The 55,631-nt window shown below is 66.6% G+C and carries 41 protein-coding genes and 1 pseudogene; 19 read left to right on the top strand and 23 right to left on the bottom strand.

All coding sequences use genetic code 11. From position 1 onward, the window contains the following. Positions 1-1,426 (top strand): hypothetical protein (locus DM816_RS06230; RefSeq protein ID WP_211588566.1); only part of this gene is annotated, 1,426 nt, incomplete at its 5' end. Positions 1,427-1,437: 11 nt separating this feature from the next. Here the strand turns inward: DM816_RS06230 and DM816_RS06225 are convergent. Further along, the gene (locus DM816_RS06225) at positions 1,438-1,929 is read right to left on the bottom strand and encodes a hypothetical protein (protein WP_162907165.1); all 492 of its coding nucleotides are present in this window, start codon (positions 1,927-1,929) and stop codon (positions 1,438-1,440) included. Here DM816_RS06225 and DM816_RS06220 point away from each other — a divergent pair. From DM816_RS06220 to DM816_RS06205, 5 genes are all read left to right on the top strand, one after another. Then, positions 1,928-2,791, top strand: a complete 864-nt coding sequence (locus DM816_RS06220; protein WP_162907164.1) for an FHA domain-containing protein — start codon at positions 1,928-1,930, stop codon at positions 2,789-2,791. The two genes, DM816_RS06225 and DM816_RS06220, sit on opposite strands and share 2 nt — an antisense overlap. Before the next feature lie 48 nt (positions 2,792-2,839). Then, entirely contained in the window at positions 2,840-3,541 is a 702-nt protein-coding gene (locus tag DM816_RS06215; RefSeq protein ID WP_117209170.1) for a hypothetical protein, read from the top strand. A gap of 254 nt (positions 3,542-3,795) precedes the next feature. Next, entirely contained in the window at positions 3,796-3,987 is a 192-nt protein-coding gene (locus tag DM816_RS42245; RefSeq protein WP_162907163.1) for a hypothetical protein, read from the top strand. Next, positions 3,984-4,313: a hypothetical protein gene (locus DM816_RS06210; protein ID WP_117209168.1), complete on the top strand. Its 330-nt coding sequence runs from the start codon at positions 3,984-3,986 to the stop codon at positions 4,311-4,313. The genes DM816_RS42245 and DM816_RS06210 overlap by 4 nt, the downstream gene beginning before the upstream one ends. Before the next feature lie 47 nt (positions 4,314-4,360). Further along, on the top strand, positions 4,361-4,918 hold the full coding sequence (locus DM816_RS06205; protein ID WP_211588565.1) for a histidine phosphatase family protein: 558 nt from the start codon (positions 4,361-4,363) through the stop codon (positions 4,916-4,918). 101 nt (positions 4,919-5,019) lie between these two features. On the opposite strand, the gene DM816_RS06200 is transcribed toward DM816_RS06205, so the two are convergent. Together DM816_RS06200 and DM816_RS06195 are read right to left on the bottom strand one after the other, a co-directional pair. Next, positions 5,020-5,598: a sugar O-acetyltransferase gene (locus tag DM816_RS06200; protein ID WP_246001638.1), complete on the bottom strand. Its 579-nt coding sequence runs from the start codon at positions 5,596-5,598 to the stop codon at positions 5,020-5,022. A 279-nt stretch (positions 5,599-5,877) separates the two neighbouring features. Continuing rightward, entirely contained in the window at positions 5,878-10,044 is a 4,167-nt protein-coding gene (locus tag DM816_RS06195; RefSeq protein ID WP_117209164.1) for a S8 family serine peptidase, read from the bottom strand. 662 nt (positions 10,045-10,706) lie between these two features. Between DM816_RS06195 and DM816_RS42240 the strand changes: the two genes are divergently transcribed. Both DM816_RS42240 and DM816_RS42235 read left to right on the top strand, forming a co-directional pair. Further along, positions 10,707-11,471 carry a hypothetical protein gene (locus tag DM816_RS42240; protein ID WP_162907162.1) on the top strand — a complete coding sequence of 255 codons (765 nt, stop codon included), beginning with the start codon at positions 10,707-10,709 and terminating at the stop codon, positions 11,469-11,471. Between the two features lie 271 nt (positions 11,472-11,742). Then, positions 11,743-13,326 carry a hypothetical protein gene (locus DM816_RS42235; RefSeq protein WP_211588564.1) on the top strand — a complete coding sequence of 528 codons (1,584 nt, stop codon included), beginning with the start codon at positions 11,743-11,745 and terminating at the stop codon, positions 13,324-13,326. Positions 13,327-14,497: 1,171 nt separating this feature from the next. Here DM816_RS42235 and DM816_RS06190 read toward each other — a convergent pair. The 5 genes from DM816_RS06190 to DM816_RS06170 form a co-directional block, all read right to left on the bottom strand. Continuing rightward, entirely contained in the window at positions 14,498-14,947 is a 450-nt protein-coding gene (locus DM816_RS06190) for a prepilin peptidase (RefSeq protein ID WP_162907160.1), read from the bottom strand. Then, entirely contained in the window at positions 14,941-15,237 is a 297-nt protein-coding gene (locus DM816_RS45670) for a prepilin peptidase (RefSeq protein WP_117209160.1), read from the bottom strand. The genes DM816_RS06190 and DM816_RS45670 overlap by 7 nt, the downstream gene beginning before the upstream one ends. Continuing rightward, positions 15,234-15,863, bottom strand: coding sequence for a site-specific integrase (locus DM816_RS06180; RefSeq protein ID WP_162907159.1), 630 nt, complete (start codon positions 15,861-15,863; stop codon positions 15,234-15,236). The genes DM816_RS45670 and DM816_RS06180 overlap by 4 nt, the downstream gene beginning before the upstream one ends. Beyond that, a complete protein-coding gene (locus DM816_RS06175; protein ID WP_117209156.1) occupies positions 15,839-17,188 on the bottom strand; it encodes a hypothetical protein in 1,350 nt (449 codons plus the stop codon). Before DM816_RS06175 ends, DM816_RS06180 begins: the two co-directional genes overlap by 25 nt. A gap of 492 nt (positions 17,189-17,680) precedes the next feature. Next, entirely contained in the window at positions 17,681-18,892 is a 1,212-nt protein-coding gene (locus DM816_RS06170; protein ID WP_211588563.1) for a tyrosine-type recombinase/integrase, read from the bottom strand. A gap of 119 nt (positions 18,893-19,011) precedes the next feature. Between DM816_RS06170 and DM816_RS06165 the strand changes: the two genes are divergently transcribed. Then, positions 19,012-20,004 carry a helix-turn-helix domain-containing protein gene (locus DM816_RS06165; protein ID WP_162907158.1) on the top strand — a complete coding sequence of 331 codons (993 nt, stop codon included), beginning with the start codon at positions 19,012-19,014 and terminating at the stop codon, positions 20,002-20,004. A gap of 44 nt (positions 20,005-20,048) precedes the next feature. On the opposite strand, the gene DM816_RS06160 is transcribed toward DM816_RS06165, so the two are convergent. Beyond that, entirely contained in the window at positions 20,049-20,999 is a 951-nt protein-coding gene (locus tag DM816_RS06160) for a helix-turn-helix transcriptional regulator (protein WP_117209152.1), read from the bottom strand. A gap of 63 nt (positions 21,000-21,062) precedes the next feature. Here DM816_RS06160 and DM816_RS06155 point away from each other — a divergent pair, with 63 nt between their 5' ends. Further along, complete coding sequence (locus tag DM816_RS06155; protein ID WP_117209179.1) at positions 21,063-22,205, top strand: epoxide hydrolase family protein; 1,143 nt, start codon at positions 21,063-21,065, stop codon at positions 22,203-22,205. A 221-nt stretch (positions 22,206-22,426) separates the two neighbouring features. Here DM816_RS06155 and DM816_RS06150 read toward each other — a convergent pair whose 3' ends face one another. From DM816_RS06150 to DM816_RS06110, 8 genes are all read right to left on the bottom strand, one after another. Next, complete coding sequence (locus DM816_RS06150; RefSeq protein WP_117209150.1) at positions 22,427-23,977, bottom strand: nitrilase-related carbon-nitrogen hydrolase; 1,551 nt, start codon at positions 23,975-23,977, stop codon at positions 22,427-22,429. Beyond that, positions 23,974-24,210, bottom strand: a complete 237-nt coding sequence (locus DM816_RS06145; RefSeq protein ID WP_117209149.1) for a hypothetical protein — start codon at positions 24,208-24,210, stop codon at positions 23,974-23,976. The genes DM816_RS06150 and DM816_RS06145 overlap by 4 nt, the downstream gene beginning before the upstream one ends. An 89-nt stretch (positions 24,211-24,299) precedes the next feature. Beyond that, the gene (locus DM816_RS06140; RefSeq protein WP_117209147.1) at positions 24,300-26,594 is read right to left on the bottom strand and encodes a helix-turn-helix transcriptional regulator; all 2,295 of its coding nucleotides are present in this window, start codon (positions 26,592-26,594) and stop codon (positions 24,300-24,302) included. A gap of 63 nt (positions 26,595-26,657) precedes the next feature. Beyond that, on the bottom strand, positions 26,658-28,127 hold the full coding sequence (locus DM816_RS06135; protein ID WP_117209145.1) for a glycoside hydrolase family 130 protein: 1,470 nt from the start codon (positions 28,125-28,127) through the stop codon (positions 26,658-26,660). Beyond that, a complete protein-coding gene (locus DM816_RS06130; protein ID WP_117209178.1) occupies positions 28,124-29,125 on the bottom strand; it encodes a glycosyltransferase in 1,002 nt (333 codons plus the stop codon). The genes DM816_RS06135 and DM816_RS06130 overlap by 4 nt, the downstream gene beginning before the upstream one ends. A gap of 38 nt (positions 29,126-29,163) precedes the next feature. After that, entirely contained in the window at positions 29,164-30,333 is a 1,170-nt protein-coding gene (locus tag DM816_RS06125) for a glycosyltransferase (RefSeq protein WP_246001636.1), read from the bottom strand. Positions 30,334-30,515: 182 nt separating this feature from the next. Further along, positions 30,516-30,959: a DUF5994 family protein gene (locus DM816_RS44225; protein ID WP_246001634.1), complete on the bottom strand. Its 444-nt coding sequence runs from the start codon at positions 30,957-30,959 to the stop codon at positions 30,516-30,518. A gap of 104 nt (positions 30,960-31,063) precedes the next feature. Continuing rightward, on the bottom strand, positions 31,064-31,300 hold the full coding sequence (locus tag DM816_RS06110) for a BON domain-containing protein (protein WP_117209138.1): 237 nt from the start codon (positions 31,298-31,300) through the stop codon (positions 31,064-31,066). A 304-nt stretch (positions 31,301-31,604) separates the two neighbouring features. On the opposite strand from DM816_RS06110, the gene DM816_RS06105 reads away from it, so the two are divergent. The 5 genes from DM816_RS06105 to DM816_RS06085 all read left to right on the top strand — a co-directional run bounded on the left by DM816_RS06105 (position 31,605) and on the right by DM816_RS06085 (position 38,349). Beyond that, a complete protein-coding gene (locus DM816_RS06105) occupies positions 31,605-32,288 on the top strand; it encodes an ABC transporter ATP-binding protein (RefSeq protein WP_117209136.1) in 684 nt (227 codons plus the stop codon). A gap of 62 nt (positions 32,289-32,350) precedes the next feature. Further along, positions 32,351-34,585, top strand: a complete 2,235-nt coding sequence (locus DM816_RS06100; protein WP_162907156.1) for an FtsX-like permease family protein — start codon at positions 32,351-32,353, stop codon at positions 34,583-34,585. Positions 34,586-34,620: 35 nt separating this feature from the next. Then, entirely contained in the window at positions 34,621-35,325 is a 705-nt protein-coding gene (lepB, locus tag DM816_RS06095) for a signal peptidase I (RefSeq protein ID WP_162907155.1), read from the top strand. A gap of 169 nt (positions 35,326-35,494) precedes the next feature. Then, positions 35,495-36,712 carry an ROK family transcriptional regulator gene (locus DM816_RS06090; protein ID WP_117209131.1) on the top strand — a complete coding sequence of 406 codons (1,218 nt, stop codon included), beginning with the start codon at positions 35,495-35,497 and terminating at the stop codon, positions 36,710-36,712. A gap of 128 nt (positions 36,713-36,840) precedes the next feature. Beyond that, complete coding sequence (locus DM816_RS06085) at positions 36,841-38,349, top strand: cellulase family glycosylhydrolase (protein WP_117209176.1); 1,509 nt, start codon at positions 36,841-36,843, stop codon at positions 38,347-38,349. Between the two features lie 162 nt (positions 38,350-38,511). On the opposite strand, the gene DM816_RS06080 is transcribed toward DM816_RS06085, so the two are convergent. From DM816_RS06080 to DM816_RS06055, 5 genes are all read right to left on the bottom strand, one after another. Next, positions 38,512-41,742 carry a S8 family peptidase gene (locus DM816_RS06080; protein ID WP_162907154.1) on the bottom strand — a complete coding sequence of 1,077 codons (3,231 nt, stop codon included), beginning with the start codon at positions 41,740-41,742 and terminating at the stop codon, positions 38,512-38,514. Positions 41,743-41,765: 23 nt separating this feature from the next. Beyond that, entirely contained in the window at positions 41,766-43,055 is a 1,290-nt protein-coding gene (locus DM816_RS06075; RefSeq protein ID WP_162907152.1) for a CU044_5270 family protein, read from the bottom strand. Positions 43,056-43,063: 8 nt separating this feature from the next. Continuing rightward, the gene (locus DM816_RS06070) at positions 43,064-43,648 is read right to left on the bottom strand and encodes an RNA polymerase sigma factor (protein ID WP_117209127.1); all 585 of its coding nucleotides are present in this window, start codon (positions 43,646-43,648) and stop codon (positions 43,064-43,066) included. A gap of 379 nt (positions 43,649-44,027) precedes the next feature. Further along, on the bottom strand, positions 44,028-45,935 hold the full coding sequence (locus tag DM816_RS06060; protein ID WP_117209126.1) for a hypothetical protein: 1,908 nt from the start codon (positions 45,933-45,935) through the stop codon (positions 44,028-44,030). A 397-nt stretch (positions 45,936-46,332) separates the two neighbouring features. Then, positions 46,333-47,142 (bottom strand): hypothetical protein, encoded by an 810-nt coding sequence (locus DM816_RS06055; RefSeq protein WP_117209124.1) that lies wholly within the window; start codon positions 47,140-47,142, stop codon positions 46,333-46,335. Positions 47,143-47,916: 774 nt separating this feature from the next. Between DM816_RS06055 and DM816_RS06050 the strand changes: the two genes are divergently transcribed. The 4 genes and pseudogenes from DM816_RS06050 (at position 47,917) to DM816_RS45660 (ending at position 53,197) form a co-directional block, all read left to right on the top strand. Then, positions 47,917-50,757, top strand: a complete 2,841-nt coding sequence (locus DM816_RS06050; RefSeq protein WP_117209123.1) for an AfsR/SARP family transcriptional regulator — start codon at positions 47,917-47,919, stop codon at positions 50,755-50,757. Positions 50,758-50,811: 54 nt separating this feature from the next. Further along, positions 50,812-51,465, top strand: coding sequence for an NlpC/P60 family protein (locus tag DM816_RS06045; protein ID WP_211588560.1), 654 nt, complete (start codon positions 50,812-50,814; stop codon positions 51,463-51,465). A gap of 556 nt (positions 51,466-52,021) precedes the next feature. Further along, positions 52,022-52,402 (top strand): annotated as a pseudogene (locus DM816_RS45665) (FG-GAP repeat domain-containing protein); the annotation flags it as partial. Between the two features lie 6 nt (positions 52,403-52,408). Then, positions 52,409-53,197 carry an FG-GAP repeat domain-containing protein gene (locus tag DM816_RS45660; protein WP_425455220.1) on the top strand — a complete coding sequence of 263 codons (789 nt, stop codon included), beginning with the start codon at positions 52,409-52,411 and terminating at the stop codon, positions 53,195-53,197. Positions 53,198-53,719: 522 nt separating this feature from the next. Here the strand turns inward: DM816_RS45660 and DM816_RS06030 are convergent. Further along, the gene (locus tag DM816_RS06030; protein ID WP_246001640.1) at positions 53,720-55,102 is read right to left on the bottom strand and encodes a glycosyltransferase family 39 protein; all 1,383 of its coding nucleotides are present in this window, start codon (positions 55,100-55,102) and stop codon (positions 53,720-53,722) included. Between the last annotated feature and the right edge of the window lie 529 nt (positions 55,103-55,631).

The following is a 55,631-nucleotide window of genomic DNA, read 5'->3' as shown; positions in this document are numbered from 1 at the left end:
CGCGGCGAAGACCCCAAGCATGCGCCGGTGGGCGGGGGCGATGGCGGTGGCAGGGGCCGGCCTGACCACCGCGCTGGTCGCGACGGTCGCGGCCACGGTGGTCGATCCGGCCCCGGATCGGGCGGCGCTGGCCCGGGTGCCGGCCGCCCTGCGGGACGACTGCGAGGCGGAGGTCGAGCCGATGACCGGGGCCAATTCGGCGCTGTCGTGCCGCGACGCCGTGCTGAACCTGTTCCCTGACACCAGGAGCGCCAACGAGGCATACTCGCGCCTGGTCGGTGAGGCCGGTGTGGCAACGGGGCAGGGCGACTGTGCTGATTGGACCGGAGCCGAGCACCGTTACCCCGCAACGGGTCCGATGCGCGGGCGGGTGCTGTGTCACGAGCGCGACGGGAGTGCCATGCTGGTGTGGACCGATGAGCAGGCCCGCACGGTCACCCGGGCCGATGCACCGGCGGCCGAGGGAGCGGCGCTGCTTCAGGCCTGGTCGGCGTGGACGGGTGGCGATCCGGCGTTCCCGACGGCGCAGGAGCGCGAGCTGTTCGACTTCGCCGCCGGCACGGACTGCAAGCGGCTGTCCAATCTGGACTCAGCCGCGATCGCGGGCGTGACCTGCATCCCGACCGGGTCGGGCGCGCGCGAGGTGTCCTACTTGCGGTTCGCCTCGCTGCCCGAGCTGCGTGCGAGCTTCACCGGCCGGGTGGGCGAGGCCAAGGCGCCCAGTGGGGTCTCGTGCGCCGGGCCGGACTTCCTCGGCACCGGTCGGCACGATTGGCTCTCTGTCGATTTAGGACAATACCTGTGCCGCCCCGGCCCCGACGGCACGCTCGCGATGGAGTGGTCCATGGAACCGCTGCTGATCGCCGGCCGGGTCACGGGCAGTGAACGGGGCGCGCTTCACGGCTGGTGGTGGGAGTGGCACCTGGCGCCGCTGAGCCGGATCGTGGCCGCGGTCAACGCCCGTGCGGCGCCGCCGTTCCCGACCGGGCCCGAGCGCGCCTTGCTCGACCGCATCCCGATCGCCTCCCGGCTCAACTGCCTGCGCCCGTCGCCGGGGCAGGTGTGGGCCGACATCGGCGGTGTGACACCCGTTGCGGCCGTGGCGTGCGGCCGCACGAGCGGTGCGGGATTGGTGGTGTACTACCAGTTCGCGGACGCTGAGGCGATGCGCAGGACGTTCAACGCCGGCAGCGACACCGAGCCGGAGAAAGACTGCACGCGCCTGCCGGAAGAGTTCTACGGCAGCAGGCCCTATGCGCGGGGCAACGGCAGCAGCGGCACCCTCCGTTGCGGGACGCACGATTCGACCGGCGAGCGTTATCTGCAGTGGACCGATGAGCGCTTCGCCATCGCGGTGTATGCCCACTGGGGCACCGAGCCGTTCGCGATCATCGATTGGTGGCGGCACGACGCCGGGCCTGCGTAAGCGGGGCCGCGTCAGCCTTGGACGGTGCCCCCGACTGCGGCGTTGCCCGTCGAGTTGCCGCTGCCCGCGCTGCCGCCCCGGGCGACAACCTGGCCGTTGAAGATCGCGACCAGGTCGACCTTGCCCCCGCCGCGGAACTCCACCTCCAGGCTGTACGAGTGTGGCTGACCATCATTGGGTATCGTGATGGACTCGCGCCAGGGCAGGGTCACCGCCCCACGCTGCACGTCCTTGCCGTCCAAGGTGTACTTGACGGAGGTGACGTTGCCGCCGCCGGTCGCCTCCAGCACGAGGGTGTGCGGTTGCCGATCGGGCACGGTCGGGGCGGAAGCAATCGCGGTCACGGACGGCGTTGCCGCCCCCGTGGCGCTCGGAGTGCCGGTCTCCGGACCGGTGAGCGGATTTTGCGCGCAGCCTGCCGCCAGCGCAGCCAGCAGCAACCCGCATCCGATCGCCCGGCTCGCCGCTCTGACCGTGGTGAACATCGCCATGTCCATAGCCATGTCCGAGAGCGTACGGTATGACCTACGGGACCCCTCCCGCACCGACTGCAGCCATATGAACTTCCAGGAGGCATTCGTGGCGCTCGCCCGGATCGCCGGCGGCGACATCCCACGTCACGGCAAGCCGTGGACCAGCCCCGGCGCCCTCATCGTGCGGGCACTGAGCGGCACGGTCGGGCTGAGCGCCGCCGAAGGCGCGCGGCTGCGGTTCGGCCGTGCGCCCGAGCCCAAGACCGAAGCGGTGTTTGTGGGTGAGAACGACCTTCGCGTGAGCCGCACGCATGGGGTGCTTGAGTATCGGCAGCGCTGGTGGTGGCTGCGCAACACCGGGACGCTGGCCATCGAAATGTCTGGCGGATATCGGATTCACCGCGCGGACGAGCCGTACCCGCTGAATCCCGGATATACGACATTGATTATTACCGGTACCAATGACCGCAAGCACGTGCTGGAAGTGCGCATCAACGATGCCGAGGGGACCACGCGCGTTCCGCTGCCCGACGGCCGCACCCTGGCGCCACGGGCCTGGCCGCTCACGCAGGAGCAGCGGTTGGTCCTGGTCGTCCTCGGGCAGCGCTACCTGTCCAAGGATCCCGACCCGTCCCCGCTGCCCCGGCAGGACGTCGCCGACCAGCTCAACGAGCTGCAACCCGGGCAACACTGGGACGTCAAACGGGTGGACCGGGTCGTGGAGAAGGTCCGGCGTTCCCTTCGCGACAAGGGCGTCAAGGCCGGGCTCTTCGAGGATGAAGTCGAGAAACCATTGGGCGTAAAGCTCAGCCACAACCTGATGGTCGAACTGACGGTCACGACCGCTACTCTTACGCCCGCTGACCTGGCCCTGCTCGGGGAGTTGGAGTGAAATCGCGGCGCGGGAGGGGTCCCGTGCCGGGTCTCATACGGTTCGGGAGTGTCTGAAAACGTTGTACTCAAACGCCCCCGGCAGCTCTGGACCGCGATCATCGTGCTGTATCTGCAGGCTGTGCTCAACGCGGGAGGCGGAGCGCTGCTGCTGTTCTTCGGCGGCGGTGGCGCGGAGGCTTTGCTGGGGTTCGGATCGCTGCTGATCGGCTTCGTGCTGGCGGGGTGCGCCGTGCTGCTCACGCGTGGGGTGTCTTGGGCACGCTTTCCCGTCATCGTCGTCGAAGTGCTCGGCATCATCGGCGGAGCGATCGCCATCTTCTCGGGGGCGATCCAGGCCGTGGCCGGGCTCGTGTTGTCGGTGCTCGTCCTGGTCAACATGTTCAATGCCGAGGTACGGCTGTGGTTGGACCCGGTGTTCGCGCCGGCGTCGGCGCAGACAACACCCAGCGACTGGGCCGATGGGCGGATCGCGCGAGTCCTCGCGACAAGCCGTGCGGCGGGCGACCCGCCGCTGTCGGCCGAGCAGGAAGCGGCGGCCGCACGATTGGTCCAGCTTGGACCGTCGGCCTTGGGCGGCAAGCGAAACGAGGTCCGCGCGATCGGTGAGGAACTGAGCCGGGCCGGCGGAGTCCCGTTGATGCGCGCCGTGCTGCACCGGGCCGAGGTGCTCAGCCTGCGGCAGAACTCGGTCTCGATCCTGCGTGAGGTCGAGATGGCCTGGAACAACATCGGCGACTGGATGGGTTAGCCCGGCCGCATCATAGAGTTCGTTGTGCCCGATGCCGGCTATCCTGTCGGCCGATGCGATCGGCTGCCTCGCACCGACCTGGCGCCGGCTGCCACACCCATCCTTTGTTGTTGTGGTGTGCCGACATCGGGCACCATTCCCGAGAGCGCCAAGCCGCAGGGATCGGGAATCGCCCTGCCCGCCCACCATGCCTGCCTCACCGGCCCGTAACGACCGGGCAGACGCGCCGGGCTGGAGCCAGTACGCTCGCACGCGTGAGCCACCAGCGACCACTGCGCCGTGCCGCGCAAGCGCTGACCGCCGCGATCCTGCTGATACTCGTCGCAGGCTGTAGCGAGCCCGTGGTGCAGCCCGGTGCGGTTCGCTGGAGCCCGCCGGCCTCGCCGGGTCCGGGCGACGTCCGGTGGTCGGGCAACCTCGCCGAGGACGGAGCACCGGCACCTTGACCGCGCCGGGCTTCAACGAGCTGATCGACACCGCCGACCCCGGCTGGGCGAAGTCCCCGGAAACCGCGGCCGCCGAATTGCTGGACCTGGACAGGCCGTTCGACGGTCCGATCGAGATATACCTGCACCAGGAGACCAAGCGGGATGAGGCGGTGGTGACCGTGACCCTCACCAGGCTGGGCGACGACTCGATCCAGGCGATGCGCTATCGCGTCGTGTTCGCCCGGGGCGACGACGGACGCTATCGATTTGTCTCGGTCGTGTACACCACACGTTGCCACTCCGGGCGGGGACACCGCAGCTTCAAGACCGGCCCCTGCTCCTGACGCTCGTCGCACGAAGCATGGCCGGACAGGCCGCGTAGGATGGCGGCGTGCGATGGCTGGAGATCCGACGACATTCGCTCACGAAGAAGGGCGCGGCTCGCGGGCGGGGTTCGCATCTGTCCGAGCGCGGTGTCGCCCTGGCTCGCGCCGTCGGCTTGGAGCTTGGCGCCTTTGGTTACGTCGTGACCAGTGCATCGCCGCGGGCCATCGAGACGGCGGTGGCCATGGGTTACGCCGTCGACGACGCAATCGAGATGCCCTCCGGGTACGTTTCAGGCGAGGTCGCGCACCACGAGCAGTGGAGTTGGTCGCAGCCATACGTCAGATACGCCGAGCTGATCAAGAGTGGCGGCGGGCTCGCCGCGGTGGCGCAGGCTCACCGAGCTATGTGGACAGATGCGGTGGAGTCTGTGCCCGATGGGACCGGCGTGCTCGTGATCTCCCACGGCGGCTGCATCGAACCGGCGCTGGTGTTCTGCCTGCCCGAGGCGGACCACGCGTCGTGGGGCGCGCCTTTCGGCCACTGCGACGGCGCACGGCTGGACTTCGACAACGGGCGGTTCACCAACGTCCGGTTATGCCGCGCACCGACCCCATCGGACTGACCCGCCCCACACCATCGCGGGCGTGCCTGGGGCGCCAATGCATCAGCGGCGCCGTGTCCGGCTCGCCGGGCGGCCGTCGAGCGCGGCCGTCTTCGCTCTTTCTAGCCGACGGCCGCAGTCCGTGTCGTCAGATCGTCATCTGTAATGGGTCGGAGCACCCGGCAGGGCGTCCCGACGGCGACGACCATCGGAGGGACATCGCGACTCACGACGCTGCCCGCGCCGATGACGGATCCGTATCCGATACGGACACCTGGCAGGACGACGGCATTGCTGCCGATCCAGACCTTGTCTTCGATCACGATTGGTTCCGAGAACCGCGCGTAGTCGACTCGGCGCGCAGGATGTACCGGGTGCCCCGTTGTGGTGAGCGTCACGCTGGGTGCGATCATGACGCCGTCGCCGATGCGTATGTCCACGTCGTCGACGAAGGTGAGATTGACGTTCCCGAAGAAGTCGTCACCGATATGGATGTTGCTTCCGAATCCGGCGTGGAATGGTGGGAGCAGTACGGCGCGGTTCCCGACCGACCCGAGGATCGCGACGAGTAATGACCTTCGCCGGTCATCGTCGCTGGGCGGTGTGTGGTTGTACTCGAAGATGAGGTCGGTACGTCGCTGAGAAGCCTGGAACGATGCTTCCGTCTCGGTGTAGATGAGACCCTGACGGATCCGGTCCAAGACCGCTTGCTCATCACTGCGCGACACGCCGGCGCTCTCCTTTCAACCTGTACGCCGAGCTCAGCGAACGGGTTTTCGCAGCGTACAGACGTCGCGCCGCTCCCTGCAAACCGTGTCGCCGCCGGTGCGCTTTTGAGCATCCCCATTGGCCTCCTGATCCAATCGGTCCCGTGACGCGGTGCGAAGGTAGCCTCCTCGTGCTCAGTCCACAATGGACACGGCTGGCCCCGGGTCATTCGGCGTCGACGCGCCTTCCCGGCCAGCCGTGCCATATCCCCGTTATCCGGTCACCGTCATCGTCACGGGAATCGAGGCGACGTCGTAACGGGTGTTCTCGTGCCACAACAGCCGGGCGGTGTAGCTGCCAGGGCCGGCGACCACGCCCGCGTCGAGCCGAATCGTGACCTTGACCGGCTTGCCGGGCTCGAGCGTCACCAAGTCCGGTGTCGCGGACAGCCACGGCACGTCGACCGGCGCGGCGGAGCATCCGTCGTAGCCGGCGAGATGCTCGACGTACGGCTTGATGCCGTAGGTGCCCTCGGACCCGCCGACCTTATACAGGCCGCATGTGCTGGCGACGCGGTACAACGCAAATTGGGATGTCGGCACCGGCAACCAGGTGTCGGTTGCGGGGTCATAGGCGAAGCCTCTGCCGCTGCGGTAGCCGCCGACCACGCCACCGGAGACAAGAAGCTTTCCCTTGGCCCCGGCGTATCCCGCACCCCACACCGTGGCCGGCATGTCGGCGATGCGGTACCAGGCGTTGGCTCTCGGGTTGTAGACATACGCGCTCTTGATGTGCCGTGCGCCGGAGGTCATGCCGCCCGCGCAGTAGATCTCACCGCCGATGGTGCCGCACGACTGCCACGCCGCCGGCTCGGGGTAGTCCGCCGCGCGAGTCCACGTGTCGGTCGCGGGATCGTAGACGGCCACCGCCGTGCTTGCGGCCTCCTCGCTGCCCGCGGGGCGACCGCCGATGACGTAAAGCTTGCCGTCGAGCACCGCATGCCCGACCGCGGCGACGCGCACCGGTGCGTCCGCTCCCAGGGTCCACGTGTTGCTCGCCGGGTGATAGCGCATCGTGGCGGCCGTGGGCACGTTCGCCGGGCGCGCCCAGCCGCCCGTGACAACGAGTGTGTCGCCGATAAACCCGCCCGCGGGCTTGGCCACCCGCAACGGGCTGGGCGCCACCGCGTCAAGGCTCCACTCCCCCGTCGTCATGTCGTACGACGGCACGAGTTGCGTGGTGCCCATGCCGCCCAGCGCCCAGCCGCCGACGACATACATCTTGCCGTTGCGCACCCCGACCAGACCGTCCATGTCCGGCATCATCATGTCCGGCAGCCTTGTCCAGCCGTCCGCCGCGGCAGCGGTGTCCATTGTGGACGGCGCCTGCTCAGAAGGCGGACCGCCCCTATCGTCCACCGGATGCTGTTGCGACTCTGTGCCCGGCCACCGGGTCAGCGTTGGCGTGGCGGGCTCCGCGTCCTTCCATTCCGTGACTTTGAACGTCGCCGGGGCGGTCCCGACGTTGGACACGTTGAGCGTCACGGCCTTCTCCCCGCCCGGTCCGACCTCCTCGTTCACCGGGACGGCACGCAGCCGCAGCTTGCCCACGCCCAGGGACAGGTTGGCCCGGGCCGCGTTGTGGGGGCGCACATCCACCGTGCTGACCCGGTCGGCGTACTGCTCCAGGCCGTGTGCTGCCCGGAACTCCCGCTTGCCGGTCAGCGAGGAGAAGAGCCAGAACAGGCCGTCCGGGGTCGCCGCATCGTCGGGAGTGGCGATGGTACGGGCCGCATCCGCCGGCATTCCTACACTTTGGACGGTCGCACCGTTGACCCCGGTCCGCTCGACCTCGTCATGCACGGTGCCGACAACCAGGCCACCCGGCAGCGGGACGCAGATCCGCTCGCCGATCAGCACATCGTCCAGCTGCCACCAGCCGTCGTAGGTCCAGCCGCTGTCGTAGCGGAACCGCACCCGCACGTCCGGCTGCCCGGCCGCCGCGGGCAGCGGCAGGCGGATCTGCTGCGGGCCGCGCAGATGCTGTGCCTGTTGCCATACCGTCTCCCAGGCCGCCCCGCCGTCTACCGACACATCGACGTAGACCGACCCCTGCCTCCGGCGGATGATGTCGGTACGGAACGCGAGCACAGGAGCGGTAACCCCGGTGAGGTTCACGACCGGTGAGGTCAGCGCCGCCCGTTCGAGCAGGCTCCCCCCGGTGCTGTCGACGCCGGCGAACCCGCCGGCACCGCCGGTGAGGTTGGTGCGCTTGTCCGGATCGTCGAACCGCCAGCCGTCCCCGGTCTCCTTTGTGGACGCCCAGCCGGCCGGCAGCGTCGAGGCGTCGAACGTCTCGAACAGTCCGCGGTGGTCCGTGCGATAACCGGCCGCCAGGCACTGCTCGGTGCCGACGGCGAGGGCGAAGTCGCGCCGTACCTCATCTTCATTCCCGACGGCGACCTGGGCGACCACCGCCTCATAGCCGGGGTACTCCGCCTTGACCCGGAGTGTGTAGGTCGATCCGGCGGGCAGCTCGAAGCTGTACCGGCCGTCGTGGGGCTTGGTGAAGAACGTGCCACCCGGCACGCCGTCGACCACCACTCGCGCGTAGAGCGGCCAGCCCTGTCCCGACCCGTCGGTGATGCGGCCGTGGACGTTGACCCGCGCTTGCGGGGCTATCGTCAGATCCGCGGTGACGGTGGCACCGGCCGGGATGGTGACGGTGACGGGCTGGGTGGTGGCGTAACCGAACGCCGACACGACGACCCGGTACTCACCCACGGTCAGCGTGAACCGATACTGACCGGTCTGGTCGGTGGCGGCGACCCGCTCGCCGGACCCGTCGACCGCCGCGGCGACCACGCCGGCACCGGCGACCGGTTGCCCGGTCGCGGCATCACGGACCACGCCGGCCAGGACACCCGTCTCGCCTCGCGGGGCGCGGCTGACCGCGAGGTAGGCGTTGACCCGTCCCTCGCCGTAGGTGTTGTTATCCGCGTCGGTGCCGCCGCACGTGGGATCGGGCGTGTCGGTCGCGGCTGCGCCCAGCAAGTCCCTGGATCCCGAGACGTCACCGATCATCGCCGGCACGGCCGACCACAGCAGAGCCACCGCCCCGGACACGTGTGGCGCCGCCATCGAGGTCCCAGAGGCGTATCCATAACCACCGCCCGGAACGGACGAGCGAATGTTGACCCCCGGAGCGGAGATGTGCGGACGCACGTCCCCACCGGCGCCTGGGCCACGGCTGGAGAACGACGCCACGGTGTTCGCCGTGTCGTACGCGCCGACGCTGTACGCCAACGCCGAATCCGCCGGGCTGCCGGCGGTGTCGCAGGCGGGTCCGGCGTTGCCGTTGGAGAAGACGGCGAAGATCCCGGCCGCGTTCCACGCCCGCAACGCCTCGTCGAACCACGGGTCCTCGACCGGGCCGGTGTCGCCGCCCCATGAGTTGTTCACGATGTGCGGCCGCAGATCCGGGCGCGGCTCGGCGCCGGACAGGTTGGTGGGCGCGAGCATCCACTGCGCGGAGGCCAGCAGCGCCGAGTCGCTGCACCCGCGCTCGCGATCCTCGCAGCCTTTCGCCGCGATCCAGCGGGCGGCGGGAGCGACACCGACCGCGTTGCCCGCGCCGTCGTCTCCCACCATGGTCCCCAGCACGTGCGTGCCGTGACCGATGTTGTCGCACGGGACCGTGGACGGCTGCCCGCACACCTGCGACGGATCGAACCAGTTGTAGTTGTGGTCCACGCCGTTGCCAAGATTTCCGCGGTACCGGCCGGCCAGCGCCGGATGGTCGAACTGCACCCCTGTGTCGATCGTGGCGACCACCAGCCCGTCGCCTCGCACGCCGAACTCGCTCCAGACGCGGTCCGCACCGATGTTGGCGACGCCCCACTCCACGCCGTTCACCACGGCGGGCGTGGAGTTGTTGCCCGGCAAGGGTTCCGGCACGTCGTACCGGCTCACCTCGGTCAGCCGGCTCACCTCCGGATCGGCGGCGAGCGCCTCAGCGAGCCCGATGTCGGCCGAGCTGACCAGGATGGTGTTCACCACCCAGAAGGACCGGTGGGCCACGCCGGCGGCGGTGAGTCGCGCGCGCGTCCTGGCCTGGCTCGCGCCGGCGGTGTCGCGCAGCCGGTCCACGACATACCGCCCGCGTTCGGCCCAGTCCCGGATCGCACCGGCGCCGGACAGGTCGGCCCGCTTGTGAAACCGGACAAGCAGATCGGTGGGCGCGCCGGAGTCGAGCCGCGAGGCCAGGGCGCTGTCTATTTTGTCCGAGCCGACGCCGGCCGAACGCGGGCCGGAGCCGCTGAATTGCGAGGCGATCACCAACGTCAGGGCGGTCAGCAACGGGAGGGCTCTCTTGAGCACAGGAGGGATGCGCACGGCGACGATGCTCCACCACTGGAGATCGATTTGAACAGCGCCCACTGTGGCCTGATGTGGTCATGGACAGAACTGGCCCGCCAGGACGCCGTGAAGTCTTTTCTGAACTAAAACCGACACAAGCTATCCGATCGGTCGTTACGTAAGGAAGTCGTTCAGGCATTGAGGCCGGTTCATCTCGCAACACCGTGCCATGTTTTGCGCCGCGCGGCTGCGTCGCGTCCTCGCGGTGAAGCGTCGGCAGGGGCGACTACGAGGGGCTCACAATGGGCCCGTCAAACGCCTCACCGGACAGTGGGTTGGTCCAACGCACAGCGTGTTCCAACCATTAGATGTGCCAAGTGCCGGTGCGCCGAGTCGCAGAAGAACCACCGCGTGAGATCATCCGACGTTACAAAACCGTTACCTAGTGACGCTATGTATTCCTACACAACTGGTGCAGAGATGAAGAGCCCTGGTGACGGACTGCGATGGTGAAGGCCATCGCGCCGCTTGGAACTTAACAATTACGGTCCGCAATCGCTCGCTAGTCCGGTTGGGTTGGGTTGGATTCTAGGGGCACACCGCAGGCGATCGCTCTGGTAGCTTCCAATTCGGATCGATCTGCTAGCACTCGAAGCCGAGTGTTAGGACCCGAAACGATGCGCGGCTGAGGCGCAGGAACGCCTCAGCCGCTCTGGTTCCCACTATCGGATCTTGGAGGATCTGTGAGAACACGGGTAATTCTAACCATGCGCCGAAGCGGTGCATGGATAGCGGCCATTTTAGTTGGCGCCTTGACCGCCAGCAGCATTATCGCTGTCCAACCGGCGATGGCCTATTCGCCAGATCCGTCTGGCATTGTGATCTACAACGAACCGGGAGTCGTCACCGTAACGATCCCCAACCCCGCTCTAAAAAGCAAGGCGAAGAAGCTTCATGCAGAACCCGCCTATGTTCAGCCGATGGAGTATGTCGGCAACAACGATGCGTCTCACTGCAGCCATTCTCCTCCAACGCCGTCGTGCAAGTTCTGGATCCAAAACAACACTGTACGACGGATTACGCCTCCCGGCGGCACCGAAGATGAGGCAAGAAGCGGTTTCCGTTCGCTTGTTGACGTATATCAAGTTCCTGGTTGCTGCTATACCCAATCCGATCACTATGAGGGCTATTCATACTCTTTGTGGTACGGAGTTGACCCATTTTACGCCACAAGTATCAAGCACCGTGATGTCTGGGATATTGACTACGTAGCTGCTGGCTTCAGCGTTGGTGGTGCGCCGTCCGGAAGTGTCAATCACGGCAATGGCAGGGTCTCTTATGAGAACACAGTCAACGATACCTACGCCGTAGAACACAACGTTGAGCACATCTACCTCGCCGTAACCGGCGGAACTATTCTCCAGGTTCGACAAGAGGTCCACGGCTCGTTCCAGTTTGGAAGTACATTCTGGACGACCGATTCTTACAGCAGAGTTGCACTTCCGTAAAGGCTACCGACTCTACCGAGAGTTGTTAAGGCTTTGTGGGTCTCGACCCCCACCTTCTGCGGGTCGAGACCCATTACCCCGAACCGCTTTCTAGAGGAAAATGGGCTTCTGAATGCACCTCAGCAACGCTAGAAATCGATTAATCACCGGCTTGTTAAGTCTGTTTGTATCCATGAGCTTGAGTGGATGTCCGGCCACTTCCCCAAGCGGTAGTGTTCCAGCGACAGCTGTTTCGGCATCGACCAACCCTGTCTCTTCCAAAGAAGACATTGTGCACCTCCTCGCCGACTCCTTTGTCATAGATGATGCAGGATACTTTATTGACGACGCTTGGAGCTCCGCCCGCTCACCCTTCTCAATTTATGAAACATACTGGCAAATACGCTGGCGCGGCGGTCGTCTTCCCGAAGGCATGGATCCTGCTAGGCTGGCACCGTGGGTGGCGGTCGGTTCTGTCGGAGCCCTAGATTCATCGCCACTCCAACACATTGGACAGATCGCACTCGCCGCCGGAATCGCGCGTGAAATTGGACTAAACCTTGACTCCTCTCGGACAGCCGCAAAGCTCGAGACACTGAGGAGTGGCTATCTCTACTCTCCGGATCCCCAAGTGGAAGGCACATGGGGAAGCACAGCAGCCGCGGTCCGAGCCATGCGTGATCTATCCATTCCCGTGCCAGAGGAGGTAGTGCATCAGGCGAAATTAGAATTGAAAAAGTTGCCAGATGTATTAACGCCGGGGGTGGCCGTTGGTACGGCGCTGCCGTTGTTGGAAGTTGTCGTAATGACCCACAAACAAGCCGATTCGCTCCAACCGGTCCTTCGGCGGGTTTTAGATGCGGCGCTTGAGAGCCTAGATCGCATTCCCAACACGGCAATGGACGCTTCTACGCTAGGAGCACAATTTCAACTGGAAGGGGTACGGCGAGCATTGGGTCTCGCGCCACAGGTCCTCGCAGCTGGCTCCTGCGCCAGCCTTCTGCGCGGAAGAGGGTTTGTTTCCTTGCCCGGCAGTGATGCAAGCGACATACAGGCATCCTTCTACGCGCGCGAGCTGGGGTGCAAAGTCGTAGACGATCTCAAGAGCCCATACACGAGGGCGGGTTGGCTTCTACGATCAGCGGTGGATCCCTATAAGACACTCGCAGCAACGGCTGCCGCCATCCGTTTAGCATCCTTGGTGGGACGTGAGAACGACTTGGCACAAAAGGTTATGCAATCGATCGCAAAATTCTGGCTACCGTTGATGGGGGACGGCTCGCTGTCGTTACAAGCTCGAGCGGTGGCGTCGGCGCGTTTGTCAAACCTCATCAGAATCACTAAGGTCGACGTCTCGGCAATGCATCCCGCCGGCGTGAACGCGGCACCGACCGGACCAGCCACTGCAATGATCGACCTCGCCGCCGTGTGGTCGGCAGACCAAAAAACTCGATCACGAGTTGCGATTGCTAATTTTACCAATACCGAGAGACACAATCTAGGAGGTCGGGTATCGATCGAAATGGCTGCCGAGATCTCGCTCGCGAGCATCTACGTCGGCGATGAATCGATGCTCTCCAAAGCTAAGGCAATCCTTGATCGATTGCGCATATCAGACGGTGTTTATGCCGCGGTGGAATGCGACGTCGGCAAGCGGAACTGTTCCTCGTTCCAGCCCTCCATCGCCGCCTCAGCCCTAGGAAGCTGGATTAGCAAATCGATCGAAAAGCCGCATCGCAGCTGGCTGGCGCTGGGAATATGCCGTGGTTACATCTGCGCCGATAAGACGAATGATGGGACGACACTTCGCCAGCTTTACATTTCGTTTGTATGCGGGCAGCCAGCCTGTGGTATAGATTTGCCGTTTATAATATAAGCCAGCCCTAGGAGTAAAGCCATGCGAAATCGCAAGAACCTCGCTGTTATCGCCGCTATTGCTGGTTTGTCGTTGATTTCTGCCTGCAGCAGGCCCCAGCCCGTTCCGACCCAACCGGACGACGGTGGACAACTGTGGACAAAGACCAGCGCGTCCGTTGACCTGCCAGCTGGCACCGTGGTATCGCTCCAAATCACCCGCAATCGAGGAAGCCATCCGCCAAAATCTGCGACGGAACCGGTTCGTTGTTGGAGACTTGTTGAATCCAAAGGGGAAGCGGAGATCGCAGCAGCGTCCGCATGCCACGATGACACGGCGATAGCCGCCTCGAGGGCATTTGGTGTAGTCGTGGTCGCAAGTTCGTGCACGGCCTCATCAGTTGTCGCTGTCCGCAACCCTCGAGACAAGTCAACTACAACGCATGAGGTTTTTGACGGAATCTTCCTCGTTCCGCCATCCTCGGTGCCCGCAGACGTCGACCTCTTTAGCTTTATGTGTGTGGACAACGGGCAGCCCTCTAAACCGGTCGAGGTAGCGATACCGCGATGAACCTCCTGGCGGCGTCTGTCGTTACGACCCTGAGATAGCATTCGATGTCAGCAACTCGTCGGATTGGAAACTTGACTGTGTTCAATCTCGAGATACCAACCACCCCCCATGGTCGAAGGGATGCCGTCGATATAGTACGAGTCCCGGCGATCATCCGGTAGATCAGCATTGCACGCCACTCACCTCACGATGCCAGGCTCCAGCACAGGCGTTCCCTCCGGAGCAGCGATGGCACCACCCGTCGCGGCCCAGGCATTTCACGGTCCAGATTGCCGTCCGCGAGCGTGTTCCCTGGACCGGATATAGGACTGACACGAGATCTCGGGTGCTCTCCGCCTCCCCGCGCCAGCTGAACGACCGCAGCTTGGAACCGAAGTTGCGGATCGCCGAACTGCTCTGCGGCATCGTTAAGCGCCTCGCCTGCGGAGTCAGCCTCTCATGGATCGATTCACATCGACGAGCGTACGGCGGCGGTTAGTTAGGGATTCGTTGCGCTGAGTGCGCAGCTACGCGATCGAGCGTTTCTGAATGAAGGGATTTCTCAGATTAAGCATTTTCGCTACCGTCCGTAGTCATTCGCGTGTTTGGCTGGGGCGCTGGCCCGGGCGTGTCGCTTCGGTTCTTATGGGGTGATGAGCAGGATTGCTGCGAGCGCGCCGAGGAGCATCGCGGGCCCGTGGGGCAGTTCTGATTTGCGGGTGGCTCGGCGCGTCGCGAGCATCGCGGCGGCGTGCAGGCCGCCGAGGATGAAACCGGCGGCGGCGCCGGCGAGTACGGGTGCGAGGCCGAAGTAGCCCAGCGCCGCGCCCAGGGCGGGCGCGAGTTTCGCGTCACCGAGTCCCATGTTGGCCACGATCGCCAAGAAGAGGTAGCCAAAGACCATGCCGATGCTGGCGATGGCCGCCCGGGCGATGCGTTGTGGCTGCCCGGCTACGAGCGCTGCGGCAAATAGCAGTGGCACGGTTCCGGCCAGGGCGGCGAGGGTGAGTTGGTCGGGTAGCCGGCGCACGGCGATGTCGATAAATGCTAGCGGTGTGCCGATGAGCGCTAGCCAGCACAGCGCGGTTAACACGGTGGCTGTCCGATGTGCCAGGCGAGCAGCCCGAACACGGTGGCCGTGATGATTTCGACGGTGAATGGCCGGGGCCCGAGACGGTTGTGGCAGTGTGGGCAGCGGCCGGTTGGGGGCAGGATCGCGGTAAGCCCTCGCCGGCCTTTGCTGACAAGTGTGTGCTCGCAGTGCGAGCACCGTTCGCGCCAGGACTGCCCGGCGGGCTGCGCGTGGTGGAAGATCCGGGCGCGCTGCCACGGGCCAGCGGCAAACCCTAACGCCGCAACGAGAGCAATCCAGATGGTGCTCATGTCTTTGCGCCGGTGATGCTTCGGCCTGCCGTTGGGCGGAAGTCGGGCATGCCGAGATGGGTAACCCGATGACGGCCGACGAGTTCGGCCATGGTGGCGAGCTTGTGCTGTGCGGAGGCGATGCTGACTTGCAGTCCGGCGACTTCCCCGCGCCAGCCCTGTTGCTCGGCTTCGGCGAGCCGGGCCTGCAGGTTTTCCAGGATGTGTTGCAATCGTGGCTGTTGTGCCGGGTCCGGCCTGAGCGCTGGACAACGAATACATGCATGCTCATGTATGCATGGTGTGCCGAAGTCGCGTGTGCAGATACCGAGTTCCACCTTGCGTAACTCGAAGTGGCCCAGAAACTCGTCCCACTCGGCGGGGGTGAGGTCGCGGTATTCCTCGGCTGGGCGCAGGGTGCGGCGGCGGGCGATGAAGGCTCGGTGGTGGGTGATGACGTCTTCGGGGTAGATGGCGGCGTAGCCGAGAGTCGTATTAAGATCAACATGTCCGAGGATCTTGGCGGCGATGTGTGGTGGGAGTCCGGCTCTCAGGGCGTCGGTGGTGAAGATTCTGCGGAAGTCGTGGGGTACGAAGCGTAGTGGCGCTCCGCTGGGGTCGGTCAGGCCGGTCTGTTCCAGTGCCATTCGAGGGCGTTGGAGACGAACCGGCGGGTGATCGGCCGGGAGACGCCTCCGGCGATGCGCTGGAACAGGAACGGCATAAGCGGTGACCATTGCCGTTCGAACACATCCCAAAGGGACACCAGAGGTAGCCGTTGCTTTCCGGCGCGGACGCGGTTGATGACGGCGGCCAGTACCTCGCCGAGTTCTGGTGAGACCAGCAGCAGCCGTTCGGTGTCGGTTTTCGACGGCGCGATCTGCAGCATGGGCACGACTTCGCCGGTGGTGGGCAAGGTGTAGGTGCAGAAGCTGTGGTGGGTCAACTCAAGCAGTTCCTCGATGCGGATTCCGGTGTGGCGCAGGGTCTCCACGACGGCCCAGCACCAAAACGCCCGGTCTTCCAGGAACGTCACATCGTGACGGCTCCCGTCGCCGACGTTGCGGGCGAACACGCGCAAGGAGTTGGCGCCTGAAGGCAGGCGCGCATACTGGTCGCCGTCGTGGGTGTAGGTGCCGCCGGGTGGTGTGGCACTGGCGGCGGCCAGGTGCTCGGCGGTCTTGTGCCGTTCGCGTTCGACGGCGGACAAGAGCGTGGCGAGCACCGGTGCGCGTAGCCGGGTGCGCTGGTCCATTTCTGCTTTGCGCCGCTTGCGGGTTTTGACTAGTGAGGTGTCCGCGGCCCGCACCGGGCAAGGGGCGGCGAAGGGCGCCCAGCGAGCCGGGTCCTCGATCGCCCAGTGGGCGATGTCGGCGTAGAACGCCCGCACGTGCATCATCGCGTTCTGCGGAACCTTACGTTGGCCAGTTCCATTGGGGCGCAGCACCAAGCCGGTCAGGCGCTGCTTCCACGCCTGCGCCACCTCCGGCGGCAGATGCATGGAGTCAATGCCGGGATGATGCTCCTCCAGGTCCTTCCAGAATAGCCGGCCCAGATTGTTGGCGATGTTGGTCAGCGACGTGTAGTCCATACTGGGACGGCGCATCGCCAGATACGCCACCAGCAGGTCACGAAACGGCTTGTGCGCGATCTGGTAGCGGTCGACGATCTCCTCACACGACAGCCGGCCGTGCCGGGTGGCGGCGGTCAGGTTAGGCGGCGCATGTGGGCCGAAAATCCCCAGGTCGAACAAGGACTGGTAGTACAGGCTGCCCTCGTGCATCTTCAGGCCGAGGTCGCGGCGCGTGTGCCAGTACTGGGCGCAGTCGCCTGCGGTGATCGACGACATCACCCCACCCTTGCTGATCATGATCCGGGTGATCGCGTTGAACGCATGCTGCCGCGCCGAGTCGATGACACCGGGGCGGGCGCTGATCGCGGCGTCCAGCCGCTGGTAGCCATCGGGGGTCAATGAGGGTGAAGGTGTGCCGCAATGCCTGGTAGAAGTCTTGTGCAAGAAGCCAGGGCAGGCTCGGCCGGATTACCTGGGCCGCCAGCAACGAGCCGACGGCGATCCGAACCGGCTGGCAATCGACGGTGGCACCCCGAGAGCTTGCAGGCCCGGATGGGACCAGCGCTGCCCAGCCGTGCCCGGTTTGCTCGGCACCGCTGGCTTTCCACCGTTGCTGCCAGGTGTCGCCGGCGAACCCGCCCAGCCAGTCCAGGATGCGCCGGCTGCCCAGCTGTCGCGTCTTGACGCTCGCCTTGGCTTGTGCCCCAACAAGATCGATGATCGTCGCTGCATCCAGGCGGGTTTGCGGCCACAGCTGCGGATCCGGGCGGGCCTGCTGCCCGTCGGGCAAGACCGGCGGCTCACCGGGCAGGGCCGCCGGTGGCGCTTCGCGAGGCGCCCGGCGGTTTTCTCGTCCTGCGATCCGGCCCCGTCCCTCCACCGCGATGCTCATCATCGGCCACCCAGCAGCGTGGCCAGCATCTCGGGCCGGTAGCCCGCCGCAGGCACGGGCGGCGTCGGGGCGTGTTGCGAGAGTGCGAGGTGATGGGCGCGCATCCGCTCCACCACCTCCTCGGCGTCCGGTTCGAGGTAGAGCATCGTGTTGCGCACGTCGCGGTGACCCAAGACCCACTGCACATCAGCCAAAGACATCGACGGATCTTTGATCATTCGCTTGGCGGCCGTGTGCCGCAGGTCATGAAGCGTCCAATTGGTACCCAGAAGCTTCTGCGCGCGGATGAGTACCGCCCGCATGGCCGCATACGCGAGCGCACGATGTGGACGACGTAGTGTCCACCACAGCGGCTGGCCGGCCTCACGCGAGACCCGCCGCAACTGGCGCTGGTACAACGCCAGCCACACAAAGGCATCCGCCGACGCGGGAAGCCATTGCAGATCCCCACTTCCCTTGCGGTAGACACCGACAAGCTGCTGACCCACATCAACCCGATCGCACGACACCCCCAACAGCTCGCTCGCACGGGCAGCCGTGGATATGTAGAAGGCCAGGATCGCCCGGTCACGGTCGGTGCGCATCGCCGCGAACAGCTGCGCAAACAGATGATTCGGAATGTGTGGCGGCGCCCTATGCGCAAGCTTGGGCTGAAAATCAGCCCGCCGACTCCGGTCGAACTGCTGCAGCGGATTGTGATGCCCGTCGGCCCTGCCGCCGTGGCGTGCCCGGCGGGCGGGCATCGGGTTCACCAGCGGCCCCGTGCCGTGCTCCCGATGAAACTCGTAAAACGCCCGCACCACCGCCCAGTTATGCCGCCGTGTCCGCGGCGCATAGCCCGACCCGGGATAAGCCTTACGAGTCAACGGGTTCACCGAGCCCGCAGCAGGGCCACTCTTCCGCTGTCTCGGCTTGCGCTCAACGTCGAGCCACAGCATGAAATCCCGCGCCTCATCGCGCCCGGCCCGGTCCCAGCAAACCCCCGCCGCCCACAAGAACCGGTACCAGCGCAGCAACGCCAGCCCGTACGAGCGCAGACTGCCAACGCTGCGATCGCACGCCCGCATGTCCCGCAGAAACAGCGTGACCTCATCGACCTCGGCCTCCACTGGGTCGAGCAATCTGACCGGCACCACAACGTCCTCGACCTGGGCAATCCGGCCCAAGCGCGGTACGACAAAGGTTCGCAAATCGCGAGGTGTCTCCAACATGCAGGTAGGAAAGCATATAAACGGCTCAGTTCGGACAATCCTCAAACGCGCAGTCGTCACTCTCCGTGCAAGTCTCATTCTCCCGTAGCCCGCGCTTGGAGTTCGGTCAACACGTCAATGTGGACTCGTTAGCCGCCCTGGGCGCATTGGGCATCGGCGAGACCGAACAACTCCTGTACCGATTGCTGCTGCGACGCCGCGCCGACACCGCCGCCGAGCTGGCCGAGGAGCTGGGTGTGCCCGCCGCACGGGCACAGGAAGCGTTGCGGCCGCTGGAGACCGTCGGTCTGGTGACGAGCACGGTGGACAACCCGCCGTCGTTCGTGCCGACCGCACCCGACGTGGGCATCGAGGCGCTGATCTCGCTCAGGCGGGCCGAGCTTGACGGCCTTCGCGTACTGGCCGTGCGGTTGATGGCCGAGTACCGGCAGGGCGCCGCGTCCGGCCGGACCGACCTGGTGGAGGTGCTCAGCGGGCCGCGGGCGGTGCTCAACCGGTTCGATCTGTTGCAGCGCTCCGCCGTGGCGGAAATCCTCGTACTCGACACCCCACCATACGCGGGCGACGCCGGACCGATCACCAACGACGTGGAGTTCGAGGTGCTCGCCAGGGGTGTGGTGTGCCGGGCGATCTACGACCGGGCCGCGCTTGACCGCTCGCCCAAGGCGGTCGAGGCGATCGCCCGCTACGTCGCCGCGGGCGAACAGGCGCGCGTCACCAACCAGCTCCCGTTCAAGCTGGCCATCTTCGACCGCAAGGTAGCGTTCGTGCCGGGCAGCCTCGACCAGCCCGACATCGCCGCCGCCATCGTGGTGTACGAGTCGTCGTTGCTCGGTGTGCTGACATACGTGTTCGAGCAACTGTGGACGAACGCGATCGCGATCGCGCCGGACCCGCCACACCTGCCACCGTCCACAAGCGACGATCCCACGCCGGAGCACCGCCGGTTGCTCGCCCTGCTGACCAGCGGGATGAAGGATGAGGCCATCGCACACCATCTGGGCTGGAGCTACCGCACCACCCGACGGCGCATCGCCGAACTGCTTCGCGTGCTCGGTGCGGAGACCCGGTTCCAGGCGGGCATCGCCGCCACCCGCCGCGGGTGGATATGAAGATCCCGCCGTGCGCCACAGGAGGCTTGTCGGCTGAAGCGCCCCTATTGGATGGCTTGGCTGAGGCGGGCGGTGAGGTCGCGGATGTGCGCGATGAGTTCGGGGGGCTCGTGCACGTGGAAGCGGAAGCCGAACAGCGCGACGTAGACGGCGATTTCGTCGAGCGAGTTGGATCCGGTGTGTAGCAGGCAGGTGTCGTCGTCGACGGCCTCGATGACGCCGACGGAGGGTGGGATCCGTTCGGCGGCGGCCTGCGCCGGGATGTGCAGGGTGATTCGGGCCTGGTGCCGGTACGGGGCGGTGGACACGCCGCGCGTGAGGTAGCCGGCGAGGTCGGTGTCGGGCGCCGGCCGGGGCGTGAACCGGGGCCCGGTCGGGATCCGCGGACGCATCCGGTCGACCCGGTAGGTGCGCCAGTCGCTGCGCTCGGTGTCCCAACCGATCAGATACCAGCGTCGTCCAGTGTGGACCAGGCGGTGGGGTTCGGTGTCGCGTACCGAACTGGTGCCGTCGTGCCGTTGATAGTCGAAGCGCAGGCGGTGGTGTTCTCGGCAGGCCGCTGCGACCGCGGTCAGCACGTCTGGGTCCACGGTCGGGCCGGCGGTGGGCACGGCGACGGTGACCGAGTGCAGCATGTTGACCCGGTGCCGTACCCGGGACGGGAGCACCTGCTCCAGCTTGGCCAACGCGCGCAGCGAGGTCTCCTCGATGCCCGTGATCGAGCCGCTGGCGGCGGTGCGCAACCCGACGGCCACCGCAATGGCCTCTTCGTCGTCGAGCAGTAGCGGTGGCAGCTTCGTGCCCGCGCCGAGCCGGTAACCGGCCGCACCCGCGGTGGCGTGCACCGGATATCCGAGGTCGCGCAGCTTCTGGATGTCACGGCGCACGGTGCGCACGTCCACGTCCAGGCGCTGCGCGAGTTCCCCGCCGGCCCAGTCGCGCGGGGTTTGCAGCAGGGCGAGCAGACGCAGCAGTCGAGCCGAGGTTTCCGCCATGCACCCAAGTTTGCCATCAAGCTAGGACCGAAGCTGCCCTAGGCTGTCCGTAGCGTGGTGTTCATGAGTCAGGAGATCACCCCGTTTCGGATCGACATCCCCCAGCACCGCCTCGACGACCTGCACCGCCGCCTGGACGCCACCTGCTGGCCGGCCGCCCTGCCCGGCGACGATTGGTCCACCGGTGTACCGACCGCATGGCTGCGCGAGTTGGTCGACCATTGGCGTACCGGCTACGACTGGCGGGCCGCCGAGGCACGGCTCAACGCGTTCCCGCAATTCACCACGGTCATCGACGGGCAACGGATTCATTTCCTGCACGTGCGGTCCCCGCACCCGGACGCCTTCCCGCTGGTGCTCACCCACGGTTGGCCCGGCTCGATCGCCGAATTCCTCGACCTGATCGGGCCCCTGACCGACCCCGACGACCCGGCCGACGCGTTCCATCTGGTCATCCCCTCCCTGCCCGGATTCGGGTTCTCCGGACCCATCACCGACCCGGGCTGGGACACCGACCGCATCGCCCGCGCCTGGGCGGAACTGATGCACCGACTCGGGTACGAGCGCTACGGTGCGCATGGCGGCGACATCGGCGCCGCGGTCAGCCCGCAACTGGGCCGCGTCGCACCCGACCGGGTCGCCGGCATCCACGTCAACGGCGGGCCCGGCCCGCTACCGCCGCTGCCGCTGCGCGGCGACGACTTGGCCGGCCTGTCCGACCTGGAACGCGATCGGATCGCCCGGATCGAGGCGTTCATGAACGAGGAGTTCGGCTACATCGCCATCCAGTCAACGCGCCCGCAGACACTGGCGTACGGGCTGACCGACTCACCGGTCGGCCAACTGGCCTGGCTCATGGACAAATTCCGGGAATGGACCCACCCCCGCGAAACCCTGCCCGACAAGCTCATCGACCGGGACTGGCTGCTCACCAACGCCATGATCTACTGGCTCACCGGCACCGCCGGAACGGCCGCGTACGTCGGCTACGCCCAGGAATCCGCTTGGGGCGCAACCAAACCCAACTCCGGCGTCCCCACCGCCGCCATCGTCTTCGCCCACGACGTCGGCATCCGCCGCTACGCGGAAACGGAGAACACCATCACCCGCTGGACCGACATCGACCGTGGCGGCCACTTTGCCGCGCTCGAAGAACCCCAGACGCTGACCGCCGACATGCGCGCCTTCTTCCGCGACCTCCGCTGACTGGCACGACCGCAGCCGCCGCGCCGACCCCGTACGACCTTGGGCCGGCACGGCGGCTCACCACGTCACCACCTCCCGTTGGATCAGCTCAGCGGCTCTACATAGGTGTTGCGGTAGACACGCAATCGCGCCATGCGAGCAAGATGCTGATGGAAGGCCGATCAACGGCTCAAAGCCCACCCGTGGTCAGCGGGTGGGCTCGGTGATGTAGGACCGTGCGGTCAGGTGGCCGTCAGCACGCCGGCGTGCTGACGTTTCGGTTCATCGTCGTCGGCTGGCCCGTCTGGGGTGGCGGTGCGGGCCACTCGTCGTCGGAGAACCACGACCGCAGCAGCTGCGAGCAGCCCGGCGATCGACAGCCAACCCAGCACGTCGCCGAAGAACAGCGCGTACGGCGTCTTGACCCCACGGATCGGCACCGCCACCGTCAACGTGTGTTCGGTGGTGACGGGGTCGGTTCGGTACCAGCTCGCGTCCTGCCCCAGGACTCGACCCTGATGATCGACCGCCAACGATGTGCCCTGCCGCACGGGCCGCACCATGCTCACTCCGTTCTCCACCGCCCGCAGCGTCGCCTGCTGGTTGAGCGCGTCGGTCACCGGCGCCCAATCGCTGGAGGGCACCAGCAGGATATCCACGCCGGCACGACCGGCCTGGCGCACCAGCGCGGGGAAGCTCGCGTCGAAGCAGATCACGGTGGCCAGCCGCCCGTACGGGGTGTCCACGGTGGGCATGATGCCGGGGCCGCGCACGTTGCCGTCGCTCAGCGCCTCGGTGGCCTTCAGGTAGTCCCACACGATGGCGCCCGTCGGGTCGAACATGATCGCCCGGATCTCGACGAACGGGGCCTGCTGCACCGGCAGCAGCCATACCGTGCCGATCTGCAGATAGATTCCCTCCGTCCGGGCCACCGATCGGGCCCGCTCGACCACCGCATCCTTGTCCTCGACGAACTCGTACGCCGACGCCTCGGCCCACACGACGATCGGTGCTCCGGCCCGCGCCGCCCGTTCTGTGCGGGAGACCAGGTCGTCAAGCAGCGGCATGAAGTACCGCTCGCGAACCTCAGCGCGCTCCGCTGCAGAGCGGGGTCCGGGCGCCAGCTTGGCGCTCATCAGCGCGTCGCTGGACGCCCGATTCGGCGCCAGGCCGGTGATCCGGACGGTCGGTGCGTTCGGCGGATCGAGGGCGACCCGTGCCCCGCCCAACGCCAGCACAGCCCCGAGCACCGCGCCGAAGACGAGCAGCGTCCGCCCGGCGCCGACCGTGGTGCGTCGCTGCCATACCTCGTTGGCCACGGCGGCGGCCCAGGCGATGAGGAACGCAATGATCCACTGTCCGCCGACTGCAGCCGACTGCAGCAACGGGAGATTGCCCACCTGCGTCCCGGCGACGTGGCCGGTCGAGCCGAAGTCGCCGGTGCTGAAGAGGAAGACCAGCGCCGTGTCGGCCATCGGAAACACGAGCGTTCGCGCGATCCCGGTGAGCCGGCCGGCAAGCAGCCGGTCGATGGCGTACGGAATGGGGGTCAGGACGGCGCCGCCGACAGCGGCCACGAGCATCTGATCGGTCGATACCACGTCGCGGAAGCTCGCATATGTGCTGAGCGCGCCGACCAGGGCGAGCGCCGGCACGGCCCATCGGGCTTTGACCGTACGGCTGAACCGCAACAGCAAGAGGGGCGCGAGCCACGCCGCTAGCGGGATCGTGGTCTGTAAGAGGGTGAAGGGCAGTATTGCCCCTCCGAGCGTGAGCCAAAGCCAGGACATCATCGGTGCTCCAAGGTGATCTCGTCGTCGATCGTGGTGACCAGGCGGAGCTCGCTGTGCACGTCCCAGAGCTGGTCGAGCAAGGCGCGCAGGGCGGCCTGGTCGAGGTCCAGATTGGTCAGCACGGTCCGGCCGTTCTCGGTGTAGTGGGTGAACTCGCCGAACCTGCGGCGTAGCTCGTTGGCGAGTCCGCCGGGCAGGATGCCGCGGATCTCCACCCTGTAGCGCAACTTCATCTCAGTCTCCTCGTCGGTCGAGGACGACGATCGCGCGCAACCGGGTGGGGTTGCACCACCCCGGCGGAGAACCACCCGGGGTGGACGGCTCAGATCAAGCCCAGCTGCCGCCCGCGGCGGACCGCCTCCGGGCGGGAGGCCGCATCCAGCTTGCGATAAAGGCTTTTGGTGTACCCCTTGATCGTGTTCACCGACAGGTAGAGCTCCGCGCCGATCTCGCGCCGGTTGAGCGGGCCTTGCAGTGCCCGCAGCACGGCAAGTTCGCGCTCGGTGAGCGGCTCGGCAAGCGCTCCATCACGGCGTGCGAGGGCCACCGCATCCCGGCCGATGCGCTCCTGGGCGGCGCGTAGCGCGGCCGCCACCCCGGGCAGCACCAGCTCGGTGCGCGTGATTTCGTCGGCTTCGGACAGAGCCGCGGCGGCAGCCCGGCGGTCGCCGCCAGCGAGTTCCGCCTCGGCTCGCGCGGTGAGCGCCCGCACCGACTGACTCGGGTGGCCGGTGGCCACGGCCAGGTCGGCAGCGCGGGTGAGGACGGCGCGGGCACGGGTGACATCGCCGTCGCGGTACAGAATGAGCCCTTCGGCGAGGCGCAGGTACGCGACGGCCGGCGCGGCCGAGACGCCGAGGGCGTCCTCCATCCGGGCCGCCTCGGGCAGCGCGGTGCGCAGCAGCCGTCGTACCTCCTCGATCCTGCCCCCCTTGAACATCGACACGGCCAGCAGGCCGGTGGCCTGTAACCGGCTGAACGCGGGGAGATCGACAGCGGCCGCCCGGCCGACGGCGTCGGCGAGCAGCGAGGCGGCCTCTGCATCGTGGTCCATGCCGCTGAGCACACCGCCAAGCGCGATCCGGGAGATCACCCAGCCCTGCCGGGTGGGGTCGGACTCGAGCGCTACCGCGCGCCGTGCCACCTCGAGGGTCTGCGCAGCGGCCTCACCGGAATTGACGTAAACGGTTCGCAGAGTTGCCGCGGCCGCGCGGGCTGAGTGCCAGCCGGGCGGCGGAACGGACTCATCGGTCAGCACCGATTCAACCGAGTCCAGCAGCGACGCGACGCGGTCGAGCCGGCCGGTGAAGCCGGCCGCCGCTGCCAAGGCGATGCCGAGCTTGGGACTGGCCCGCACGACCTCCGGCGGCAACGCGTCGCCCAGCCGCAGGAAGGTTCCGAGCGCCCCGCGCGCCATGAAGTCGTCGTCGCTGTCCGCGAGCAACTCACCCGCGGCCACCGGGTCTCCTGCCGCGACCAGGCACCGAAACGCGCTCTCCCGATCGCCCGCCGAGCGGTGCCACGACGCCGCCCGCAGCAGCAGAGCCGATTCCTCGCTCGCGTGGGTGGCGCGCAACTCCCGCAGCAGCGCCTCGCGAAACAGCCGGTGGTATCGGTACCAGGTCCGCCGGGCGTCCAGCGCCACCAGAAACAGGTCAGCGCGTTCCAACTCGGCGAGGATCCGCGCCGACTCGCGCCGCTCAAGCACGAAGTCGCACAGCGGGCCCGCCAGACGGTCAAGCACCGAGGTACGCAGCAGGAAGTCGCGCTGTTCGGGCGCCAAGCCGTCGATCACCTCCGCCGTGAGGTAGTCGACCACATGCCGGTTGCCGTCCGCCGGGCCGGTCAGGTCCGCGGGCCAGGCGGGCGCGCCGCGCAGGGCCAGCGCCACCAGTTGGAGACCCGCCGCCCAGCCCTCCGTGCGCGTGACGACATCCACGACCGCGTCCTGCGGCAACTCGTCTCGCTGCGCCCCGCGGCCGCTGACAGCCGCGACCAGCGGACGTGCCTCGCCTGCGGTGAACCGCAGGTCGGCGGCCCTGATTTCGGTCAGTTCGCCGCGCGCCCGCATGCGGGCCAATGGAAGCGGCGGGTCGGACCGGCCGGCGAGGACCAGTCGTGCGCCGGGCGGCAGGTAGGCGAGCAGGAACTCCAAGCCCTCGTGGATACGGCGATCGCGGATGACGTGCAGGTCGTCGACCACGACGGTGAGCTGACCCGGACGCGTCGCGAGGTCATTGAGCAGTGTGGGCACGGCCGCCTCCAGCGGGTCCATCTCCGGCACCCGCAGCGCGGCCAATGCCGCTGCGCCCAGCGTCTCGTCGGCGACGCGAATGGCCGACACCAGATAGGTCCAGAACCGGAACGGCTCGTCATCCGCCTCGTCGAGGGTCAGCCAACCCACGCCGGTACCGCCTTCGCCCGCCACCGTGTGCGCCCAGTCGGTGAGCAGCGTCGTCTTTCCCCAGCCGGCCGGCGCGACCATCACCACCAGCGGTGTGCCATCGCGGAGGGCGTCGATCAACCGGCGACGCGGCACGATGCCTGCCCGACGCTGTGGCACGCTCATCTTGCCCACCACAAGCGGAACTCCCCGCGGCACTGCGTCGCTGCTCATCACCGATCGATTCTGTCACCGCGCGGTCCTCCATGCGCACGTTGCTGTTGGCGGCCAGGTCGCCTATTCGGTGTTGCGCCGCATCCGCTCGAGGATCGTCGCGAGCCCGATCTGGGCGAAGCCGATCGCCGCATCGCTGATGCCGTAGGGAATGGTCAGCACATCGTCGGACAGGAGGCTGCCGCAGGAGTAGACCACGTTGGGCACGTATCCATCCCGCTCCTGCGCATCGGGTGCGAGCAGCGGTGAAGCGGTCTCGGCAAGCACGCGATGCGGCTCGTCGAGGTCCAGCAGGATCGCGCCGATGCTGTAGGTCCGCATTGGACCGACGCCGTGCGTCAGAACGAGCCAGCCGGCCTCGGTCTCGATCGGGGATCCGCAGTTGCCGACCTGGATGAACTCCCAGGGATCGATGGTGGAGCGGAGGATCGGCCCGCGCTCCCAATACACCGCGTCAGACGAAGCGGAGAGGCTGATGTTCTCTCTGTCCCATCTGGACAGCGCGAGGTACTTCCCGCCGACACGGCGTGGAAACAGTGCCATTCCTTTGTTCCGGGCGGCCGGCCCGGCCAGCGGACCTATCCGATACGTGCGAAAGTCTTGTGTGGTAAGCAGATGTGGTGCGACATGGTCGCTGTCGTATGCCGTGTAGGTGCCGTGGTAGAGGAAGGCTCCATCGTCGCCGGCGAAGCGCACGAGCCGCACGTCCTCCATGCCATGGCTCTCGGCGGCGCCGCTCGGCCAGATCAGCTGCTCGCCGACGGGCGTTCCCTCGGGGAAGGCCAGATCGTACTGGCTCGACACGACGTAGCCGACCCATTGCACCGCCTTCTGCACCGCCTGCCGTGCGAGCAGGTGGGGATGAAGCTGCGCCATGGCCCGCCGCAACATCTCCTCGGTGAAGACGTCCGGCAGTTCCGAGAGCACCTGCCCTGCGGTCGCGGGATCGACCCCGAGGTCGTCGAGGCGGTTGACGATCAGCGTCTTTTCGAGGTCACGCGTGGTGCGCGCGGCCGTCGACAGAAACCTTCCCGGGTCGTCGACCACGATCCCGCCCGGCCACACGATCCCGGTGCGGAACTCCACTGACGACAGGTGGCCTTCCCCGATCGCCCGCACACTCATCAAGAATCGGGTCTTTCCCTCGGGTACCCCGGATTGGTCCGGATGTTCGACCATGGACGGATTGCACAGCGCCGCCGCCTCCACCGAGAACTCGTGCGTCAGGTATGCCCCAAGCAGAAGGCGCCGCTGCCGGGAGAACTGCTGGGTCTCATGCAGACGGGCCGACACGAGTGACGCATGCCGCTCCAGGATGTCCTCAAAGTCGCGGTGCCTGGACACAAACCCCACACGCACCGCATCGAGCCCGGCGCTTACCTGCTCTTCGGTCAGCTTTCGCACTCGCTCGACGATCTGATACACCCGCGACTGGCTGTCCGAGGCCTCCTCGCCGGGCACGAACAACTTGGCGATCACCCTGCGCGGGTCGGCTCGCAGGCGGGGCGCCAACCTGAGCAGGCAATCGTTCATGGTTGCTTCCTTTCCAGACTCTTTTCATGCTGAAGTGTCAGGCTCTTTTCATGCTGAAGTGTGGAGATGAGGGCCAGCGTCGACTCCGCCCCCTGGTTCAGGCTCACCGCGCTGCGGCCGAGACCGTCGCAGCCGCCGCCGGTGTCGGCGTTCATCACCGGCTTGCCGATATCGTTGTCTCCCATGAACCACGCGGCGCACATCCGGATACCGTCTGTCCACACAGGATCGCCGGTGACGGCGAAGGCTCGGGCGAAGGCATCGGCGAGGGAGGCGGCCTCGATCGGTTGCTGATCGAAGCCTGGCCGCCCATCGACCCTTGACCACCCGCCGACCGGAGTCACCGAAAGATGTCCATCCCGGGTCTCCACCTTGCGCAGCCACGACAGCAGAGCCAAGCCGTCGTCGATGAGCGCGGTGTCGCCGAGGGCCTGGCCGACGGCCAGCAACACCTCGGGCAGGACGGCATTGGCGTAGTAGAGCCGTTTCTCCGGCCATGGCCAGCGCGGATCGCCGGCCGGCCGACCGATGGCACGAGCGGTCAGCGTCAGCAGGGCCTGTGCCGGACGGTGCCCGGGGTACTGGCTGAACACCTCGGCGGCACCGAGCGCGGCGAAGGCCATCGCTCGCCGGGAAGGCGAGCGGTGTACGGCGCTGATTTCAAAGCGGGACAAGGCTTCGTCGCGAATCCAACCATCTCCGCCACGCGCGGCCAGCGTCCCGAGGCCCCACAGCGCGCGCCCCCACCAGTCACCCGACCCGGCGCTGTCGCTCCACCGCCGGTCGAACCCGAGCCGGTTGTGTACCGCCCCGGTGTGGACCTGAGCGTGCGAGACGAACGCCAGATAGCGCTCGGCCAACCGGTGCAGCTCGGTGCTCAAGCGGGGTTCCCGGGCCAGAACCACAAGGCCACGTGCGACATCGTCCACGCAGTAACCGTGATTGCGGCGCGGCACCGCACCCTGCGCGTGCTCGAACAGGCCGGTGGAGTCGGACATGCGCAGGAGGTGAGCGAATGCGGCCTTGAGGGCAGGGCTCACCGGCTCGACACAGACGACTGTCGCAGCAACGCCTCGAACAACCGGCCATACTGCCCGGCCACGGTTGGCCAGTCCATCAGCGATGCCAGACTCGTGTTGTGCGTGGACATCGCCTGCGCCAGACCGGGCTCGGCGGTGATTCTGGTCAAGGCCGCCGCTATGGCTGCGGGATTTTTATGTGGTACCAGTAAACCTCCCCGCGAATCGCCGAGCAGCTCGACGGCGTGGGGGAAGTCGGTCGACACCACAGGCACGCCGGCCGCCATGGCCTCGGTCAGGACGCCCGAGGTGACCTGCTCATCAGAGTTGTAGGGAAGCAGCACCACGTCGGCCTCGCGCAACAGCTCACGCAGCCGTTCAGCGCTCAGATAGCCCGGCTCGAACTCGACCAGGTGAGCAACGCCCTTACGTTCAGCACGCTCGCTCAGGAATTCGCGATAGCGCTCACCTTGCTGGGCAACCACTTTGGGGTGCGTCTGCCCGGCAACGACATATCTCGGCCTGGGACCATCCGGATCCATCACCGACAGCGCGTCGATGCCCCACTCGATACCCTTTCCCGGGCCGAGCAGGCCCCAGGTGAGCACCATCGGATGCGCCCGATTCACCACCCGCCGGACCCGATCGAGGCTGGTCCCGGCCGGAGCACCGTGCGGGATCAGCCGGAGCTTGCGCGGCTCCACCCGGTAGTCGTCGAGCAGCCTGCGGCGGCCGGTCGCCGACATCGTCACCACGGCATCGGCGGACTGCGTCAACGTCTCCAGGATGTAGCGCTGACGGCGGCTGGGCGCGGCAAGGACCGTGTGCGCCACGACGACCACGGGCACCCGGATCAGCTCCAGAAGGTCAAGCACCTGCTCGCCGTCGGCTCCACCGTAGATCCCGTACTCGTGCTGGATGACCGCCACGTCGAATTTGTTCAAAGCCCGTGCCGCATCCTGAATCCCGGCCTCCGATTCGGAAGCCACAACGTGCGCGACATCCTGGTCGTGAAAGGATGGCGCAGCCTGCCCGACCCGGACGACGCCCACAAACAGGCTCGGGTCATCGGCGGCAAGCCCTGCCCGCAGCGATGCGGTAAACGTCGCCAGGCCGCACTGGGTGGGCGGATACGTGCTCACCATCCCGATCGAGACCGCCTTGCTCGGGCCCGCCGCCGACCTCACAGCCAATACGCTGGGCGACCCGCGATCGGGAAGGGACGGCTCACGCCAGGCAGTCGGTGCCACGGCCGTCTTCATCACTACGGTCTTGTCGGCACGGTTCATTGCCTACCTCCAGATGCATAACTTGGTACCGGCTGCGGACCGCAGCGGCCGTGGCGTGCGCAGGGTGCGATGAGCGATGCTCAGCGCGGATAAGGCGCGGTGAGGCGATTCGAGCCGACAGCGACCATCGCCATCGCGGCGTGTGCCTCGTCCGGCGCGGTCTCCGGCGGCAACACCAGAAGATCGACGCGGTCGCCACCGGCGCAGAAGGCGGTGAGCAGGGACGCGGGCTGACTGGCGAAATAGTCCAGCAACAGCGGGCGATCGCCCATGTTCAATCGGCGTGGGTGGCTATCCCAGCCATCAACCGGCAGCACAAGACGAGCGACGGTGCCGCGTGCCCCATCGATGCACATAATCAGCGCCGGAAGCTCCGCCGCGGCATCATGCGACCTGGGCCACCATGCTCCGTCAAGCAGGCCGCTGTGCACACCGTTCGATGCGATCCACAGGCGTAGAGTGGACGCTCGCGCAGAGGTGGGCGCCAATATCAGGAGATTGGGCGCAAAACGAGGCTTTGACATCACATGTCCCTAAGCAGCCGGCCTGGCTGGCACCTCAACTGTGATGTCGTCTCCCGGATTACCTCCCATCCTACCCCACCAGGTGGAAACGACGCCGCCGCGCATCACGCGGGCCTGCTCACCGTCATTTCGTCGCCCACGGCCTTGACACCGCGAACTCGCATAGCCGATCGGCTCGCCGCAAGTTTCTCCCGCCAACTCGGCACCTCGCCGGACAGCCGCACCGCACCGCCGCGCACCGACACCTTGATCAGCGCAGACTCAATGCCAGGATCGCCACGAAGCTCCTCGACAATGGTCGCCTGAAGGTCGCGGTCACTTCGAAAAATTGGTCCCGTCACCGGTCAAACGTGCACCCATTGCGACCAAAGCACCAGGAACATTTCGGTGCATAGCCAATAAATCTTCGAAGTCTTCGGGAGAACCCTCGCTCGTCATCGACGGCCGTAACATTGACACGTTATGGTTTTGAACCGGGGTCGGGCGCAGCGGTCGACCGATGGAAATACACGGGGAGGTCCAAGGTGAGCGTTAGCCATGCCGTGTCCGGCTGCTCGCTTGCCGGCATGCGACTCAATAGCATCACGGGGGCTGCCGTGTTGGCGGTTGCCCCCACGCTGGGCTTCGCGTCAACCGGGACGACAAATGGTACTACCGTCTCTGGGTGATCTCGTAGCGGAGAAGGTCCACCTTCGTTACGGGGACACAGTGGCGCTCGCGGGAGCGAGCGCCACCATCGCATCAGGTGAAATCGTGGCTATGGTCGGTCCGAGCGGATCGGGAAAGTCCTCACTCCTGTACTGCTTGGCCGGCTTGATCGCGCCGGACTCCGGCGAGGTTCGGTTCGCGGGAACCAATCTGGCGAGGCTTCCAGACGACGAGCGGTCAGATCTGCGGCGTTCCCGATTCGGGTTCGTGTTCCAGTTCGCCGAACTGGTGCCTGAATTGACGCTTCGCGAGAACATCGCACTTCCGTTGGAGCTCAATGGTGTCAAGCGCCGCGAGCGGGTGTCCAGAGTGGACGAGCTGGTGGACAGGCTCGGGCTCGCCGACCATGCCGAACGCCGACCGAGCAAGGTTTCGGGCGGCCAGGCGCAACGCGCCGCAGTGGCGCGGGCGATCGCCCATCGGCCGTCCTTCCTCTTCGCCGACGAACCGACAGGATCGCTCGACTCGGCCAACGGCATGGTCGTGCTGGATCTGCTGCTTCAGCTTGCGAACGACGATGGTGCGGCGGTCGTCATCGTGACGCACGACGAGCGGGTGGCCGCGCAGGCGGATCGCGTCATCAGGATTGCCGACGGCCGGTGCGGGCAGGCGGCCTCATGATCAGGCTGACACTGCGGCTCATGCGAGGTGGAGGCCCGGCCGGTGCGGTCCGTCTCGCGCTCATGACCCTTGGCATCGCCATGGGAGTCCTCTGTGCCACCCTGGTTGCCGCGCTTCCCGTGGTGCTGGACGCTCGCGAAGCGGTGGTGGCCGCGCGTGCGACCAGACCGGCACCCAACGAAGGCATGGAGCGGTTCCTGTTCTCCGAGGCCACCGAGGTCTGGAATGGCCACCGCCTGGGCCGCGTGTTTGTCGCCGAAGTCCGGCCGGACGCACCACTGCCCCCAGGGGTTTCACGGCTACCCGGTCCGGGTGAATCCGTTGTGTCCCCGCAGCTTTCCGCGGCTCTCGCCGATGACGCCGCGCTACGGCAGGTGGTGCCAGGAGCCGTCATCGGCACCATCGGACCGGCGGGCCTGCTGGGGCCGGACGAGTTGTTCGCCTACATCGGTGTGCGCCGGGACGACGTAGGTGACCTCCATCAAGCCATCGGATGGGGTAGTCGCGATCAGTTCGCTCTCGACAAGCAGCAGGCGGGACTCACCGAAATGCTTGCCATGCTTGTGTTGCCGCCTGTTGTCATCTATCTGGTCATCTGCTCCAGACTTGCCGCGGCTACGCGGGCCCGGCGCTATGCCGCGCTTCGTCTGTTGGGGCTGAGGCGATCGAGCGCGCTGCGCCTGGCCGCAGGCGAGGCGGCTCTCGCAGGCGGAGTTGGAGCAGTGCTCGGAATTGGGCTCTTCCAGCTGGTCAACCCCGTGATAGCAGGTTCCGGCATCATCGGCTTCCGCTGGTTCCCGGAAACCGCCGAACTTTCCACGGGCTATGCCGTGCTCATCATCGGCGTCATCACGGCCGTGTCGGCGTTTGTCGGCGCGATCGGCCTGCGGCGCGCACTCGCGCGGCCGGTTGAGGGGCGGGCGGACACGGGTGACGGGCCAACCCGGATGGCCCTGCTGCTCCCACTGATGATCGGGCTCGGCATACTCGCTTATCCCTTGCTCGTCGTGCCGGATCGGACAGACGATCTCCCTATCCGTGTCGCGATGACAGGCCCGATGGGGTGGCTCGTGTTAGGCGGGGTGCTGACCGCTTGTGTGGGCCTGCTGATTGGTTTGCGTCCTCTGCTCGCCGCCGCTGGATCCCTGCTCACCCATGACCGCTTTCCGACGTCGGTGAGACTTGCCGCCAGACGGATGGTGTGGGAGCCATCGGCGACCATCCGTCTGCTGGCGGGCGTCGCCCTGCTCATTCTGGTGGCAGGCATCGGCGAAGGTGTCATGCGGGATCTGGCTATGCGCGCTGGGCCCGTCGTCACCAACTACGAGGTACAGATCGCCGGCGGACCGGAAACGGACCCAAAACTGTTGCAGCGCAGCTTTCAACTGGACGCATCCTATCGATGGACGGTGCAACGCAGTGCTATCACGCCTGTGCAACCGGGAGAGTCGCCCAATGGGATCGCCGATCTCATCAAGTATGTCGGCATTGACCTCGTGACGATACGTTGCGGTGATCTCAAGACGTTGGTCACCTCCGACGTCGGCAATTGCGGCGACGGCCGCTGGTATCGCCTCGTGCAGGAGGGCATGCTGGGGTCGCCCTTCGACATCCCTGCCGGCCTACCCGTCACCTTCCTCGACGCGAGCGGCACGAAGAAGGAGATCCCCGTCCCCGCCGATGTGCTCGTTGTCCCGCAGGGCTCGCTTTTTGCCAACGCGGCTAGCGCTTCCTTGCTGTACACCGGAAGCGAGCCTGTATTCGGCTGGACGCCGGACGCAGACGTGACCTTCCTTGTCTCCGGAGAAAAGGGAGAGCTGACCAAGTTCAAAGCAGCGGCGGCCGCGATCTCACCGAACCTTCGCCTTAACGTCCCGGCTGAAAACATCGTCCTTCTGGAGACCTATTACCACCAGCGCGGTGTGCTCTCCGCCGGCACCTTCGTCGGTTTCCTGCTCGGCATCCTGGCGTTCGCCATCGCGGCGGTGGATCGGGCGGTGGAGCGCAGACGCGACGTGGCTTCCCTGCGCGTGCTCGGCATACGGGTTCGCGGCGTGCGGGCAGTGCAATTGATCCAGCTTCTGACCCCGCTTGGATTGGTGATCGGGGCAAGTGGATTAGTCGGCCACCTCGCCGGCAACGCTGTGCTGCGGCTTAACGATGTCCATCGACCATGGCACATGGGCACGCTGGACGCGATGCTTCCGCTGGTTGTTGTCGCCTCCGTCATCGTCCTCGGCGCGGCAAGCATCGTCACGGGGCGAAGCCTTCGCACAGAGGATCTGAGACGGGAATGAGAATGAATGCTCGAAGGGCGAGTGCTGTCGGCGGATTGCTCTTGCTGCTTGCCGGCCTGCTTGTGATGACGATCCGCTATGACACATACGTCGCCACTACCGGTGTGATGGCGCCGTCCTTCCGCATCGGCGAGGTCGCGCTGGTCGATCCCGCTGAGCGGAACGCCCGTCGTCCTCAGCGCGGTGACGTCGTCCTCGTGAAAGGTACTCACTGGCCCGGCGTACCGACCGGGCACATGTTCGTTCTTCGGGTGGTGGCGGTGGCCGGCGACCGAATTTCTTGCTGTGGCACCGGTGGTGCCCTGCTCCTCAACGGTGAACCGCTGCAGGAGCCGTATGCGTGGGGGGCCAATGAGGTGTTCGGCCGGTTCGACATTGTCGTTCCCGACGGGAGGATCTTCCTGCTTGGGGACGAGCGCGATCGCTCGCGTGATTCGAGAGAGCTTCTCGCTCCGGGACATGTTCACGCGGACCATGTCCATGATCACGCTGACACCAGCTATGCGGCCCATGCCACCGTCGCCGTGGATGAGGCACAAGGCACTATCCTGACCGTCATCTCACCGCCTTGGCGGCTTCGCGGCGTCTCGTCGGCTCCCGCCACCTCTCCGCATTTCTATGCCTTGGCGGCGACCGCCCTGGGATTATTGATTCTTCTTGTGGTCATGGCTCCGCCCGCGGCGCGGCTGGCGCACCAGCTCTATAGGCGGGTCCGCAGGCGGCGGACTGAGGTGTGGTAGCCGCTTGCCCGCTCTTTGTCGCGCGGGCCGGTGAAGCGAGGGCCCGGTGAAGCGAGGGCCTGAAGCTGCATGCCGGCTCGCGGCGGCGCGCGCCGATCGCCAGGGCGCGGAAAGGGACAAAGTTAGTAAGCTAATTTGCGGAAGGTCCCTCCGCAGCGAAGGAGCGCGCATGTTCACGAGTCTGGTCGGGGGTGGCAGGTCGAAGACTCGTGGGATGGTGCTCAATCTGATTCGTGCGGCGGGCACGATCAGCCGGGTTGAGCTGGCGGCCAGTATCGGTTTGACGGGGCCGACGATCACCCAGGTTGTCCGTGAGCTGATGGGCGAGGGACTGGTCGTCGAGGTCGGGCGGGGCGCCTCCACCGGCGGCAAGCCCCCCACCCTGTTGCAGCTCAACCCGCCGGCCTGCTACAGCGTCGGGGTGCTGTTCGAGCGCAACCTGTGCGTGGTGGTGCTGGTGGATCTGGCGGGCCGGCCGGTGGCGCGCACCTCGTTCCAGGGCACCGCGTTGATGCCGCCGGACCAAGCGCTTCCGGTGTTGGCATCGCGGGTGGACGGATTATTGGCCACATCGGGTGTGGACCGGTCCAGGGTGCTGGGCGTGGGTCTGGTCAGCTACGGCCCGCAGGATCGGCAGGCGGGTGTGCTGCTGACCCCTCAGCCGACCGACGAGTGGATGGGTTATCCCATCACGCAGCGGTTGTCGGAGGTCCTGAAGCTGCCCGTGCTGCTCGACAACGACGCGGCCGCGGCGGCGATCGGCGAGTACTGGCTGGGCGCGGTCGAGCCCGGCAGCGTCTACGGTTGCATCTACATGGCCAGCGGCATCGGCGGTGGGGTGGTGGTCGCTGGCGACGTGTACCGCGGCACGTCCTCCAACAGCGTAGAGATCGGCCATATCGCCATCGACGCGGTCAACGGCGAGGAATGCGGCTGCGGCAACCGTGGCTGCCTCGAAAATTACGCCGGACCTTCAGCCGTGATCAGGCAGGCTTTCACGACCGGCGGGCTCGGGCAGCGGCTGGGACTTGACCCGGCCGGCACCGACTTTCTCACCGGTTTCGGGCGCATCGCGACAGCCGCCGGCGCGGGTGATCCGGTCGCGCGGAGCCTGATTGAAGCCTCGGCCCGCCTTCTCGGCACGGCCGCCGTTACGATGACCACCCTGTTCGATCTCGACCGTGTCGTGTTGGCCGGGCCCAGCTTCACCGCGGCCGGCTCGATCTACCAATCGGTCATCCAGGAAGAGGTGCAGCGGCGCAGCTTCGCCCGCCGACTCCACCCGATCGAGGTGGTGCCGTCGGTCAACGGCTCGGATGCCGCCGCGATCGGTGGCGCGGTGCTTGTCCTGCAAAGCGAACTCACGCTGCTACGCCTCCAGCGATAAGGGCGTCCCGCAAGGACGCCGCCCCCGCGGTGCGCGGAGATCTGCGCTCTTGACTTTGATAGGGAAATTAACTAAGAAGGATACCGAAGCGTTCCTGCGGGTCACCTCAGATGCCAGAGGAGATCCCGATGAAATATCGCAACGCGGCCATGGCGGCCGCTTTGGCGAGTTTGGCCGCTGCCACCGGCGCGGCGATCGTCACCGGCAGTGCGTCGGCGGCGAGCACCGGTTGCTCGGTGAACTACACGGTCGTTGGGCAGTGGGCCGGTGGGTTCCAGGGCGATGTCAAGCTGACCAACCTCGGCGACCCGCTCACCTCTTGGACCTTGACGTTCGATTTCCCGGACACCGGCCAGCGAGTCGAGCATGGCTGGAGCGCCACCTGGTCCCAGTCCGCCAGCCGCGTGTCGGCGGCCAGCATGAGCTGGAACGGATCGCTGCGCACCGGCGCCTCCACGACGATCGGGTTCATCGGCTCTTGGCGCGGCGTCAACCCGATACCGCAATCGTTTGCCATCAACAACATCCCATGCACCGGATCGGTGATCACACCCAGCCCGACGGCGACCGCCAGCCCCACACCGAGCCCCAGCCCCAGCATCAGCCCGAGCCCGGGTGGCCCGGCGCCGAAGCTGCGGGTGTCGGGCAACCGGATCGTCACCGCGGCCGGGCGGCCGTACCGGCTGCTGGGTGTCAGCCGCTCCAGCGGCGAGTACGCCTGCGTGCAAGGCAAAGGCCAGTGGGACTTCGGCCCGGTGGACCAGGCGTCGGTCGACGCGATGAAGACCTGGAACATTCATGCGGTACGGGTTCCGCTCAACGAGGAGTGCTGGCTGGGCCTCAACGGCACACCCAGCGGGGCCACCTACCAGCAGGGCGTCAAGGAATATGTGAACCTGCTGGTGGCCAATGGCATCAACGTGATCCTCGACCTGCACTGGAACTGGGGCGCCTACACCAACAGCCCGGAATGGCACTGCAAGGACGCGGCCGCGGTCTGTCAGAAGCCGATGCCCGACGCGCGGTATGCCCCGCAGTTCTGGACCAGCGTGGCCAACACGTTCAAGGGCAACGACGCGGTCGTGTTCGACCTGTTCAACGAGCCGTACCCGGACATGCCCGCCGAATGGAACAAGACCCTGGGCTGGCAGTGCCTGCGCGACGGCGGCACCTGCGCCGGGCTGCCGTATGAGGCAGCCGGCATGCAGGATCTGGTCGACGCGGTCCGCGCGACCGGCGCGACCAACATCCTCATGGTCAGCGGGCTGGAATGGACCAACGACATGCGGGAGTGGCTGGTGTACAAGCCGAACGACCCGTTGAACAACATCGTCGCGTCGTGGCATGCGTACAGCTTCAACGCCTGCGCCAACGAGTCGTGCTGGGACAGCCAGATCGCCCCGCTCGCGGCTCAGGTCCCGGTGGTGCTGGGCGAGTTCGGTCAGGACAACTGCGGCTACGACTACATGGACCGGCTGGTCAGGTGGGCCGACGCGCACGCCATCTCCTACCTGGCATGGACCTGGAACCCGTGGGGCTGCACCGGCGGCGCCGTACTCATCCGCGACTGGAACGGCACACCCGAACCCGGCGTAGGCGAAGGCTACAAAGCCCACCTCCTCACCCAGAGACCATAGGTCTGACAAGGAAGGACCGCACACGCGCAATAAGCTGGCCGGCGCAGTGGCGCGGGCGCGATGAGCAGGCGGATTCGTCTGCGGCATCGTCTTGAACCCGACCGAGCAGACCGGTCTCCCGGGCCGGTGACAACCACCGGTCCGGGAGACCTGACTGAGCGGTCAGCGGAGGCTGTAGGCGCGCACGACCGTCAGCTCCGCCGTGACGCCTCGGTCGCTGGAGGCCTTGGCCCGCAGCGAAACGAACGGCACACCCGGCGGGTGCACGACCGTGACCCACCGATCCGCCCCGCTGCCGGTGACCCTTGCCGGGTGCCAGGTGCGGCCGTCGTCGAACGAGAAGTCCACGGTCAGCGCGGTCACCTGCCCGGCGTTCGCACCCGGTGCCTGGCTCACCGACACCGGGAACGTCGCCAGCCGCCCCGCCCGCGCCCGGTTGTGCTCGTCGAGCTGCGGCCGGAAGCCGACAGCCAGCAGCGGCAGGACTTCGTCCACTTTGGACGACCTGAACGTCCAGGCCGCCGACAGATGCGTGGACAACGTCGAGACGCTGCGCGTGGCGGTGGACTCGAGGCGATAAGCGCCCGGGTCGTCCGGTACCTCGAAGACCTCGGCCTGGTAAGGCGACTCGCCGATGAGCGTGCCGTCCTTGAACAACGCCAGCCGCATCGTGTCGGTCGCGCTTGTCCCGGCCTGACCACCCACGCCGCTGCCGAACAGTGGCACACCAGCCCACAGTCGGTTACCGCTCCGGGCCAGGTAGGGCACGAACTCGTAGTCGTCGATGAGCGTCGGGGCGAACACCCCGACGTTCCACCGCCGCTGCACCGCGTCTCCCGGCCGGTAGGTAACCGAGGCCGGGTAGTAGGCGATGTCCGGGTAGCCGTCGTCCGGTCCTCGTCCGCCCACATACACCCCGACCGGAGTCTGCGATGGGAGACCCGGGCTGACGAGCTGGGTGATCGTGCCGGGCACCGCGAGCGGGCCGACCGGGCCGAACCACGCCCGCTGATCCGGTCCGCTCGTGGCGATGCGGTGCGTGACCCGGGCAAGATCGGCGTCACGGATGCGCGGCGTCAGGTCGGCCGGGATGCTGCCGGGATGCGTCCAGTTCACCAGGTACGAGTACGGGGAGTTGGTGAAGCCCCCGTTGCCGTCGGACCGGCCCGCCTGGGCGATCACCTGGTAGGTGAACTGGTCGGCCGGTGCCGACGTGCTCGACGGGATGACCGCGAGCAGCTCCACCCGTCCGATGGTCTCATCGCTGTTGACCTGCCCGGCCATGGTACGGAAGAACCCGATCAGGCACTGTCCGACGAACGCGGCATCCGGCCGGTCCAGTCGGAACGCGACCGGTTTCGCCTTGCGCGCGTCGACCACCAGCGTGCGCGGGCCGTCGACGACGAACGCCGGTTCGGCCGTGAGCACGTGGGAAAACCCGTCGCCGATCGGTGTGCTGATGGTCGCGACCACAAAGTAGGTGCCCCTGGGTATCCGGACCCGCCCCACGCCATCGGTGGCGACCGCGACGTGGTGGTCGCCCGTGTCGACGTGCGCGAAACCGGCGAGCAATTCATAGGGCGCCGCGCCGGTGCCGTCGAATCCGGTGACCGTCACGTCGTAGCTTTCCACCTCCCGAACCAGCGCGACCGGAACGCGCATCTCTGTGCCGCCCCCGGTGGCCACGACCGTGCCCTCGTAACGCCCGTCCGGTGCCTCCACGCGGGTGTCGGAGGTGAGCCGTGCGGTCGCCGTCCCACGGGCGGGCACAACAAGTTCGGCCGGCGTCACTGTGAACATGCCCGCGGGCGCGTCACCCGCCGGGCCGCGCATCCGCGGCGACAGGTCAAGGGTGACCGGCGCGTCCCCGTCGTTGTGATATGTCAGGGTGGTGTCGATCGGTTGGTCGTCCCCGTGCGGCCACAGGGCGACGCCGACGTCCACACTGGACGGTGTGACGAAGACCGGCTGCCGGACGGCCCGGGCGACATCGACGCGTCCGGTGCCCTGCGTGTGCACGCTCGCCCCGTCGAGCGCCGTGGCGCTGCCCATCAGCACACCCTTCAACCGCTCCGCCCGCCAGTCGGGGTGTTGGCTCACGAGCAGTGCCGCCGCGCCGGACACGTGCGGCGTGGCCATCGAGGTGCCGGACAGTGCGACGTAGTGCCCGTCAACCACGGGTTCCCGCTTCGCGATCAGCGATCCTGGCGCCAGCGCCGACACGACGCCGACTCCCGGTGCCATCAGGTCGGGCTTGATCCCGGCGCGCGACTGGCGTGGCCCGCGGCTGGAGAAGCCGGCCACCGCATCCTGCCCGTCGACCGCCCCGACGGTGAGCGCGAGGTCGGCGGTGCCCGGGCTGTTGATGGTGTCCTCGCCCGGCCCGCTGTTGCCCGCCGCCACGACGAACAGCGTGCCCGTCTGCCGGGTGAGCCGGTCGACCGCCTCGGCCATCGGATCGGCGGGCGTGCCGAACGACGCACCGAGACTCATGGACACGATCCGCGCGCCCTCCGCGACGGCCCACTCCATGCCTGCGATCAGCCACGATTCTCGGCCGAACCCGTCGTCACGGAGCACCTTGGCGTTGAGCAGCGTCGCATCCGGCGCCACCCCTTGGTATCTGCCGCCCGAAGCCGTGCCGTCACCGGTGATGATGCCCGCCACGTGGGTACCGTGGCCGAGCAGATCACGCGGACCCGTTGCGCTGCCGGTGAAATCGCGCTCACCGACAACCGCGCCGGCCAGATCGGGATGCGTGGTGTCGATGCCGGAGTCGAGCACCGCGACCGTCACGCCCGCGCCGGTGTAGCCGGACTGCCACGCCGCCGGTGCGCCGATCTGCGGCACCGTGCGGTCAAGTAGCGCCTCCACCTTGCCGTCGAGCCAGATCCGGGTCACGCCACCGGCCAGCGCACGCAACGGCCCGGCCGGGCGGATGCCCGCCCAGAACTGCGTTGCTCCGGCCTTCTCGAGGGTGACTGCCGCCGCGCCGATGCTCGGCATCGCCCGCTCGGAGCGCAGCCCCGCCGTACCACCCGCGACCAGCAGCGGCAGGGTGTCACGGCCGCGGTCGTCGTAGCCCCAGCGCAGCAGCAGCGACACATTGAACAGCCGCTTGTCGATCACGTTCGCGGCCACCAACGCCTCGGCGTCGGCCGGAACGACGTAGTGCCAACCATCGCGGGTCCGGTGGTTGAACCGCATGGCCCGGCGGCCCTTGCCCGGCTCGACGGTGACCAGCCGCAGGTCGGCACCGGACGGGCGGACAAGCACCCGGTCACCCGTGACGAGGGTGACCCAGCGGGCATGCGGATCGGCGCCCGGCGCGGCACCGCCCGCCGGGGCGGTGCCGGTGACCAGTGAACCCGCCGCGACGACAACCACGATCATGGAAGCGCACAGGCGCCGGAGCCTCAGCATGCGGGCCTCGGAGCCCAGCCGCTGGCAAGCGGCATCGCAGGCGGCTCGTCATTGGTCCACCGGAAGCTGTCGACCAATTGATACGACGTGATCGCTCCCGCCGGCACCCAGCTCATGTAGTCGGCCGGCTGCACGGCGCGGTCCTGCCGCCCCAGCACCGTGCCGGTTTCCGGATCGAGCAGGAGGCTCACCTCGTACGGGCCGCCGGAATCCGCATTCTGCTCCTCGACGGTGTCGTTACGCTGGACGGACACGGCAACGCCCGTGCGTCCCTTCGCATCGGTCACGACGCCCAGCGACCGGATCCCCGGCACCCCTGCAAGCACCCGGAAGGCGGCGGCGCGGACCACAGGCGTGATCGGCGTGCCGAGCACCAGCGTGAGCACCGCGTCGAAGAGCGACTCGCCAGCCTCCACGGCGTTGCCGCGTGGCAGGTTCTGCTTCTCGATGACGCCGAGGAGCCACGCCCGCAACGCCTCTGGGTCGGACGGCAGGGCGCGGATCTGGTCAGCGGTCAGGCGTTCGCCGACGACCTCGAACAACCGGCTGTGTGGCTCGAACCGTGCTCTCGGGGAGATCTGGACGTGGGGCACGCCGGGGTCCGGCTGGGCGTCCGGCGGGATTCGCACGCCGGTGTCCGGCCCGCCCGGGGCGGCGGTGTAGACCCGGCTCGGGTCGCAATCGTCGACCGGCCAGCTCGTCGGCGAACCGTCGGCGCGCCAGGCGGCCTTGTCCTTGTCGGACGCGGGCTCGGCGCCCGCCCACCGGGAGACGAACACGAAATCCTTGCCGGGCACCAGCGGCTTCCAGGTGATCTCCGTGCGGCGGGTCATGATGGCGTAGCGGTTGTCCTTGGGGCCGACCGGGAACAGCGACCCGTGCTCCACAGTGGACACCCAGTGGTTTCCGGTGCCGGGTGCCGTGTCGCGCTGCGCCTGGTCGGCGGCGACGAGCAGCAGTTGGGGTGCGTTCGTGCTGTCCCACGCGCGCACACCCGCCGGCTTCGACGACGGGGCCGCTGAGCCGGCCGATCCGGCGATGTTCGGCGCGCCGGTGCCGCCCGCGTTCATGACGACCACGATGCCCGCGGCGACCGTGAGCGCCGTCGCAGCGACCGGCACAAGGATCCGCGTGCGCAGGTTCAGCGTCCACCGTGCGCGCACGGCTGGTGTGCCGCAAGTCGATCCGGCCAGCTGGATCAGGGCCGCGCGGGAAACCGCCACCGTCTCCGGCGAGGGAGGGTCGACCGAGCGGGCACCGGCGAGATGCTCTAATTCATCCATGATGTCAATCACCTTTGGTTCGAAGGGTTGAAGTCGTCGAGTGCGGCCCGCAGCCGGCGCCGCGCCCGATGCAGGCGGGAGCCGACCGTGCCGACCGGGATACCGAGTGCCTCGGCGGTCTCCTCATGTGACAGTTCGCCCCACACGACGAGGAGCAGCGCGTCGCGGTCGCCCCGGGACAGATCCGCGAGGGCCGCGACGAGCACCTCACGGGCCGCCGCCGCGGCGATGCGCGCATCGGCCCGTTCCTCTTCGGCGGCATAGCGGGGCTCGGCCGCCGAGCGAGCATGCGCCCGGTAGCCGCGCTCCTCCGCGCGGTGGTGCCCCCGGATCAGGTTGGTCGCGATCCCGTAGAGCCACGCGCGCACGGAGCCGCGCGCCGGGTCGAACCGGCCGCGCTCACGGAAGGCGACAAGAAACGTCTCGGCCGCCACATCATCGCCCGCGGCTCCCCCGAGACGTCGGGACGCATATCTGTGCAACGGCAGGAAGTAGCGGTCGAACAGCACCGCAAAGCATTCGGGATCAGCACGTGACCGCGCCACCACCTCAGCATCATCGACATCGACATCGACATTTGTATCCGTCTCCATCCGGCTCCCTCTTCGGTTGGGGCCCATTCACGATCTGTTGGCCGGATGAGGTGTCGATCTTCACGGGAGGGTACGGCACCTCCACCCAGGAACACGAAGGCGGCGGCCCCGCGGTGGCAAAACCGTGGAGCCGCCTGATTTTTCGGTCAGCGTGGTCTGCAGGTGGTTTTGGCCGGTACGGCGTCGGTGCCGTTCCATGAGGCGATACAGCCGAAGCTGATACCAGTTGTCGGAGCCCTTCCGGTCGCCTGCCGCGCTGGGGTGCACACCGTCATAGGTGTCGGTGGCGGTGAAGAAGCCGGTGAACTGGAGCGTGACGGGGACTGGCCGGCGTTTGGGTAGTGACCGGTCGCACGATCGCGGCCGCACCCGCCGCGTGTCAGACGGTGAAGCCGGCAGTGAGCGCGACGTACCCGAGCCGCCCCTCCCGGACCGCGCCGGACACGCCCTCGCAGTTCTCGTCGGTGCTCATGAAATGGTCGTTGCCCGGCGCACGGAAGCACCGGTACAGCGGCCGATAATCGCCGCCGGGCGGGGGCTCGAGATGGATGTACCCCTCAAGACGGACCATGGTCAGGCCCTCGCAGTTCGAGGTGACGGAGATGAAGTGGTTCACTCCGCCCGGGATCGCGTATGAGCAGCCATACAACGGGATGGTGCCGGGTAGCCGGGAGTTCTCCAGGTACCAGCCCGATCTCTCCAGCGTGTAGGACCCGGACACCCGGTCGGTGGACTCCCAGTGATCCTTGCCGTCATGGAAGCGCGAAAACGGTGTACGGGATGTGGCCAGTGCGTAACCCAGCAATCCTTCCTGGACCGCGTCCGGCGTCTCGCAGTCGGCCAGGATCGAAACGAAGTGGTCCGCGATGGCCGGCAGCGCACAGCGATACAGCGGTGTCGAATCCTGAGCCGGCCTCGACTCGTAGATCCAACCCAGCGTGCGCACCAGTGCGACGCTCCGGCCACCACAGCCCCGATCCCGGGAGACGAAGTAGTCGCGCACACCTTGGCGGCATTCGTACAGCGGGTGGGTGCCCGGCTGTTCGGCGGTCAGCAGGCCCCAGACGCCGCCGAACTGAGGATAGACGCCCGGCTCTTGGACGGCTCCGACCGTGACCCGGTGATGACCGGTACCGTCCAGGTATCGGATGAGCGCGGTCGTGCCCGGTGCCGTCGCGGCGGTGCAGGCTACGCGGTGGCGTACCAGCTGGACATTGGACCAGTTCGGCTCCATGCCCATGAACTGCGTGTGGTAGACGAAAAAGTCCTTGTCCACCAACGACGGGTCCGAGCCGGTGCCCACCACCGTCACGTAGGCGTTGTAGCGATCCGGATCGCGGAACAGAGGCACCCGAGGACTCCAGTCGTGGACGCCATCCCGCGACGTCGTCATCACGACCTCGCGTTCGTTGATCGGCGCCACCACAATCACGCCGCCATCAACAGTCCGCACCGCGTGCGGCGCCCACAGCATGGATTGACCGGGCTGCAGATCCGTTGACGCTCCGCCTACTCCGGGGGAATTCCACATGCTGTTGTGGTACTTGTGCCACGGTGTCACCGTGCCGGCCTTGGCCGCACGAACCACGTCTTCGGCGCGGGCCCGCGCCACGGACAGGGCCGTGTTCATCGGGCGGCCGCTGCCGTCGAGGTAGAAGTCCGGGAAATACACATACAGGTATCCGTCGATCAATGTCAGTGACGACATTCCGACGTCGGCGATCTGCCCGAGCGAGGCAGCGGTCGCGAAGTCGACCGTCGGTCGCACCAACGGGCCGAGGTAGGTGGTGACCCCCGTCGCCGGGTCATGCGTGCCCAGATGCAGCTCGGCATAGAACATGTTGGCGGCGTACCGCTCCAGGTGCAGGATCTTCAGCACCGTCCCGTCGGGTGAACGCCAGATCGGGCCGCCACCGGCCCATTGGTACCCCTCGGGAACACCCTTGAGCGGCGCAGCAGCGATGACGCCATGAGCGACCGGATTCTCCAGCGTTCCCTCCGAGACGATGTTGCGCTGGTTGACCGGCCCCGTACCACCGAAGGCGTCTGGCGTGTGGAACCGATAATGCCCGCTCTCGGTGCGTTCAACCCCCATTCCGCTGTCCGGCCATCCGTTGCGGCCCAGCCGATCGCGCGTCTCGTCGGACACGGCCACCTCGGCGGCCCCCACGGACACACCCCCACAGACCGGTGCCGGCGCCTCGGCAAGCGCATAGCCCTGAACCACGACCGCCAACGGTGCCAGCGAAGCCGCGGCGAAAACCAATGCCAGTACGCGTTTGCTCATCAAATGTTCCCAACTTCTCACCCGACGGCCCCGGACGCCATAGCCGCGCGTGATCGTACCCATCTACACCAAACTCCCCCGACCCCGCCGCCCAACTCGACCGATGCACCCAGTGGTCCCGATGAACTTGGCGTCCATGGCTGGCTTGCCCGTGCGCGCACGGGGTATCGACGTCCGCTCCACCACCATGGGCACATCGTCGGCCAGGCGCAGCCGGGCGAAACGAGACCACCGGATCACCCACCGGAATGCGCAGTTGCTTGGCCACCACCCGCTCGGCAGGACGCCCGCTGCGTTGGACTGCTTCGGTGCGGCCGCATTACCCCACGGCCCACTTGTGCGTTCATTTGGCCGAGGGTCTGCGGCGCGTGCGCCCGGTGTCAAAGGCCGCCGGCCCCTACAGCGGTTCCCAGTCGGGCCACTGCGGTGGGCCGGACGAGGTAGTCGCCTCCAGAACGATCTGCTCCGCCTGCTCGAGGGTCAGGTTTTGCTTGCGCGCCGCGCCGGGTAGCACGGCATACCACGTGGAGGGCCCGTCGGTCCAAAGTACACTGATGCCCGCCTTTCTCTCCGGAACCGCGTAAACCGTGCCCCATGAGCGGTGGACAAAGACCGTGTGACCGGAGCGCGGGCCCAGCTCACGCATCCAGCCCTGGACAACGTCACGTTCGCCGATCCCGGCAAGCTCTTGACCCACGCCAGCGCGCGATGACGTCAGGCGCTCGGCCCGCTCGCCGAGGTCGCCCGTGGCGTCCGCTTCCCCACTGTCGGCCGGTCCCCCATCCGGGCTCATTCCAGGGTTGTCCCAGACCTGCAGCAGGTATGGCTGCGAGCGCAGCGCCGGAAAGATCAGAAAGTGCGGCCGGCTGACGAGAAAGACCGAAATCGCGATGAGAAGCAGGACGCCCGTACCGGGCGCGCTCCAATCGGCGAGCTTGGTTGCCAGGCGGTAAAGCGTGACGTCGCCGCCCTTGAGCCACGCGGTCGCCGCCATGTCGAGCCAGAAGACGGCCATGGCCGCCCACAGCGCTGGCAGGGCTCGGTAGAACGCCCATCGTGCCGGCATCGCCCCCAGCCAGCTATAAGTGGTCGTCACCATGTCACGGTGCCAGCCCACAGGCTTGCGCCAGTTGCGGGCTATGCCGATGCCGCCGAGGATCAGCATGACCAGCAGTACCAGTATCGCCAGGCCGGTTCGCACAGACATCGTCACTTCCCATCCTCACCGCGCCGCTGGACCTCGGCCAAATCCTGCTTGACCGTTATTGTCTGGGCTACGTCACCCGCCAAGGCATCGAGTATCCGGACGGCACCAGCCGCTGACATCCCGGGAGATCTTCGACCGGGTCCAGGTCATGCTCGACACCCGCCGAGCGGGTGGCGTGCGCGAGCGAAACCACAACCACTACCTCAAAGGCATCGTGTGGTGCGACCGGTGCCAGCGGCGGCTCATCAACCGGGCCAAGAACAAGCAATGTCTCCTGTACTTCTACTGCCGTCGAAATTGGTTACCGCCCAACGGTGCAGCTTGGTCTGCATCTCCCGTACCCGTAGCCACGCTTGATCAAGCGGCGGCCACACGACAGCGGCATCCACCGCTGTATCTTCGGGCATTACAGTTCCTCCCTTGCGATCTCGCTGCCGCCCTTACCCATGCACTTGTGTCCACGCCTGCCAGGCGAACGTGCCCATCGCGACAATTGCCCATAGAGAGCGATAATTCGGCGGTGTCGACGTGCGGCGCAGCACAGCGAACCGGGGAAAGTCAGGCGCACAGAGACAGCGTCAAACTGCACCGCCACGCCAGAACCAAAACTCATCGCATGTTCGGCCGTTTATGCGCGTGTTTATTATGTATAGGAATATAGGAGTATTCGTCGACGCCTGTTCTCGGACAGGCTCTTCGGGCTTCCAAAGTGCGTCGCGATCGCGGGCCCGGCGGCGGCTTTGCCCTCACCATCGACGCACATAAACTCCAGTCATGGTCGTGCACGATGCAGACTGTACGTTTCGTCTGCTGGGGCCGGTACAGGTGGAGGTGTCCGGCCGGCAGCTCACCTTCTCCCGGCGTCAGCAGATCGACCTTCTCGGCTACTTGCTGCTCCACCGCGACAGGGTTGTCACGATGGAGCAGCTCATTGACGCGATGTGGGGCGAGGCGCTGCCGCATTCCGCCCACAGCCAGATAAAGAACATGATGTCGTCGCTGCGAAAGGCTCTCGTGGTCGGCGGACGGGCACTGGCCAGTGTGCTGCGCCGGCCAGCCGGCTACCAGATGATCATCCATACCGGACAATTGGACCTCACCCGGTTCACCTCGTTTGTGACGCAGGCTCGGCACGCCGACAGCCCAGCGGATGCGGTGCGCCTTCAGCGGGCCGCCCTGGAACTTTGGAACGGCGATCACGCCTTGACCGGCGTGCGCGCCCCGTTCGCCGCCACCGTCCGCGTTCACCTCGAGGAGCAGCGCAATGCGTTGCGGGAGGCCCTGTTCGAAACCGAACTGGGCCTTGGAAACCACGCCGGCATCATCGCGGAGCTGACCGACGCGATCGCCGCCGATCCCGCGCGGGAACGCTTGGTGGCCCATCTGATGACGGCTCTGCACCGAAGCGGCCGCACGATCGAGGCGTTGGCCGCATTCCGGCGTGCTCGCCAGACACTGATCGAGGAGTACGGCCTGGAGCCCGGCGCCGAGCTGCGGGACCTGGAAAGGGTGATCCTGGCGGGCGTGCCGGACCAGGCCGCACCCGCCCAAGGACAGCCGTCGCTCGCACGCGACGAGCCCACGACCGTGGCCGTTCCGGCTCAGCTGCCGATGGATGTGCGCGGATTCGTTGGCCGTGACATGGAGCTGGGCACCCTCAACGCATTGATCGCCGATGCCCTTGACGCGCCCACCGAGCCGATGGTGGCTGTCATCATGGGCACGGCGGGCGTGGGCAAGACAACACTCGCCGTCCACTGGGCCCACCTGGCCAGCCAACGGTTCTCCGACGGCCAGATCTATCTCAACCTGCGGGGGTTCGATCCCAACGGGCCGGCGATGACCACTGCAGAGGCCGTCCGGATCCTGCTGGACGCGTTCGCGGTACCCGCGGAGAAAATCCCTTCCGGTCTGGACGCTCAAACCGCTCTCTACCGCACGCTGATCGCCGGTCGGCGAATGCTGGTGCTGCTTGACAATGCGCTCGACACCGAGCAAGTATCGCCGCTGCTTCCGGGCACACCCGGCTCGGTCGCGATCGTCACCAGCCGCAACCAGCTGACCGGACTGATCGCGGCGCAGGCGGCGTTCCCGCTCACCCTGGACGTACTTGACGACTGCACGGCCAGGCAGCTGTTCGTGTCCCGCCTTGGCATCCAGCGGGTCGCCGCTGAGGAGACGGCGGTCGCCGGCATCGTGCAGCACTGTGCGCGGCTGCCGCTGGCGTTGAGCCTGGCGGCGGCAAGAGCTGCGACGCATCCCAGGTTCTCGTTGACAACGCTATGCGCGGAGCTGGCGGAGGCGCACGGCGCCCCGAAGTCGGTGGCCAACAACAATTACGTGGTAAACGTCGGTAGTGTCTTCTCCTGGTCCTACCGCCGGGTCAGCAGCGCGTCGGCGGCCCTGTTCCGCCTGCTGGGGCTGCACTGCGGCCCCGACATCGGCGTCGCGGCCGCGGCAAGCCTAGCGGGCTGGGACGAGCAGGAGACCGCCATCCGCCTGGGCGAGCTCGCTCACGCCCATCTCATCGCCGAGCACCTGCCAGGGCGGTTCACCATGCACGACCTGTTGCGTGCCTATGCTGCGGCACGGTCCGAGGCCGACGACACCGAGCAGGACCGTGCCTTGGCCGTACAGCGGATGCTAGACCACTACCTGCATACGTCCTATGCTGCAGCGCTCACGATCTATCCCAACCGGACTGTGCTTTCGCTTCCGCCAGCGCAACCGGGTGTCACCCGGCACGGCTTCGCCGAGCCCACACAGGCGCACGCATGGTTCACGGCAGAGCATCAAGCGCTGCTCGCGGCGGTGGAAGCCGCAGCCACGCGCCAACGCCCGAGCCTGTACACATGGCAACTTGCGTCGGCTTTGTCCACCTTTCTGTCGCGTAGCGGTCACTGGCACGACTGGGTAGCGACCCAGCAGGTCGCGGTCAGGGCGACCAGCCAGCTCGGCGACCGCGCGGGCGAAGCGCACGCCCAGCGGGCTCTGGGCCTTGCCTACAACCGGCTTGGCCAAACCGCGGATGCACAAATCCATCTGCAAAGATCCTTCGAACTGAATCAGCATTTTGACGATCCATGCGAGCAGGCATACACCCATCTATGCATGAGTGCTACCTTCGAGTCACAGGGCGACAACCGCAACGGCCTGGCACACGCCCGAGCGGCATACGAGCTCTACCGAGTGGCCGGAAGCCTTGTGGGGCAGGCACAGTCGTCAAACAGTATAGGCTGGTTCCACGCGGAGCTGGGCAACTACCTTGAGGCTATTGAGCATTGCGAACGGGCCGTAGCGCTCTACCGGGAACTCGGTGACCGCCAGGGTATGGCACAATCGCTGGACAGCCTGGGGTTCGCACGTCACCGGATGGGTGACTACCAGCAGGCCGCGGACACCTACCGCGAGGCAATTCTCGAGTTGCGGGCAGCGGGCGATAGCTACCACGAGGCGATACCGCTTACCCACCTTGGCCAGACTCACCAGGCCGCCGGGCAGATCGAATCAGCGCGCAACGCCTGGCAGGAGGCGCTTGGCATACTCGAGCGTCTCGACCACCCAGACGCCGATAAGGTGCGGGCGTGGCTGGAGCAGCTTGACCTGTCCCCCTGATGTGTGCCTGTCCCCTGATGTGTGCGCGCTGTGTGCTCCTCGTATACCGGCTGTATGACCAGCACCTGCGACCGTTCGTCCGTCATCGGAACGGAAGGAGCAACAATGAAACGGTCAGGGTTTGCCCGCGGAATCGCCGCGTTCGCCATCGTTGTCGGGCTCGCGTTCGCCCCCAGCACCGCACACGCCAGCGACGTCACAACATCGATGACGTCCGCCCAGATCGAGGCGGCGATCGCGTACGGGCAATCCAAGGTCGGGAAGTCCCTCTACACGGGTTGCTGGGGCGGCGACTACCGGTTCGGAGCCTCGCCCACCACGGAGATGCATTTTGACGGCCGAAACTGCGGCCAGAGCTATATCTACGTGCTGCGGCCAGGATGGTACGGATTCGACTGCTCCGGTTTAATCTACAAAATGTTCGAGGCGGCAGGAGTCTACTTCCCTTGGACGTCGACCGCGCAGATGATAAACGCGAATCTGCCCTCGGTGTCCAGGGCGAACATCCGCCGTGGCGACCTGTTGCTCAAGTCCGGCCACGTCGCCATGTACCTCGGCAAGACCTCCGATGGCGTCCCGTGGGCGCTCGAGGCAGCCCCGAAGCAGATCCTCGAGCAGTCCGGGATCTGGCGAGTCGCCAAGGGTGTGCAGGCGGTCGACGCCAGGCCCTACCTGAACAGCTCGAGCTACACCGTCCGCCGCGTATAAGGGCTAGTACACCGAATGCCCAGCAGCCCAATGGGTTTACTCGCACGCGAACCGCCGCGGAAGAGTGTCCAACCGCGACAATCTCGCGTGGAAGGCCGATCGGGTCGCCCGGGGGAAAATCTCACCCCGGGCTCCCGCAAACGCAGGGAGACGTCGGGTAAGCCGCCGGCCAGGATGCCAGATGCGGGCTGCTGTCCGTCGCGCGGGCGCGCATCGCTTGATGCGTGCCCTGTGTGCCGCTCGCGTACCGATCGTATGACCTGAGCGTGGCACCCTTCCGGCCTTCCGCAACCCGCAATCCGCAAACCGCAATCCGGAACACGGAAGGTGCCACATTGAAGCGCTCGCTTTTCATACGTGCGTCAACAGTGCAGATGCTGGGCGCGGGAGCGCCACAGGTGGCGTCCGATGACGAACCCGTTCCGCATGCAGGCAAAGGAGCCACTTCATGATCTCGATCTACCATCCGGGCCGACGATGGCCCAAAACCTTCATCGCTGCGTTTGCACTGATAGCCGGCATTGGTACCAGCTACCTCACTGTCACAGCGAACCCCGCGTCTGCCGCATGCTCCTCGTATCCCACAACCTACGATCCCTACGTGGTGCAGACCGTCTACCGGGTCGGCCGAAATTTGGGTGTTTCTGACAAGGTCATGCTCGCCGGGTTCGAGGCCGGCTGGGTGGAGTCACGGATGAACAACTTGAACTGTGGGGACCGGGACTCACTCGGGGTCTTTCAGCAACGGCCCTCGCAAGGGTGGGGTACACCGGAGCAAATAATGAATGTACGTTATGCGGCAACAAGGTTCTTCACCCCTGCGATGACAGTGGGAGCGCAGCACCCGAACTACACCGCTGGCCAGATCGCTCAGGCCGTCCAGATCTCGGCCTTCCCCGAGCGGTACGACCAGGCACAGGGGATCGCGCTTAGCCTCATCGCTTTGGCGAAGAAGCTAGGCACGCCCACCCGCGACTTCGACGGCGACGGTCGAGCAGATTTCCTCGCCCGCCGAGCAGACTCCGGCAACCTGTATCTCTACCGGGGTAACGGCAGTGGAGGGATCAGCTCTTACAGGCTGCTGGGTGACTTCAGCGCATTCGATATCATCGTTCCGGTCGGCGACTTCAACGGTGACGGTCATGCCGACCTGATCGCCCGGCGCGGCGACTCGGGCAATCTGTACCTCTACCGCGGCAATGGCGCCGGGGGCCTTCTGGCCGCGGTTCAGATTGCCTCAAACTGGGCCGGCTTCAGCAGCCTGGTCGGCGTTGGCGACTGGGACGGTGACGGCAAGGTCGATATTGTCGGGCGCAGCCGGGCCAGCGGCATCCTGTACCTCTACCGGGGCAACGGTAACAGCGGATTCCACTCCTTCGTCACACTCAGCTCCAGCAACTGGAGCATCTTCTCCCACCTCACCGGCGCTGGTGACTTCGATGGCGATGGGAACCCCGACCTGCTCGCTCGCCGCAGCGACAGCGGCAATGTGTACCTCTACCGGGGCGGCGACCAAGGCGGACTCCAATCCGCCGTGCTGGTCGGCGACTGGGGCGCGATAAACAGCATGGTCGCCGGCGGTGACTTCACCAGCGACGGCCGAACAGATGTCATCACCCGCAGCGTTGCCAGCAGCCTGCTTTACCTCTACCGCGGTAACGGCACCGGCGGAGTCCTCGCACAGCTGCAGTTCAGTGACGGCAACTGGAGCAACTTCAACCTCATCAGCTGATCCATGTGGTGTGGTGTGGTGTGGTGTGCCCAGTCAGCGGCTGAACGCACCACACCAAAGTGATAATAGTCCGGACCGGGCTGGTACCTGCTGAGGCGGTTGGATACTCCTGCTGACCGTAGCGATTACCGCAATGCACGACCGCCTTAGCCCAAATCCACTGATGAGGTTCCCTTCGAGGGCCAACCGGTTGACGTGCTTTTTGTGGTGTGGGCGGATGTGGATGTGCTGGCCGGCCGATCCTGTAGTCCGCGACGACGAGTCCAAGGGATGCGGCGGATGGCTTTGACGTTGGACGGTTCGGTGCACGGGCAGAGCACAGTTTTTCGTGGCTGGTCAGATGCCGCAGCCTGGCACGCGACTATGAGCGGTTGACGGCCCACGCCGAAGACATGGTGAAGATCGCTTTGATCGGGCTGATGCTACGCCGGTTGACTGGGCAGGAGACCCGCTAGCGCAACAACAATCGCCGCCAGGTCACCCAATCCGCCGTCATGATCAGTCGATTGACGTAACGCTCACTTACTTCTTGACTATCCCGCCGGACGCCGCCGGTGGCGCTTTGCGCGTCAGAAGCGCCACCGTGAAGCCGATCAGGTTCCAGGTCTGCGCCGTGACGTAGCCCGCTCTCAACAGGGTCTCCCTGTCCTTGCCAATCCCCGCAAGAACATCAGTTCTGTTACCGGGCCGGATGACCCAGACCCGATCGGGATCCCCGGCGCATTCGACCGCCGAAACGCATTCGACCGCCCGGAAATTGCCCTGCGCCATCGCCGGCACCTCGGCAAGCACGTCGTTGGGCCGGTGGGCGGCATCGGTATAGCGCGCAACGGCCAAGCGAGGACCGAAGTCCTCGTCGAACTTGCCATACATAACGGCGTCGGAGGACACTGCATGCTGGTTGAGCACCATGCCGATCGCCCGGGAATCGTGTGTGTGCCCGGCACCCCCGCGGATCTGCACGTGGTCGTAGACAACCAGGACCCCCACCAGCGCTAAGAACACCGCCCCCCGCAGGATCCGTAGGCGTGACACCACGGTCGCTGCCAGCAGCACCCAGGCCGGCAGGGTAAACAGCAGATAGCGCGGCAACCACATCGGCACACCGACCGAGACCAGGCCCAGCCCGATCGTCGGCAGCACAGCCCACAGCGTCCACACCAGCGCCGGTGCACGCCAAGAGAACGCCAGAAAACCCAGGACCAGCAGCGTGCCACTCATCAGAAGCGAACCGGTCAGCACCCCCGGGGTCTGGAGCAGGCGCAGGCCGGTCAACTCCGGAATCCACGAGATCTGGCCTCGTTGCCGCTGCCCCAGATACATCAGCGGCGTGATCGCCACGACCGCGAGCGCCGCGGCCACCAACCAACGCCGGATCAGACTGCGACACATGGAAAGCACCGTCAATCCGTGGGCGGCAAGCAGCATGAGCGCCACAAAATGCGCTAGGCCGAGAAGCAGCACCGCCAGCCCGTAGCACACCAACCCCACCGTGCTAGGTCGATCGAGCACGCGAACCAGCAAGTACGTCGCCAGCGCGGCAAAGAAAACGGCCAACGCGTAAGGCCTCGCCTCATGCGCGTAGCGGGAGACGGCCGGCATGAGTGCGAACAGCAGCCCGGCGATCACGCCCACCCTCCGCCCGGCCAGTCGAGTACCCAACCCAACGGTCAGCGCGGTTGCACCGGTCATCGCCAGTATCGATGGCGCACGCATGGCCAACTCCGAGTCGCCGAACACCCCGATCCACCCATGCATGAACAGGTAGTACGGACCGATGCTGGCGTCGGCGTTTTTCAGCACCCGCAACAGGTCATCGAGCGGGGCAGTTGCCAGAACCCAGGTCGCCAGTTCATCAGCCCACAGGCTCGGTGATGAAGCGCCAAGGAACCCCAGCACCGCCATCACGACAGCGGGCACAGACCAGGAAAGAATCCGCAGCGTCCGGTCCCGCCGCTCCGATGTGGCGTCAAACCAGAGACGATCGGCGATACGCCGCCAGCCGGACGGGGCGACGATGAGCATCGCCGTCATGTCGTTTGTATACGGAGAATATGAAACACGGGCCGAAGATTACGGCAACGACGAGGCTACCGCTGTCCCGAAAAGTCCTGCGATACTGACCTACGACAATCCTATGTAGGCAAGTCGGAGATCCCGCCGACATCACGCTCCAGCAACTACGTTGGGCTCAATAACGCAATGCTGTCTTACGCGCGGACAGGAGGCGTGCCCCACCATCGGGCTGGGCGGCGACACGCGGGACTATCACGAGATCGGCTCTGTCTCTAAGAGACTGTGTAACGAACGGTGTTTCCGGCACCGACACGCTGAGTGAGGACTCGGCGGGAAAGGTGCCGTGATGACCACCACCACGACGCTGCGTGAAGCCACACTGGATGTTGTGGCATCGAAGAAGCGACCTGTGTCCAGC

The organism is Allorhizocola rhizosphaerae (assembly GCF_003426775.1).
In the GTDB taxonomy this organism is placed as follows: domain Bacteria; phylum Actinomycetota; class Actinomycetes; order Mycobacteriales; family Micromonosporaceae; genus Allorhizocola; species Allorhizocola rhizosphaerae.
Note: the sequence above shows the minus strand (reverse complement) of the source record. Positions and strands in the feature narration are given on the sequence as shown.

Coding starts and splice junctions, on each gene's coding strand:
- DM816_RS06050 (WP_117209123.1), top strand. CDS start 47,917: ATGGTCGTGCACGATGCAGACTGTACGTTTCGTCTGCTGGGGCCGGTA.
- DM816_RS06150 (WP_117209150.1), bottom strand. CDS start 23,977: ATGATGTCCTGGCTTTGGCTCACGCTCGGAGGGGCAATACTGCCCTTC.
- DM816_RS06180 (WP_162907159.1), bottom strand. CDS start 15,863: ATGGCACTGGAACAGACCGGCCTGACCGACCCCAGCGGAGCGCCACTA.
- DM816_RS06060 (WP_117209126.1), bottom strand. CDS start 45,935: ATGAGCAAACGCGTACTGGCATTGGTTTTCGCCGCGGCTTCGCTGGCA.
- DM816_RS06070 (WP_117209127.1), bottom strand. CDS start 43,648: ATGGAGACGGATACAAATGTCGATGTCGATGTCGATGATGCTGAGGTG.
- DM816_RS06030 (WP_246001640.1), bottom strand. CDS start 55,102: ATGGCGGTGCTGGGGTTCCTTGGCGCTTCATCACCGAGCCTGTGGGCT.
- DM816_RS44225 (WP_246001634.1), bottom strand. CDS start 30,959: ATGTCAAAGCCTCGTTTTGCGCCCAATCTCCTGATATTGGCGCCCACC.
- DM816_RS06170 (WP_211588563.1), bottom strand. CDS start 18,892: ATGTTGGAGACACCTCGCGATTTGCGAACCTTTGTCGTACCGCGCTTG.
- DM816_RS06055 (WP_117209124.1), bottom strand. CDS start 47,142: ATGTCTGTGCGAACCGGCCTGGCGATACTGGTACTGCTGGTCATGCTG.
- DM816_RS06160 (WP_117209152.1), bottom strand. CDS start 20,999: ATGGCGGAAACCTCGGCTCGACTGCTGCGTCTGCTCGCCCTGCTGCAA.
- DM816_RS06100 (WP_162907156.1), top strand. CDS start 32,351: ATGACCCTTGGCATCGCCATGGGAGTCCTCTGTGCCACCCTGGTTGCC.
- DM816_RS06105 (WP_117209136.1), top strand. CDS start 31,605: ATGGTACTACCGTCTCTGGGTGATCTCGTAGCGGAGAAGGTCCACCTT.
- DM816_RS06140 (WP_117209147.1), bottom strand. CDS start 26,594: ATGAGCAGCGACGCAGTGCCGCGGGGAGTTCCGCTTGTGGTGGGCAAG.
- DM816_RS06155 (WP_117209179.1), top strand. CDS start 21,063: ATGAGTCAGGAGATCACCCCGTTTCGGATCGACATCCCCCAGCACCGC.
- DM816_RS06045 (WP_211588560.1), top strand. CDS start 50,812: ATGACCAGCACCTGCGACCGTTCGTCCGTCATCGGAACGGAAGGAGCA.
- DM816_RS45670 (WP_117209160.1), bottom strand. CDS start 15,237: ATGAGCACCATCTGGATTGCTCTCGTTGCGGCGTTAGGGTTTGCCGCT.
- DM816_RS06080 (WP_162907154.1), bottom strand. CDS start 41,742: ATGATCGTGGTTGTCGTCGCGGCGGGTTCACTGGTCACCGGCACCGCC.
- DM816_RS06135 (WP_117209145.1), bottom strand. CDS start 28,127: ATGAACGATTGCCTGCTCAGGTTGGCGCCCCGCCTGCGAGCCGACCCG.
- DM816_RS06145 (WP_117209149.1), bottom strand. CDS start 24,210: ATGAAGTTGCGCTACAGGGTGGAGATCCGCGGCATCCTGCCCGGCGGA.
- DM816_RS06075 (WP_162907152.1), bottom strand. CDS start 43,055: ATGGATGAATTAGAGCATCTCGCCGGTGCCCGCTCGGTCGACCCTCCC.
- DM816_RS06225 (WP_162907165.1), bottom strand. CDS start 1,929: ATGGCTATGGACATGGCGATGTTCACCACGGTCAGAGCGGCGAGCCGG.
- DM816_RS06090 (WP_117209131.1), top strand. CDS start 35,495: ATGTTCACGAGTCTGGTCGGGGGTGGCAGGTCGAAGACTCGTGGGATG.
- DM816_RS06085 (WP_117209176.1), top strand. CDS start 36,841: ATGAAATATCGCAACGCGGCCATGGCGGCCGCTTTGGCGAGTTTGGCC.
- DM816_RS06130 (WP_117209178.1), bottom strand. CDS start 29,125: ATGTCCGACTCCACCGGCCTGTTCGAGCACGCGCAGGGTGCGGTGCCG.
- DM816_RS06220 (WP_162907164.1), top strand. CDS start 1,928: ATGTCCGAGAGCGTACGGTATGACCTACGGGACCCCTCCCGCACCGAC.